Origin of the sequence: Thioalkalivibrio sp. ALMg9 (genome assembly GCF_000380625.1) — a bacterium.
GTDB classification, from domain to species: Bacteria; Pseudomonadota; Gammaproteobacteria; order Ectothiorhodospirales; family Ectothiorhodospiraceae; genus Thioalkalivibrio; species Thioalkalivibrio versutus.
Map to the genome: position 1 here is coordinate 170,822 of NZ_AQYC01000007.1, position 57,190 is coordinate 228,011.

Here is a 57,190-nt window from a genome sequence, read left to right on the forward strand (position 1 = left end):
CCCGGGTGGTGGAGATGAGCTGGTACGGCGATCAGCCGGTGCCGGCGCCGCTGGGCGAGGCCTTTCACTCGCGGCGGCTGACGTTGCGCAGCTCGCAGGTCGGACGCATCCCGCCGGAGCGCGCGGCGCGCTGGGACTATCGCCGCCGCCTGGCGCTGGCGCTGTCGCTGCTGACCGATCCGGCGCTGGATGCCCTGATCAGTGGCGAGGATGCGTTCGCCGACCTGCCGACGGCAATGCAGCGTGTCGCCGGGCCCGAGGCCGAACGCACGCTGTGCCACCGGATTCGTTACTGACCCCTTTTCCGTTCAATTCGACCTGCGGGGAATTGCCCGATGTACAGCCTGAACGTCCGTGATCATTTCATGATCGCCCACAGCTTTGCCGGCGAGACCTTCGGCCCGGCCCAGAAGCTCCACGGCGCGACCTACGTGGTCGACGTGACCTTCCGCCGCAAGGCACTGGATGCCGACGGGTTGGTGGTGGATATCGGCCGCGCGAGCGAGGTGGTCAAGGCCCTCCTGGGCGACCTGAACTACCAGAATCTGGACGAACGTGAGGATTTTCGCGGCCAGAACACCACCACCGAATTCCTCGCCCATGAACTGCACCAGCGCGTGGCACGCGCCATCCATGCCGGCGAGCTGGGCGAATCGGCCCGCGAGCTGGACGCGGTGTGCGTGACGCTGAACGAGTCGCACGTCGCCTGGGCCAGCTACGAGGCGGCACCCTGAGCCGAATGCGTGAGCTCGGCTTGGTGGTGCCGGGGTCGCTGGAGCAGCGCACCGGCGGGTATCGCTACGATGCGCGCATGGTCGCGGGCTTGAGGGAGCGCGGCTGGACGGTGACGGTGCGCGAGCTGGAGGGGGCATTCCCCGGGCCGAATCTGGCGGCCGAGTCGGCCCTGGACGCCGCGCTTGCGGGCTTTCCCGATAGGCGGGCCGTGCTGCTGGATGGCCTGGCGGCGGGTGCCTTTCCCGGGGTGCTGGCCCGCCACGCCGAGCGCCTGCATCTGATCTATCTGCTGCATCACCCGCTGGGTCTGGAGACCGGGCTGGAACCGGCGCGGGCCAATGACCTGCTGGCGCGTGAACGCGCCGCCGTGGGTCAGGTAGAGGGCGTGCTGGCCACCAGTGCCTTCACCGCCGGGCAGGTGGCCACCTGGGGGGTGTCTTCCGGGCGGCTCCAGGCGATACCGCCGGGGATCGAACCGCGGCCGCAGGCGTTGGGGCCCGGTCCCGGCGAGCGGCCGCTGCTGCTCTGTGTGGGCTCGGTCGTGCCGCGCAAGGGCCAGCTGGAACTGGTGCAGGCCCTGGCGTGCATCCGGACCACGGACTGGCGGGCGGTCTTGGTGGGTTCGCGGGTGCGGGACGCGGCCTATGTGCAGCGGGTGGAGGCGGCGATCACCGAGGCCGGGCTTGGAGACCGGATCGAGTGGGCCGGCGAATGCGATGATGCGGCGCTGGAGGGCTGGTACGGGCGGGCCTCGCTGTTTGTCCTGCCCAGCGCTTACGAGGGCTTCGGCATGGCCTATACCGAGGCGATGGCGCGCGGCTTGCCGGTGATCGGTACCACTGGTGGGGCGATCCCTGCGACCGTGCCGGAGGCGGCTGGTCGGCTGGTGCCGCCGGGAGATATCGGGGCGCTTGCCGAGGCCATTGACGCCTTGTTGGTCGATGCTGGAGCGCGCTACCGGATGGGACGGGTGGCGCGCGAGGCGATGGCGGAACGTTCGGACTGGGATGGTGCGGTGGCCGCACTGGAACAGACGCTGGAGGCGTGGCTGCAATGACGGAATCCTTCGACGCCGACTGGCTGGCCCTGCGCGAGGCAGCCGATCATGCCGCCCGGCCGGAGGCCCTGGTCGAATCCCTGCGTGCGCATCTGGCTGGGCGTCGTGTCGCCGGCCCCCTTGAGGTGACGGATCTGGGCAGCGGCACCGGCTCCAACCTGCGCTACCTCGCGCCGCGATTGCCGTCCCCGCAACACTGGCGGCTGGTGGATCACGATACCGGGCTGCTGGGCCGCGCCGTCGCTCCCGGCGCCGGGATCGAGCTCGAGCGGTGGGTGAGCGACCTGGCCGACGATCCGGCTGCGGCCCTCGCGGGCGGATCGTCGCTGGTGACGGGTTCGGCGCTGCTGGATCTGGTTTCGGAGGACTGGCTGGACCGGTTGCTTGCGGCCTGCGCCGAACAGGGCGCCGCGGTGTTGTTCGCACTGAGTTATGACGGACGGATTCGCTGGTCGCAGCCGCATGCCCTGGATGCCGAGTTGGAGGACGCGGTCAATCGCCACCAGCGCTCGGACAAGGGGTTCGGCCCGGCCCTGGGGCCGACCGCCGCGCCGGCCTGTGCGGCGCGGCTCGAGGGGCTGGGGTACCGGGTGCAAACCTGCGCCAGTGACTGGCGGATTGACGCGCATCGGGCGGGGCTGGGTGCGGCCCTGATCGACGGCTGGGTGGCCGCGGCCAGCGCGATCGACCCGGGCCGGGCGGCGGATCTGCGTGCCTGGGGCGAGGCGCGCGCCGTGGCGCTCGCGCGCGGCGAGGTCGAGCTGACCGTCGGGCATCAGGATGTGCTCGGTTTGCGCTGACCCACGCCGCCCGGGTGTTTTAATCAGCATCCCCTTACAAGGGAGAATTGGCGCCGATGTGCTGTCCATTATCCTGTTCGCTCTGGAAGGCGTTTCGGTGCAGGATAGAAATAGGTAATGGAATGAACGCTTGACGGAGACCCCGGAGTAGCGCTGATGAATGCATTCATCCGTGTTGCCCGAGTCGCTCCGCCAATGGAAAAACCGGAAAAGGTGAGGCATGGAACAGGCAGACAACAAGCAGAGAAGTTTCGTTAATCGCTACTGGATCCTGATCGTGATCGTGCTGTGGCTGATCGCCTGGTCGGCGCGCGATGTACTGGCCCCCAGCGCCGATGCGGTGCCGGAGGACACGGATGTCGAGGCCGTTGCGGTCGCCGAGGATGCCCCGGCCCCAGCGGACGAAACAGCGCCGCGTGAGGGGCGTTTGTCGGAGGGCGACATGGACCCGATGACGGGCGAGGCCTACGAGCGTGAGGACGAGGGCAGCGCACAGCGCCCGATTCCGGACCCGCAGCAACAGGCGCAGCTCCGGGCCACCGGCGAGCCGATGAGCGAAGAAGAGGTCGCGCGGCAGGTGCAGGAGGCGCTGGAGGCCGGGCGTGTCGCCTACTGGCGGGGCGGACCCGAGGAGGCGGTCGAGGTGCTGCGCACGGCACTGGAAGACATTCCGGCCACCTCGGCGCAGCGTGCCGACCTCTACGGCGAGCTGGGCAACGCCCTGTATGCCGCTGACGATGCCGCGGGCGCGATGCGGGCCTGGGACAGCGCCCTGGGGCTGTTGCCGACGAGCGAGCGGCGTTCGATGATCGAGCGCCTGGCGCCAGTGTATGACCGCCACCACCGCGATGGCGCCCGCCACCTGCGACAGTACCGCTAGGTCTTTTCGCGCCGGCGGAAGGCGCGGGCAGGGCAACCGAAAAGGCCCCGGGGGTGTACACCTCCGGGGCCTTTTCTTGTGGGGGCGGTCGTCTGCCAGCCGCAGGTTCAGACTAGCTGGTAGCGGTGCAGCTTGCGCCACAGGGTGCTGCGATCCATGCCCAGGGCGCGGGCGGTCTGCGAGCGGTTTCCGGCATGGGCGACCAGTGCCTCGCGCAGGCGCCGGGCCTCCGGATGCTCGCTGGGCTGGCCGTCGCGGGTCGGGTGGCCCGCCCGGTTGTTCGGTTGGCCGTCGGGAACGTGGGCCGGGTCATGGCGGTTGGTGCGCGGCGCATGGATCGTGTCCGCCGCATCGGCATCCATCCGGATCGGCTGGGGCAGGGGAAAGTCGTCCACCTGACCGTTGCGGGCGTGCAGGGTCAGACACTCGAAGACGTTCTCCAGCTCGCGGAAGTTGCCTGGCCAGGGGTGCTCCTGCAGCCGTTCCTTCAGATGCGGCGCGATGCGGATGCCGTGGTGTACCTCGTAGGCCTGCAGGGTGGCTTCCAGATCCCGGGGACGCTCGCGCAGCGGCGGGATTTCCACCGTGGCGACCGCGAGGCGGTAGAACAGGTCGGTGCGGAACGCGCCGGCCTCGACGCGGCTGCGCAGGTTCTGATTGGACGCGGAAAGGATGCGCACATCCACTTGCCGGGTGGTGTTCTCGCCGACGCGTTCGAAGGCGCCATCCTGGACCGCGCGTAGCAGCTTGGCCTGCAGGCGCGGGCTCATCTCTCCGATCTCGTCGAGGAACAAGGTGCCGCCGTCGGCCGCCTCGAAGCGCCCGACCCGGTCGCTGACCGCCCCGGAGAAGGCCCCGCGGGCGTGGCCGAAGAGTTCGGATTCCAGCAGCTCCTCGGGGATCGCCGCGCAGTTGATCTCGACGAACGGGGCACGGATGCGGCGGCTGGACTGGTGGATGGCCCGGGCCAGGCGCGTCTTGCCGGTGCCGGATTCGCCCATGAGCATCACGCGCACGTCGCTGGCGGCCACGCGCCGTGCGAACTGCAGCGTGGGCCGGCAGCTGGCGTCGTGGGAATGGAAGTGGCTGTCCTCGAGCCCGTCCTGTCCGTCCTCGCTGACGGTTTCCACCGCGGTTGTTCGCCGGCGCTGCGGTTGCAGGGTGATCAGACGCAGCGCGCGCTGGTCATCGTTCAGGCGCAGTGGCTGGCTGATCACCTCCAGCGGGAGGGTCTCGTCGTCCAGTTCCGCCATTAGCGAGAAGTGCAGGGCGTGCGGCGTGCTGTTGGCGTCGGCATCGTGCTCACCGGCGGCAATGGCGGCCTCTTGCAGGTGTTGTTCGAGATTCAGTGGTCCGAGGTTCGCCAGGGTGAGGCGGGCATCGGAGGGGATTTGCAGCGTCTGGTGAAAGGCCGGGTTGGCGAACAGGACACGGCCCCGGGTGTCGCTGATGAGGTGTGGGTCGCGACTGTGTCGGATGCAGATCTCGGCCAGTTCGGTTGTGGTCATCCCGCCTCCTTTTCTTGTTGGAGGGCCCGGCGGAAACGGTGCAGTGTTGCAACACCCGGGGCCGCCTGCAGCACCCCCGGTATGGCCCGTTTCGCCAATCCCTGTCTCGGTTATAGCGCGAAACGGGGGTGTTGCAACAGTCATTGCTTGAATATCAGGAAATCCTAATTAACTGATTGTTTTATAAGAATGTCGATATATTGGCATATACGTTGCTTGTAGTCGGGCATGAGTTCATCTACATACTGGGTAATGGATACCCACTGCGGTTTTCAGCCGGCTCACCCTGGTCGCCGGACGGGCCTCGCCGCCAGTTTCCCTGGCGTCCGGTCGAGTGCGGTCCATTCCCTGCCCTCGGTCCCGTGCGCGCAGGTGCGCCGGGTGCGGGCGCCTTCTTTCATCGCGACATTCGGCGCGAGGTAGGACGATCATGTTTGCGCGAGTTTCCCGACGCCTCCTGGCCCGCACCCTCCTGGGTACCGCACTGGCCCTGCCGCTGTTCGGCATCTCGGCGGCCCACGCCGCTGGTCTGATCCTCACGGTGGAGCCGGATCAGGCTGCCACCCAGACCGTTAGTGGCACCGTGGTCCCCTATCGCGAAGTCACCCTGACCGCGCAGTCCGCGGGACGCGTGGTGGATGTGGCCGGCGCCGAGGGCGATCGCTTCGAACAGGGGGCGGTGCTGGTCGCGATTAGCGACGACCGGCTGCGCGCCCAGCGCCAGGCGGCCGAGGCCGAGATGCGCACCGCCGAGGCCGCGATCCGCGAGGCCCAGATGCAGTACGGCCGCGAGATGGTCTCGCCGCAGTCGCGCAGTATTGGCCAGATGCCAGGCATGGGCGTGCCGTCGATGTTCGACCAGATGTTCACCCAGCCGATGGGCCAGGTCATGGGCATGGGCGATCCCGCGCTGGACCGGCGTACGGATCTCTATTCCCGCTACATCGGCGTGGATCAGGCGCAGGCGCGCTGGGAGCAGGCCCGGGCCCGGGTCACCGAACTGGACGCGGCCATCCGCGACACCCGGTCCGAGGCGCCCTTCGATGGCCTGGTGATGCACAAGCACGTGGAAGAGGGCGATACCGTCCAGCCCGGTCAGCCGCTGGTGAGCTTCGGCCACGTCGAATTCCTGCGCGTCGAGGCGCAGGTGCCGGTGCGGCTGGTGAGCAGCCTGCAGGAAGACGACTACGTACAGGTGCGGCTGGATACCGGTGACGAAGTGGAGGCCCGGGTCGCCCGGATCTTCCCCCTGGCCGACCCGCAGCGCCACACCGTCACGGTCAAGTTCGACCTGCCGCAGGGTGTGCGCGGTGGCCCGGGCATGCATGCGGCGGTGCATCTGCCGCAGGGCGAGCTTTCCGGTAACCGGGTCGTGATTCCGCGTTCGGCATTGATCCCGGGCGGTGCCTTGCCGCGCGTGGCCGTGCTTGATGGCGAGGGCCACGTCCGCGTGCGCATGGTGCGCCTGGGTGGCGGACGCGGCGACCAGGTGGTGGTGACCTCCGGGCTGGAGCCGGGCATGCAGATCCTGGCCCGACCGGGCGCGGGTGTGCGTTCCGGCCAGCCCGTGGGCCGCGGTTCCCCGGATTCGGGCGTCGGACGCCGCGACGGTGTCACGGACCCCTGGAGCCGTATGTAGGGATCCATACCCGGCTGCAGGCCGGGACTATCAGCGCCGGTTGCTGCCCCCTGGCAGGTGCACCGGTGGCGACGCGCCGGCCGAACCGGTGCTCGGGACGCCAGACTGACAACAGGACTGTTCAAGCTCGATGGCCGAAGACGACAAACAATCCGAGACCGGTTTCCGGCAGAAACACGGTGACCCCGGCATTGCCGGGCGCATGGCGGCGGCCTTTATTCATTCGCCGCTGTCGTCGCTGCTGCTGATTGCCAGTATCGCGATCGGCATTCTCGGCCTGATGGTCACCCCGCGCCAGGAGGACCCGCAGATCTCCGTGCCGATGGTGGACATCATGGTGTCCTACCCCGGCGTGCCCTCCGAGCAGGTGGCGAGCCTCGCGGCACGGCCGCTGGAGCGGCTGATGAGCGAGTTGTCCGGGGTGGACAACGTCTACTCCGCGTCGCATCGAGGCGAGGCGATGGTGACCGTGCAGTTCGACGTTGGCGAGGACATGGAGTCGTCCATCGTCAAGGTGCACGACAAGCTGATCGCCAATCGCGACCTGATGCCGCCCGGCGTCAGCGAGCCCATGGTCAAGGTCAAGGGCGCGGACGACGTGCCGGTGCTCAACCTGACCTTCTGGTCGCATGAGGTGGACGACGCCCTGTTGCGCCAGATCGCACTGGATGCACAGCAGCAGCTGAACGAGGTCCCCGACACCAACCAGAGCTTCGTGGTCAGTGGACGCGAGGAGCGCCTGCGCATCGAGGTGTTGCCGGAACGCCTCGCGGGCTACGACATCAGCCTGGATCAGATCGCCCAGGCCGTGCAGTCCGCGAATGTCGAGGGCGCGGCAGGACGCATCGAGAGCGGGGGGCTGAGTACTGCGGTGTACACCGGGCGTTTCTTCACCGGCGCCGCCGATCTCGAGCAACTCCTGGTTGCGGTCAGCGACGGCCAGCCGGTCTATCTGCGCGATGTGGCCGAGGTGACGTACGGCCCGGGCGAGCTGGAGCGGTTCGTGCGCCACTACTCCGGTCCGGCAGCACCCGAACCGGATGCGGCACCGGAAGGCGCCGCGGCGGTCACGCTGGCCATTGCCAAGAAGCCCGGCAGCAACGGGGTGACCGTCGCCAACGACGTGCTCGAGCGCCTGGAGCGTCTGAAGGGCAGCGTGATCCCGGACAATGTCGAGGTGGCGGTTTCGCGCAACTACGGCAAGTCCGCCAACGAGAAGGTCAACGAGCTGCTCTTCAAGCTGTTCATCGCCACCTTCGCGGTGACCATCCTGGTGGGCCTGTTCCTGGGGGTTCGTGCCGCGGTCGTGGTGCTGATCGTGATCCCGGTGGTGATCCTGTTCACTGTGTTCAGCGCGTGGCTGCTGGGCTACACCATCGATCGCGTCAGCCTGTTTGCGCTGATCTTCTCCATCGGCATCCTGGTCGATGACGCCATCGTGGTGGTGGAAAACATCTACCGACGCTGGCTGATGAAGCGCGGCATCGATACCGAGACCACGGTGGATGCGGTGCGCGAGGTCGGCAACCCGACCATCCTGGCCACCTTCACGGTCATCGCGGCCCTGCTGCCGATGGGTTTCGTCTCCGGGATGATGGGCCCGTACATGCAGCCGATCCCGGTGCTGGGGTCCGTGGCCATGCTGTTCTCGTTGGTGGCGGCGTTTGTATTCACCCCGTGGCTCACCCAGCGCCTGCGTCCGAGCATGGCGTATCTGGAAAAGGCCACCGACAAGGAACATCGCCAGGCGGAAAAGCTGGGGCGGTTCTACCGCACGGTAATCCCGGGGCTGGCCGACAACCGGGTGCGCGGCTACGCCTTTCTGATCGCCGTCATCGTGATCTTCTTCCTGATGGTCAGCCTGTTCATGACCACGGACGTCCGCGTGAAGATGCTGCCCCTGGATAACAAGCCCGAGTTCCAGGTGATGGTGAACTTCCCCGAGGGCACGGCCCTGACCGAGACCGCGACGCTGAGCCACGACATGGCCAGCGCCCTGCGCGAGATGGACGAGGTGGTGGCTCTGCAGTCCTACGTCGGGACCGCGTCGCCGTTCAATTTCAACGGCCTGGTGCGGCACTACTACCTGCGCAACGAACCCTGGCAGGGGGACATCCAGGTACAGCTGGTGGACAAGGGCGACCGCAGCCGGACCTCGCACGATATTGCCACCGAGGCGCGCGAACGCCTGACCCCGCTGGCCGAGGCGGCCGGCGCGCGCATCCAGGTGGTCGAGATGCCGCCGGGTCCGCCGGTGCTGCAGTCGATTGTCGCCGAGATCTACGGCCCTGATGCTGCCACCCGCCGCGTTGTAGCCCGCGATCTCGAGGGCATGTTCGCCGGTGCCGAGCACGTGGCCGATGTGGACAGCTTCCTACAGGCGCCACACAACGTCTGGCACTTCGATGTGGATCGCGACAAGGCGCTGCGCCGCGGTGTGACCGTGGACACCATCAATCGAACCCTGGAGACCGCGATCGGCGGGCAGATCCTGGGCGATGTAAAGGCGCAGTCGCTGGTCGAGCCGCATTTGATCGAGATGCGTCTGCCGATGGCAACGCGCAATGACATCCGGCAGCTGGAGATGCTGCCGATCTCCACCCGGCAGGGCGGGTCGATCCCGCTGGCCGAGCTGGGCGAATTCGTCCAGCGCCCGCAGGACGAGCCGATCTACCACAAGAACCTGCGTCCGGTGGAGTACGTGACCGGCGAGGTGGTCGGGCGTCTGGCCGCGCCGGTGTACGGCATGCTGGAGGTCCAGGAGCAGCTGGAGGACTACCGTCTTCCGGATGGCAGCCAGGTGCAGCCGCACTGGCTGGGGCCGCCGCCCAATGATGGCTCGACCGCCTTCGAATGGGCCGGCGAGTGGACGGTGACGTACGTGACCTTCCGCGACATGGGGATCGCCTTCGCGATCGCGCTGATCCTGATCTACATGCTGGTGGTCTGGGAGTTCGGCAACTTCGTGTTGCCGGGCATCATCATGGCCCCGATCCCGCTGACCCTGATCGGCATTATTCCCGGCCACTGGCTGATGAACGCCGAATTCACCGCGACCTCGATGATCGGCTTCATCGCGCTTGCGGGGATTATTGTCCGCAACTCGATCCTGCTGGTGGATTTCGGTCGCCAGGCGGTGGACGAGGGCCACGACGTGCGCGACGCGATGATCCTGGCCTGCCAGGCGCGTACCCGTCCGATCATCATTACCGCGCTGGCCCTGCTGGCCGGCTCCAGCGTGATCCTGTTCGATCCGATCTTCCAGGGCATGGCGATCTCGCTGATGTTCGGCACGGTGGTGGCCACCCTGCTGACCTTGGTGGTGATCCCGCTGGGCTGTATCTCCGGCCGCCGCGCCTTCTGCCCGACCAGCCTGGACGAGGACGGTGCGGCCACGGCCGGCTGTGGCAATGGCAATGGCCATGCTGTGCATGCCGGTGTGACGGCCAGCGCGACCCAGGGTGCGTCTCCGGGGGCATCCGGCGAGGGGAATGACCTGTTCGGCCCGCGCGAGGGCGGGCCGGTCACCCAGGTCGTGCAATACGCAGGGCTTTATCTCAAGTGCCTGGTCGTGGCCTTCCTCGAGGGCCTGCGCGATCTGGCGCTCGCCCTGGGGCGCCTGATTCGGTCTTTCATTGAACGCCGCCGCAATGGCGATGGCGGCCCCCCGCCGCCCAGCGGCGGATCGGGCGGTCCCTCCGCCGGGCCTGGCGGGCCGACGGGCGGTGCCCCGGGGAGCGGTGGCGCGTCGGGCACGGGTTCCGGCGGGACTGCGGCGACTCCGCAGCCCCGTTCGGAAAACCCGTCGGCTGACTCGAAGCCGTCGGGCCCTGTTGCGCAGGCACCTGAGGCGACCGGCACCCCAGAGCGCGTGGCCTCCACACCGGCCACCGCGAATGCCGGAGCCCAGGACGCCGGTGCCGCGCCGTCCAGCCGCACCCAGGCTGTGAAGCCCGACTCCGCCGCGGGGACCGCGAAAGAGCCGGCCCCTTCCAAGACCGCGTCCCGTGCCGCGCAGGCGACCTCCACGCGGGGTGCTGGCGATGCCGCCGGGACGAACACTCCGAAGAAGTCGCCAGCGGGCACCTCGGTAAGTGCGAAGGACAAGCCCACCGCAGCCGCGAGCAAGACCTCCGGCGACACGTCCGTGTCCGGTGACGCCACGCAAGGACGCGCAAGCAGCACCAGCAAGGGCACCGGAACCCGGAAAACGGGCAGCGCGAGCGCGAACAAGCGCGCGTCGACGGCATCCAACAAGAAGGCCGGCGGGACAAGCAAGACCGGCACCACGAGCAGCAAGACCGGCCGCAAGGACAGCGGCAGCACCCCCAAGGGGAGCGGCAAACCGGGCACATCCGGCAAGGGCCGCACCCGGCGTGGGATTCGACTCAAGTGAACATGCAAGCAAGACCTCGAGGAGGTTCGCAATGAAGAAGCGTTTCAATTCCCGAATGATTGGTACCACGCTGGCCAGTGCCGCCGTGGCATCCGTACTGGCCCTGGGCGTCGCCCAGGCCCAGGAACAGGATCAGGGTTACGGCCAGGGTCCGGCGATGGGCCAGCAGGGCCCGGTGCCCGGCCCCTACGGGCACGCCCCGTACGGCTCCGGCATGGGCGCACATCCCGGTGGCGGGATGATGCAGCAGCGCGAAGGCTCCGGTGACTTCAGCTTCGGCATGTCCGGACGCAGTCAGGGTCAGGGCTACGGGCGCGGCCACGGTGATGGGTACGGCTATGGCCGCGGCCATCAGGGCTACGGTCCGGGTTATGGCCCGGGGTATGGCCCGGGGTATGGCCCGGGTTACGGCCCCGGTCCGCAGCAGGGTGGTTTCGGCCATCCGGGCATGATGCAGCCGGGCTATGGCATGCAGCAGCGTCAGGGCTACGGCCAGATGCAGCAGTTCGATCCGGACAACCTGCCGGAAGACATGCCGGAAGAGATGCGTGAGCGCATCCAGGCCCAGCACGCCGAGCGCCAGGAGCGCATGGAAGAGATGGAAGCCATGCGCGAAGCGCGTCAGAAGGCGATGGAAGCCGGGCGTGCGGCGTACGAGGAAGAGATGGAGCGCCAGCGTGAGCGCCGCATGGAGATGATGCAGGAGCGTCGTGAATCCATGCAGGAAGAAGGCGGCAACTGATCTGCGGATCGGTGATCGCATGCCGACGGGCGCTGGTGCCCGTCGGAGTGGAAGTCAGACGGAGGCAGTTCGCCATGCAGGGCAGGCAGTCCGGTCAACTGAAACGCAGGCGGGTCAGAAACGCCCCGATACTCGGGGTATTGCTGGCCACGGGGTTTCTGTTGCCGGCCGCCGACCTGGCGGCGAGTGATCGCCACAACCCCTGGGCCTCCGGTACGCCGGAGGTGCAGCGGTCGGCCCCGGAACGCCCGCGCGGGCGTTTTCCGGACCGCGATTACGACCCGTCACGGCGGGGTGAATCGCGGGATGCGCCAGGCCCGCCGCAGCACGCTCCGGCGTCCCGCGGTTACGGGCCGCAACACCCGTACGGCACACCGGGTGCTCCGTCGTTCCACACCCCTGGCGGGATGCCGGGGGGCTATCCATACGGGTATCCGGGGCAGTCCGGTTACCCGGGCATGGGCGGGCCGTCTTCGGTCTTCCCCTGGGGGATGGGCGGTTTCCCGTTCCCCTGACCAGTAAGGCGTGCATTCGAGAAGCCCTCCCCGCGTGCACGCATTCAAATTGAGGGCATGACTCCTTCAGGAGGTAGCACCATGAACAAGTTGGTCAAAGCAGCAGTTCTCGCCGTTTCCCTGGGTGGCCTGGCCGCCCCGATGATGGCCTCCGCCCAGTGGGGCGGCCCCGGCTACGGGTATGGCCCCGGCACCTATGGCCCGGGCTACGGCTATGGCCCGAGCATGCCGTTCTTCGGTGGCCCCGGTTACGGCTCCGGTCGTAATTACGGCATGGGCGACATGATGGGCGACATGATGGGTGACGGTAACTTTGACTTCTCCGCCAGTGGTCGTGGTCGCGGCCACGGTTACGGTCAGGGCTATGGGGATGGCTACGGCCGGGGTTATGGTCAGGGTTACGGCCACCCGGGTTATGGCTACGGCCCGGGCTACGGCTACGGTCCGGGTTACGGTCCGCAGGGCTACGGTCCTCAGGGCTACGGTCCTCAGGGCTATGGCCCGCAGGGTCAGATGCCGCAGCAGCAGGGCCAGGGCAACTAAGCCCGTCGCTGTTCGGGCCTGCCCGGTGTCGGGCAGGCCCCTTTTTTTCGGAGCCGTGCGGATTGGTGGGTTGCGCGTAGCCGCCAATCCGCAATGCTCGAAGGAGACGCCATGCAGACCGTCGTCGCCAATCTGAAAGGTGGTACCGGCAAGAGTACCGTGGCCTTTAACCTGGCCCTGTGGTTGCTGGAGGGGCGTCGTCGCGCCCTGACCGTGGATCTGGATCCGCAGCGAACCCTCAGCGATGTGCTGGAGGTGCGCCACGAGGAAGGCTACGAACCCGCGCTGGACGGGGTCAGTGATCTCGATGCCGTCCGCTCCCGCACGGGCGATTACGACGAGGTGCTGATCGATGTCGGTGCGTCGGACATGGCCTCCCTGATGACTGCGGTGGAGGGTGCCGACCGTGTGCTGATCCCGGTGCCGCCCAGCCAGGCGGACGTCTGGTCGACTTATCGCTTCGTTCAGCGCATTCAGGAGCAACGGGGGTCGCGTGATCGTCCCGAGATCCTGGCATTCATCAATCGTGCCGATACGCACCAGGCCGTGCGCGAGACCGACGAGACGCACGAGGCGCTGCAGCAGATCGAGGGGGTCCGCTTGCTGAAGCCGCGGCTGAAGCAGCGCATGGCCTTTCGCCGTTCCTTCAGCGAAGGGCTCTCGGTGCGCGAACTGGAGCCCCGCGGCAAGGCCGCCGCCGAGCTGGGCGCCCTGGCTGTAGCCCTGTTCGGGCGCAACCGCCGCAAGAAACAATAATGTGTCGCGTCCGGTGATCACCGGACGGCGGGCACCGAGCAGGAGAGCTTCATGCGCTTCATACGCAATGCGTTGGTCGTGATCGGATTGCTGGCACTGATTGGGGTGGGGTATGCCATTTTTGCTTTCGAGCCCTACCTCGGTCAGGTCCGCTCGCTGGATTCCCAGGCGCCCAAGGTCTATTCGCAGATGGCCCGCACGGTGCTGGAGACCGGCGACGCCGCGGAGGCCATGGTCTACAAGCGCAAGGTGGACGCGGGCCTGGCGGTCGAAGAGGTCGAGGATATTCTGCGCCTGGTGGCCAACGAGCTGAATATCCGCAACGTCGGCGAATTGCCGATGGGGGAGGAGGTACGCAGCGTTACCGGGGAGGACTTTCCGTTCCTGAAGATCTATATGTTCTGTGATGTGGCGATTGCCGCGCAGATGGTTCGCCACAGCCCGGCGATGGCTGCGTATCTGCCGTGCCGGATCGTGCTGCAGGAAGATGCCGAGGGCAATCTGTGGCTGATGACGCTGGATCTGGAGCCGATGATCCACGGAGGGCGCCCGCTGCCCGAGGATCTGCGCGAGCAGGCCATTTTTGTGAAGGAATCACTGGAGGAAATCATTGACCGCGCCGCCGTCGGCGCCTTCTGACGGGGGTATCGAATCCGTTTCCGTGCATCGACCAAGGGCGTTCAATGAGCGACGAGAGCAACAGTGATTTCAACAGGGTCCGCGACGAGGCGGACAAGGCGGATGCCCGCTCCCGGCGTGTGGAGCTGATTGTGTACGCCGCCTTGCTGGCCTTCGTGGTCCTGGCCATCTACGGGTTCTGGCTGATCACCAGCCTGACCCGGGATGTCAGCCAGTTGACCCAGGAGATCGCCCAGATGACCCAGGTGGTCGATCGCGACATGTCCACTATCGCCGGGCACATGGCCTCGATGGACCACCAGATGACGGACATCAACAACACCATGCGGGTAATGAACGAGGAAGTGGCGGTGATCGCGGGAAATACGCGCTCGATGGATGCCAATATCGGCTCGATGACGCGGGATACCAGCGTGATGGCGGGCGCGATCACGGGCATGCAACAGGATATGTGGAGTCTGAATCGCAATGTGGGGGCGCCCATGGGTATGATGAACATGTTCAACCCATTCACCGATCAGAGCGGTCCGGTCCGGGGTTCGCCGGGGCCGTATTACCCGCGCTGATCACGCGTTTCGACTGACGGAGTCCGCATGTTCAATCGTCCTGGCCCTCGGGTACGCAAGCAGCTCAAGCTGCTCAGCGACCGCCTTGCCGAAGAGAATCCGGTCCTGAAAGGGGTGGTCGACCCCTTCCGTGATCTGGACCGGGTCGGCTATGCGGCCGGTCTGCTGGATCCCACCGAAGACTCCTACGCCTTCACCATCTCCTGGTGGCCGATGATCGCCATGCTGGGGACGTTCTCGGCCGGCAAGTCCACCTTCATCAACGAATACGTGGGCACCACCGTGCAGCGCAGCGGTTCGCAGGCGGTGGACGACAAGTTCACCGTGATCAGCTACGGCGGAAGCGAGCACGTGCAGGAGCTGCCGGGGCTCGCGCTGGACGGCGATCCGCGTTTCCCGTTCTATCGCGTATCCGACGAGATCGAGCGCATCACCGACGGCGGCGGGCGTACGGTGGATCATTTTCTGGCGATGAAGACCGCGCGCGCGGAGCATCTGCGCGGGCGCATCATCATCGACTCTCCCGGGTTCGATGCCGACGAGCAGCGCGCGACGATCCTGCAGCTGACCGACCACATCATCGATCTGTCGGACCTGGTGCTGGTGTTCTTCGATGCCCGCCACCCGGAACCTGGCGCGATGCGCGACACCCTGGAGCACCTGGTCAATCGCGTCGCCGAGCGCAACGATTTCACCAAACTGGTGTTTATCCTTAACCAGATCGACACCACCTGGCGCGAGGACAACCTGGAAGAGGTGGTTTCGGCCTGGCAGCGCGCGGTGGTGCGTCAGGGCAATGCCACCGGGCGTTTCTACTGCCTGTACAACGAGAGTGCGGCGGTCGAGATCGGCGATCCTCAGGTGCGCGCGCGCTACGAGGAAAAATCCCGGCGCGACCGCCAGGAGATCCACGCCAAGATCCAGGAGATCAGTTCCTCGCGTTCCTACCGGATCCTTGGCTCGCTGCAGGCGATCGCTGAATCCATCGAGATGGACGTCATGCCGGCGCTGCAACGTGCGCTCGAGCGCTGGCGCCGCCGTGTCGTGCAGTTCGACGCCGGGATGTTCGCGGTGGTCGCGGTGATCCTGGGTCTGATTGGCTATCAGTGGACCGGTGGCGTGGCCCCGTGGACCGATGGCAGCGTCTGGCAGTCGATGGGCGAGCGCCCGTTGCTGACTGTTTTTGGCATCGTGGTGCTGGCGATCGTGCTCGGCGGGATTCACTTCTTCAATCGCCGCTGGCTGGCGCGCCGCATCGCGCGGACGCTGCCGACCGAGACCCCCGCCGGTAACTGGCGCGCGGCCTTCGAGAAGAACACGCGTCCCTGGCGCCCGATGATGGGGCGTGCACCGCTGGGTCTGGGGCGGCGGATGATCGGCCGCCTGCATCAGTTGCGCGACCGCGCCGAGGCCTACATCCAGCGCCTGAACAACCAGTTTGTGGATGCCAGTCCGGTCTCGCGCCAGGGCGGGCGGGCCTCGGCCAGCGATGTCTACAACCCGAAGGAGCCGGAAGCCCCGGTCCCCGACCCGACGCCGGGCACGGATGCGCCCCGCGATTACGCCGAGCCGGAGGCGCCGGAGAGGCGCTAGGGGTAGGGGCAGGCATGATGCCTCCTCCTGCGCCGGCTCGCAGCGAGCAGCACGACCAGCGGGCGCGGTTACCGGCCGCTAATGTTGTGCAGGAGGAGAACGATGACCATACTGGCGTGGCTTATGTTCGCGCTGGCCATGATCCTGGTGCCCATCTCGGTATGGGCCAGCATGGCAGCGCTGGGGGTTTGTGCCGGGTGTGCACTGATCCGCGACTGGCGCAGGGGGCGTCAGGCGTCGGAGCAGTAGGCTCTCCCGCCCCGACACCCACGGGCTTTAACCAACTGGGGACGGATCGTGCGCAGGGGGCTGTGGCGGATCCGATTCCTGTTACCACTGGAGGAGAAAGTAGAAATGAGTGATCAAAAGAAGATGGCCATCATTGCCACGAAGGGTAGCCTGGACTGGGGGTATCCGCCCTTCATCCTCGCCTCCACGGCGGCCGCTCTGGGCTACGACTGCGAGGTGTTCTTTACCTTCTACGGCCTGCAGCTGCTGCGCAAGAAACTGGATCTGCAGGTGACCTCGCTGGGCAATCCGGGCATGCCGATGCCGATGCCGATGCCGGTGCTTCTGCAGGCCCTGCCGGGCATGCAGAAGATGATGACCGTGATGATGAAGAAAAAGATGGCGGCGAAGGGCGTCTCCGATCTGGGCGACCTGCGCGAGCTGTGCCTGGAGGCCGAGGTACGCATGATTGCCTGCCAGATGACGGTGGACCTGTTCGACATGGACACCAGCGAATTCATCGACGGCGTGGAATACGCCGGGGCCGCCGCGTTCTTCGAGTTCGCCGGCGAGTCCGATATCTGCCTGTTCATCTGAACCGGCCGCGCGCCTGGCGCGCCCATCAAGGCCCCGCGGCGTTGCGCTGCGGGGCCTTTTTCGTTTTTGGGGTGCTTCCGGTGGGTCAAAGGGCGCTTCGTGGTGGATAAAAAGAGAAAAGATCAGTCGTGGCCGGCGTACATGGCCTCGATGGCTTTGGCGTAGTGCTTGGTAATGACCGGGCGCTTGAGCTTCATGGTCGGGGTCAGCATGCCGTTGTCCACCGACCAGGGTTCGTGCACCACGTAGACGTGGCGGATCCTGGCGTAGCCGGGAAAGTCGCGTAGCTGGTACTGGATGCGCTGGAGCAGGGCGCGCTCGGTGGCACGCGACAGGCGTCCGGCAGTACTGGGGTCGAGGTCGTGGTCCTCGGCGAAGGTCGTCCAGGCCTCGGGTTCGGGGACCACCAGGGCGCTCAGGAAGGAGTGGCCGTCGCCGACCACCATGACCTGATCGAACAGGGCGTCCAGGGCGATGGCCATCTCCATGTCCGCCGGCGGGACCTTCTCGCCATTGGTCAGCACGAGGATGTCCTTCAGGCGCCCGGTGATGAAGATGTGGCCATCGTCGTCGATTCGTGCCTGATCCCCGCTGTGCAGCCAATGATCCTGGTCGATCGTGGAGGCGGTGGCCTCTTCGTTCTTCCAGTAGCCAAGCATGACGCTGCTGGAACGGGTAAGCAGCTCGTCCATTTCGCCGATCTTTACTTCGATACCCGGAAGGGGCTTGCCGATGGAGGCGGGCAGGTTGTCGTCCGGGGTGTTGACGCTGACCACCGGGCTGGATTCGGTCATGCCGTAGCCATGCAGTACCGGGAGGCCGAGGCCGATGAAGAAGCGGGCAATCGGTGGCGGTAGCGGCGCGCCGCCGCACACGGCGAAGCGCAGCTTGCCGCCCAGGCGATTCAGCACCTTGTGCGCCACGATTCGTTCCAGCAGGGGCCACAGCAGCAGGCCCGGGGACCAGGATGCACGGCCCTGCTGGTATTCGAAGCGGCGCCAGCCAATGGCCACCGTGGCCTTGAACAGGCCACGGCCGATCGCGGATTTCTCCTTCAGGCCGGCCTGGATACGGCCATGCACACGTTCGTAGATGCGCGGGACCGAGATCAGCACGGTGGGCTGCACGGACATCAGATCCTCGCCCAGACCCTGGATAGAGCGCGCGAAAGCGACCTCGGCGCCGATCAGCATGGGCATGTAATAGCCGCCGGTACGTTCCAGCATGTGGGACAAGGGCAGGAAGGAGAGGAAGCGGTCGGTATCCGACAGCGGTCCGGCGGTGGAAGAGGCCTGGGCATTGTCGAGAATATTGCGATGCGACAGCATCACGCCTTTGGGTCGCCCCGTGGTGCCGGAGGTGAACACGATGGTCGCCAGGCCCAGGGGGTCCAGGTCCGGGCGACGCACTTGGTCGGGGTCGCCGCGTTCCAGCCAGCGGTCGAGGTGCATCACCCGCGAGTCATCGGGCTCACCCTCGGTTTGGCCCAGACACACGATGCGCTTGAGCGAGGGCATGTTTTCGAAGTGTTCGGACAGGCGCCGGTTGTGCATGCTCTCGCCCAGCAAGAGCAGGCGGGCCTGAGTCTGGCCAATGATGTAGGCGACGTTGTCGGGGCGGTCGTCGGTGTACAGTGGCACGGTAATCAGGCCCAGCTCGGTGGCGGCCTGGTCGAGGGCGACCCACTCGCGCGAGTTGCCGAGCATCAGCGCAACGCGTTCCCCGGGCTTGAAACCTTCGCGCGCCAGCGCAGCCTGCCAGCGATCCACCATCGCGGCCATTTCGCCCCAGGTGGTCTGCTTCCAGGTCTCCTCAGCGGCGCTGAAGTGGCGATAGGCCGGGGCATCCCGACTCATGGAGACCCGAGTGCGGAACAGCGCCGGCAGGGTGGGGGCCTGCTCCGGGGTGATGGTGGTCGACGACATGAGGGCCTCGCGCGCTGGGGTCCGATGACCCGGACGTTAGAGGAGGTGTCCATCCGGGGCAAGCTCAGCCCCGTGGAGGCGTCGTCTGCCTAGCGAATCCCCAGCGGGTGAGCGACGGGTTGGTAGGCGATGGCGCCGAGGACCAGGCTGAGACCGATCAGGGCGATCACGCCGCCCCCGGCCAGGCCCAGGGACGGCCCAATGTAGGTGAGCCGGCCCAGGCGCGTCGGGCCCAGCCAGCGACGGGTCCAGTCACGTGCGGAGACGGCGAGGGTCGCCAGCACCGAGACCGTCGCCGCCGTGCCCAGTGACATCGCCAGCACGGCGGCCACGCCAGCCCAGGCCAGGCCCAGGGCGGTGGAGACCGCCATGATCAGCACCGCGCCGGAACAGGGGCGAATGCCGACGGCCAGCACTGTGCCCCACCAGGTACCACGCTGGTTGGGATCCACGTGGTGCGGGGTGCCGCAGCCGCAGTGCGCGTCGTGTTCGTGCGCATGATCGTGATCGTGGGCTTGAGCGCGGTGGGCGCGATGCAGCCGCCAGGCATGGCGCAGGGCACGAACCATCAGCCACAGCCCGAGCAGCGCGACAAGGGCGAAGCTGGCGATCTCCAGGGTGCGTACCTGACCCAGGGTGTCGCGGGCCAGCCAGCCGAACAGGCCGATCAACACACCGACCAGGGCGATGGCGGTGACGCCCTGCGCCAGCGCGGAGACGGTGGACAGCAGGATGCCGCGCCGCAGGTTTTGCGGCTGGGTCAGCAGGTAGGCGCTGATCACCGCCTTGCCGTGGCCGGGGCCGGCGGCGTGGAAGATCCCGTAGAGCAGGCTGACCAGGATGAGCGCCCCGGCGGTTTGTGCGGTCGGGCCGTCGCGCAGGGCGTGCAGGCCCTCGGTCAGGCTGCGGTGCAATTGCCGCTGGGTCTGCAGCATCCAGCCGGTCAGGCGTTCCAGCTGGCCCGGGGGCTCAACCAGTGGGGTTGGCGCCTGATTGCCACTGGCGGGCGCGTCGCGTTCGGCGGGCGCCTCGGTGGGGGCGCCCAGCGGGTGGCCGGTCTCGGCCTGCGCGAGTCCGGAGCCGCCAAACAGCAGGGCCAGCAACAGGAGTAGCAGGTTGAGGGAAGGGCGGCGGAACAGGTCTTGGTCGGTGCGCATGGCGTTACTGTATAACACTCAGGCTGCGGTGTGGTGTGCGTGGCATCCGATCGCGCGGCAGCACCTGGCTCAGTCGCATTCCAGCGCGGCGGTTTCGGCGAAGTGACGGCCCAGGTCGTTGACCGGGCTGCGGTCCGAACGTTCCAGGGTGGCGGCGTAGCGGATCAGCTGCGGGTCCGGTCGGGGCTCGGTGACGGCGACCTCGCAACCGGGTCGATTCTCCACGAAGACGATGTCGTCCGGATCGTGCCGGATCTCGATCCAGTATTCCGGATCGAAGACGCGGTAGGTGAAGGCGTCACCGGCGGTGATGTCGTGTTCGTCCAGCGGCAGCTCGAAACGCAGGTGCAGGCGCCGGTCCTCCAGGGTCAGGCGCGCGTTGCGGGCCTGCGGCACGTCCAGGCGCTCGTCGCCCAGGTTCAGTTCGGTGAAGTAGTCATAGGCAGCCAGGTTTCCGAGCATGCGTTCGGCGGCGTGTTCCAGCGCCGCGTCGATGCCGGTGGCACCGTCGAGGTCCCGGGTCAGGTCTTCCAGCAGCATGTGGCTGTAGGTCGGGTCGATGCGCCAGGATTGCTCCATGCTCGCCAGGTTGCCGGCATCGTCGAAGACCAGCCCCATGCGCAGGTCGATCCACGCATGCGGGTGGGCGAGCGCGCCGGCCGGCAGGAGCAGGCCCAGAACCAGCGTCAATCGCATGAGCCAGGGGCGCAGATCCATCGGTTTCAGGTGGCGCGCTGCCAGCGCGTGCCGTCCGGCGTGTCTTCCAGCTCGATGCCGCGCGCCACGAGTTCGTCGCGGATGGCATCCGCCTTGGCGAAGTCGCGGTCCTGGCGCGCGGCCTTGCGTGCGGCGATGCGCTCCTCCACCCAGGCGGCCAGGTCATCGTCCCCGGGGTCGCCCTGAAACCACGCGGCCGGGTCCTGTTGCAGCAGACCCAGCAGGGCGGCGCCCGCCAGCAGTTCACCCTTGCGGCGGGCCCGTTCGGCATCGTCGGATGCTGTTGCCAGGGCGTCGGTCATGCGGTGCAGCGCGGTGATCGCGGCGGGGGTGTTCAGGTCATCCAGCAGCGCCGTGAACACTGCCGTGTCGGAGGCAGCAATGTCGTCGGCCTCGATGTCGGCCACATCGCGCAGTACGCGGTACAGGCCATTCAGGCTGTTGCGCGACTGGGTCAGGGTCTCTTCCGAGAAGTTCAGCGGGGCGCGGTAGTGGCGCGACAGCAGCGCCAGGCGCAGGACCTCGCCGGGGTAGTGCTGCAGCAGGTCGTGCAGCAGCTGAAAATTGCCCAGTGACTTGGACATCTTCTCGCCGTCGATGGTCAGGTGTCCGTTGTGCACCCAGTAACGGGCGTAGTGGGTGCCGTGTTCGTGGCAGCCCTCGGCCGCGCAGCCCTGGGCGATCTCGTTTTCGTGGTGCGGGAAGACCAGGTCGTGGCCGCCGCCGTGGATGTCGATCATCGGGCCCAGGTGGCTGCGGATCATCGCCGTGCATTCCAGGTGCCAGCCGGGGCGGCCCGTGCCCCAGGGGCTCTCCCAGCCGGGCTCGTCGGCCGCGGCCGGCTTCCACAGCACGAAGTCGCCGGGGTGGCGCTTGTAGTCGGCGACCTCGACCCGGGCGCCGGCCTGCATGTCCGCCAGCGAGCGCCCGGACAGGGCGCCGTAGTCCGGGTAGGAGGTCACGTCGAACAGCACGTGGTCGTCGGCCACGTAGGCGTGGCCGCGTTCGATCAGGCGCTCGATCAGCTCGATCATCGGCTGGATGTGTTCGGTCGCGCGCGGCTCGAGGGTGGGTTCCAGCGTGCCCAGTTCGGCGATGTCCTCGTGGAAGGCCCGGGTGAAGCGTTCGGTCAGCGCGGCAATGGGCTCGCCGTTGTCGGCGGCGGCCTTGTTGATCTTGTCGTCGACGTCGGTGATGTTGCGGGCGTAGACCACGTGATCCGGGCCGTAGAGCTCGCGCAACACGCGGAACAGCACGTCGAACACGACCACCGGCCGGCCGTTGCCGATGTGCACGCGGTTGTACACGGTGGGGCCGCAGACGTAGAGCGTCACCCGCTCAGGGTCCTGGGGCACGAACGGCTCGTCGCGCCCGCCCAGGGTGTTGTGCAGGCTGAGGGTCCGGGCCGCGCTCATTGCCCGGTGTCCTTGCCGTACAGCGTCTCGGGGGCGATCTCGGGATCGCTGGTCACCACGACGGTGTCCTGTTCGACCTGCAGGTAGAAGCAGCTGCGCCGCCCGGTATGGCAGGCCGGGCCGGTCTGGTCGACCTTCAGCAGCAGGGTGTCGCCGTCGCAGTCCAGGTGCAGCGAATGCAGCTGCTGCACCTGCCCGGACTGCTCGCCCTTGCGCCACAACGCCTGGCGCGAGCGCGAGTAGTAGCAGACGCGTCCGGTCGCCAGGGTCTCGTCCAGGGCCTCGCGGTTCATCCACGCCAGCATCAGGACCTCGCCGGTGTCGTGCTGCTGGGCAATGGCGGGGATCAGACCGCCGGCATTGAGCTTCAGGCGATCCAGGACCGCTGGGGTCGGGTGGCGCTCGCCACGGGACTCGCCTTCGAGTTGCTTGAACATCGCTGCGTCCGCTTGCGGGAGCGGCGAAGAATACCATTTTCGAACCGCGCTCCGAAGCCCGCGAACTGGCCCCGCCTGCCCTGGGTTGCGCTTGGGCCACGGGTGGTCGATGCTCGAGACAGGACAGCTGGCGGGCAGGGAATGCCGGCCGCGTCTCCATGGCGGTCGGAGGAATGGCATGGCGGGAGGCAACAAGGGAAGCTGGAGACCCAGCGCGGGGCGCACCGCGTTACTCATCGCCGTGCTGTATCTGATCGTCGGGCTGCTCTGGATCGCCCTGTCCGACCGGGCCCTGCTGCTGATGGTCGACGATCTGGAGCTGCTGGGGCAGTTGCAGACCCTCAAGGGCTGGGGCTACGTGGTGGTCACAGCCATCCTCCTGTTCCTGCTGGTGTATTTCCCCCTGAAGGATCGTGACCGCGCCTCGCGCGAGGCGCGCCGGCTCACCGGGATTGTTGAACGTTCCCCAGTGGTTGCCATTGAGTGGGCTACCACCCCCGGCTGGCCGGTCACCTTTGTCTCCCCGAATATCGAGCGCTGGGGCATTGCCCGCGATGCCCTGCTGCGCGGCGAGGTGCACTATGCCGACCTGATTCATCCCGACGATATCGACCGCATCGTGGCCGAGGTCGCCGCGCACATCGAGCGCGGCCCGGACCGTTACACCCAGTTGTATCGTCTGCGGGACGGACCGGGCGGCTGGGTCTGGCTGGAAGACCGGACCTGGCTGACCCGTGACGAGTCCGGGCAGGTCATCCGTATCAATGGTCTGCTGGTGGACGTGACCGAACGCCGGCGCGCCGAGCAGGACCTGCGTGATTCCGAGACCCGCTTCCGCGCGATCTTCGACAACGTGCAGGAGGCGATCCTGCTGCAAGACCTGGATACCGAGGCCCTGATCGGGATTAACGCTGCGGCCGAGAAGATGTACGGCTACAGCCGTGCCGAGCTGCTGGCCTGCAACGTGGACGACCTTAGCGCGGACGAGACCGGATTCGACGTTCAGCGCCAGAAGGCCCTGATGGAGCGCGCCCGGCGTGGCGAACAGCTGGTGTTCGAGTGGCGCGCCCGGCACCGTGACGGTCATGGGTTCTGGGTGGAGGCCAACCTGCAGGTCACCGAGATCGCCGGAGAGAAGCTGCTGCTGGTAACGCTGCGCAATATCGAGGCGCGCAAGCAGGCGGAGGCCGCCCTGGCACGCCAGGTGGATCGCCTGAGCCAGGCCGAGCGCCACGCCGGGCTGGGCAGCTGGGAGTACCTGCTGGAGAACCGCGAGCTGTGGTGGTCCGATCGGTTGTATGCGCTGCTGGGCTGTGATTCCCACTACGGCAAGCCGACGCTGGAGTCGTTTGCCCGCAATTTCTTCGACCTCGAGTCCGCGGACGGGGCGAGCTTCTCCGCGGTGATGGAGACCCTGATCGCCGGCGGCCGGCCCGGGCCCCAGCGGTTGCTCCTGAAGGCCCGGCCCGAGGCGCGCGAGGAGGCCTGGTTCAGTCTCACCATGGAGGCGCCGATCGAGCGCGCCGACGGCCTGCATTACGTACAGGGCACGGTGCTGGAGGTGACCGAGCTCAAGCGTAACGAACTGGAACTGCGCAATCTGAACGCCACGCTCGAACAGCGGGTGGCGGAACGCACGGCGGCCCTGCAGGCGCTCAACCAGGAACTGGAATCGTTTTCCTATGCCGTCTCCCACGACCTGAAGGCACCCCTGCGCGGAATCGAGGGCTACAGCCAGTTGCTGGAGGCGGACTACGGCGAGCAGCTGGAGGGTGAGGGTCGCGTCTTCCTCAGCAATATCCGCAATGGCGTGGCGCAGATGAACGAACTGATTTCGGATCTTCTGGCCTACTCGCGCATGGAGCGTCGGCCGCTGGAGGAGCGCACCGTCCGCGTGCGCGCGCTGGTGGAGGAGGTGCTGGAGTCGGTGGATCCGGGACTCCGTGAGCGCGCCGAGGTGAGTATCGAGATCGACCCTGATCTCTGCTTTGTAAGCGACCCGGATGGCGTCGCCCTGATCCTGCGCAACCTGCTGGAGAACGCGTTCAAGTTCAGTGCCGAGCGCGAGGCCCCGCAGGTAACGGTGCAGGCCGAATCCCGCAGCGCTACACTCGGGATCACGGTGCGGGATAACGGGATCGGTTTTGACATGGCGTTTCGGGATCGTATCTTCGATATCTTCCAGCGCCTGAACCGAGCCGAGGCTTATCCGGGGACCGGCGTCGGCCTGGCCCTGGTGCGCCGTGCAGTCCACCGGCTGCGCGGCGAGATCCGCGCCGAGGGCACGCCGGGCGAGGGGGCCGCCTTCCACGTGGAGTTCCCGCGATGAGCCACGCCGGACGTCAGCCCTCCATCCTGGTGGTGGAGGACAACCCGGTGGATATCGATCTGATGCAGCGCGCCTTCAAGCGGAGAAACCTCTCCAACCCGCTGGAGACCGCGCGCGATGGGGTGGAGGCGCTGGAGTTTCTCGATCGCTGGGAGCGCGGCGAACTCGCGCCGCCGGCGGTGATCCTGCTGGATATCAAGCTGCCCAAGGTGGACGGACTGGAGGTGCTTCGGCGTATCCGTGCGCACGAACGCTTCCGGCGCATTCCGGTGGTGATGCTGACCTCCTCCAATGAGGACCGTGACATCGCCACTGCCTATGACTGCGGCGCCAACTCCTACATCGTCAAACCAGTGGATTTCGCCCAGTTCGTGCAGGTCGCCGAGCAGGTCGAGCTCTACTGGTGCCTGCTTAACCACCCGCCGGTCTGAAGCCGCGGCCCCCTTGCAACCCGAGACCCCATGCGAATCCTGCTCGTAGAAGATAACTCGGCAGATGCCGATCTGCAGCGCCGCGTCCTGGAACGTCAGGTGCCGGGCGCCGACGTGTCCCCGGCGGGGTCTCTGGCCGAGGCGCGCGCGGCGCTGACCGGGGCGGATGGCTTCGACTGTGTGGTGGTGGATCTGCGCCTGCCGGATGGCAGCGGTCTCGACTTGATCAGCGAGCTGCACGCCGCGGGACGCGGCGAGGCCGTGCTGGTGCTCACCGGGCACGGCGAACAGGAAACCGTGGTGGCGGCGTTTCGCGCGGGTGCCGATGACTATCTGACCAAGGCCGATGGCTACCTGGAGCGCCTTCCGGGGCGGGTGGTGGATGCTTGCGCCCGGCGCGAGCTGCGGGTGATCGAGGCGCGTGAGCCGCTGCGGGTACTGTATGTCGAGCACAGCGAATTCGATGTCGGCCTGACCTGTCGCGAACTGGCGCGCACGGCCCCACATGTGCAGCTGGCGACGATGCACACCGCCGAGGAGGCCCTGGCGGCGCTACCGGAAAGTGCCGCCGGGGAGCTGGGCTTTGACTTGTTGTTGGTGGACTACCGGTTGCCCGGGATCGACGGCCTCGAGCTGGCGCGCCTGGTGCGCGAGGACCGCGGACTGGACCTGCCGACCATCCTGGTGACCGGGCAAGGCACCGAGGACCTCGCCGCGCGTGCCCTGCGTATGGGCGTGGAGGATTACACGGTCAAGCACGAGGGCTATCTGAAGACCCTGCCGATGCTGCTGGACCAGGTGTATGCCCGCGTGCGGCTGCGCCGGGAACGTGCGGCGCTGGCGGCCTCCGAACGGCGCTACCGCGAGGTGATCGAACGCGCCGGCGATATCGTCTTCGAGACCGATGCCGCCGGTTGCTGGCGTTTCCTCAATCCGGCCTGGACGGCCATCACCGGCCATTCGGTGGAATTGTCGATTGGCGAGGAGATGTTGTCGTTCATGCCGCTGGAGGATCGCGGTTTGGCCGCGCGACTGCTGACGCGCGCCGTGGAGGCCGACGACGGCCGGCTGGAGGCCGAGATTCGTCTGCGCGCGGCCGACGGCTCGCTGTGCTGGCTGGAGCTGCGCGGCCAGGTCAATCTGGATGCCGCGGGCCGGGCCACGGGCCTGTCCGGGAGTCTGGTGGACGTGACCCGGCGGGTGCTGGACCAGCGCGTTCAGGAGGTACGCGGGAACGTACTGGCACGCCTGGCCACGGGGGAGCGCGATCCACGCCTGCTGGAGGATGTGGTCAAGGGCCTGGAATCGCTGGCGCCTGACCTGCACGGCTGCATCATGCTGCTGGATGCCGACAGTCAGGAACTCTACGGCGTGGCGGCTCCGCGGCTGCCGGACCCGCTGCGCAGTGCGACCCGCCGGATCCGCGCTGCCCAGGGGGTGGCCTCCTGCGGCGAGGCCGCCTGGAGTGGCGAGCCGATGATCATCGAGGACTGCGGGACGCACCCGAACTGGGCCGGGTTCTGCGATCTCGTGCGTGGGGCGGGCTTTGGCGCTTGCTGGTCGTTCCCCTTCCGGGATGCCGACGGTGGCGTGCTGGGCACCCTGGGTATTTATCTCGGCGCGTCACGCGGACCCTACCCTGGCGAACGGGTGCTGATCGACGAGTTCACCCAGATCGCGGGGCTGGCGGCGCAGAAGCTGCGCGTCTCGCAGGCACTCGGCGAGCGCGAGCGCGCGCTGCGCACTGCCGCCGAGCTGACCGTGGAACTGTTGCGCGAGGACAACCCCGCCAGCGTGATCCACCGGCTGCTGGCCGAACTGGGGCAGGAGGCTGGCGCCGACCGGGCCTATGTGCTGGTGGCCGAACTGGACCACGCGGTGCGCGAGGCCCTGGATATCCACCGCTACTACTGGGTGCGTTCGGATGCCGAGGAGATGATCCGCCCGCCGCCGCTGCGCAACCTGAGCCTGGAATCGGTCCTGCCGCGCTGGCACGAGATCCTGCAGGGCGGCGGTGCGATCGATGTGCTGACCCGCGAGCTGCCGGATGAGGAACGCGCGATCCTGGAGGCCTCGCAAAGCCAGGCTGTGCTGCTGGTACCCCTGTACGTGGAGGGCGAGTACCGCGGGTTCCTCGCGCTCGACCGGGTGCGGCGCGCGCAGCGCTGGACCGATGCGGACCAGAGCCTGGCGCGCATCGTCGCCTCCAGTCTGGGGGCGGCGCTGGAACGGCGCCAGGCCTTGCTGGGCCTGCGGCGCATGGCGGCGGTATTCGAGAGTACCCGTGACGGCATCATCATCACCGACCTGACCCCGCGGATCGTCGCGGTGAATCCGGCCTTCGTCGACATCACCGGTTTTTCCGAGGGCGAGGCCCTGGGGCGCAACCCGAGCTTTCTGCAGTCCGGGCGCCATGACGGAGAGTTCTTCAAGCACATGTGGGACAGCCTGCAGCGCGAGGGTCACTGGCAGGGCGAGATCTGGAACCGCCGGCACAATGGTGAGGTGGCCCCGCAGTGGCTGAGCCTGAACACCGTTTACGACGAACAGGGTCAGGCCCTGCACTACTCCGGGGTGCTGACCGATATGTCCGAGTTGCGCCGCTCGGAGGAAGAGTTGCAGTACCTGGCTCAGAACGACGCCCTGACCGACCTGCCCAATCGCAGCCAGCTGCAGGTGATGCTGGGGCAGGCGCTGGAGCGTGCCCGCATGCATGGGCACCGGATTGCGGTGCTGAATCTCGATCTGGACCGGTTCAAGAACGTGAACGATTCCATGGGGCACCCGGCGGGCGATCAGGTGCTGGTGGAGGTCGCGCGGCGTCTGCGCGGGGTGCTGGGGCCAACCCATGTGCTGGGTCGGCTGGGCGGCGATGAATTCCTGATTGTGGCGGAGAACCCGGACAGCGACGACGAGATCGCGCGCTGCGCCCGCAGTTTGCTGGCAAGCTTCGAGCGCCCCTTTACGCTGGAGGACGGGCGTTCGGTCTATCTGAATGGCAGCATCGGTATCAGTCTCTACCCCGATCATGGCGACACCGTGACCGCGCTGATCCAGCACGCGGATGCGGCGATGTACCAGGCCAAGGCATCCGGGCGCCAGACCTGGAGTGTCTATACCCAGGCCCTGACACGCGCGGCCGACGAGCGCCTGGAGCTGGAGAACCGACTGCGCCAGGCCCTGCAGGACGACAACGGCGAGTTGCGGCTGCATTTCCAGCCACAGGTGCGGCTGGAGGACGGGCAACCCTTCGGCATGGAGGCGCTGCTGCGCTGGCAGCCGGCACAGGGGGAGATGATCCCGCCGGATCGCTTTATCCCGATCGCCGAGGACACCGGGTTGATCGTTGCACTGGGCGAGTGGGTATTGCGCGAGGCCTGCGACGCCGGGCGCCGATTGCTGGACCGCGGCGCCGGAGATTTCGGTCTGGCGGTCAATCTGTCCCCGGTGCAGCTGCAGCGCAGCGACTTCGTCAATCGCGTGGCGGAGATCCTGGCGCTGACCGGCTTCCCGGCCGCCCAGCTGGAGCTGGAGATCACCGAGACCGCGATCATGCAGCAGGGCGATCAGGCGATTGCACGGTTGGTGGCGCTGAAGGCGCTGGGGGTGAAGCTGGCCATCGACGACTTCGGGACCGGGTATTCCTCGCTGGCGGCCTTGAGGACCTATCCGCTGGATGTCCTGAAGATCGACCGCAGTTTCGTGGATGGTGTTGCCAGCGAGAGCGCCGACCGCGAGATCGCCGCCACCATCATCGCGATGGGCCGCAACCTGAACATGCAGGTGATCGCCGAAGGCGTGGAGACGGCGGAGCAGGCGGCCTTCCTGCAGGAGCGCGGCTGTGCCCTGGGTCAGGGGTATCTCTACAGTCGGCCGCTGGAGATCGAGGCGCTGGATGCCTGGATGACGAAGCATGCCGGCCTGCCGACACCCTGAGGGGCCCCGCTGGTCAGTGTCGTCAGGCATGCCCGCATGGCATCCCCTGGGCCGCTCCGGTAGCCTTTAGGCCCGTCTCTTGCCCGGAGCTGCCCCGATGTCCGATCCGTCCCGTCCCACTGCCTTGCGTTCGATCACCTTTCACGGCCTGGAGCCGGGGCCGCGTCTGATCGTGCTGGGGGCGGTGCACGGCAACGAGACCTGTGGCACCCAGGCCACCGAACGCCTGCACGCGGAGCTGGAGTCGGGGCAGCGGCGTTTGCTGCGCGGACAACTGACGCTGGTGCCGCGCACCAACCCGCTGGCCTATCAGCTGGAAAGCCGCATGGGCGAGCGCAACCTGAACCGCAATCTGCGCGTGACCGACGACCCACAGGACTTCGAGGACCGCATCGCCAACGTGCTGTGCCCGCTGCTGGCGGCGCATGATGTGCTGCTGGATCTGCACTCGTTCCACACCGGTGGGCAGCCGTTCATCATGCTCGGCCCGCGCGATAATGACGGCGAGCTGGAAGGCTTCACGCACGCGGCCGAGGAACAGGCGCTGGCGGCCTGCCTGGGGCCGCAGCGCATGGTCGAGGGCTGGCTGGATACCTACGCCCGCGGGGTCGCGCGCCGGATGAAGAACCCGAACGCCAGCCAGCGCGCGCAGATGCTCAGTACCGACCCGAGCTACGGCATCGGCACCACCGAGTACATGCGCTCGCAGGGCGGCTACGGCGTGACCCTGGAATGCGGCCAGCATGACGACCCGCAGGCGCCGGAGGTGGCGTACAACGCGATCCGCAACACCCTCGCGCATCTGGACATGCTGGAGGCCCCGGCCACCGCGGGCCAGGCCAGTCCGGAGGTGCTGCGTCTGGTCGAGGTGATCGACCGCGACCACCCGGATGACCGCTTTGCGCGGGAGTGGAAGAGCTTCGATCCGCTGGCGGCCGGCGAGCTGATCGGTACGCGTGCCGACGGCACCGAGGTGCGTGCCCCGGAGCCGGGCTTCATCGTGTTTCCCAACCCCAATTCCTTGCCGGGCAACGAGTGGTTCTATCGCGCCGAGTTCAGTGACCGCAAGGTCGTCTGAGCCGGGATACCGCGCGGCATGGACTTTGCGCCCTCCGGCGTTGCGTTGCTGCTCCTCGCCGCCGGGTTCTTCGCCGGCCTGCTGAATGCGGTGGCCGGTGGCGGCAGTTTCCTGACCCTGCCGGCCCTGATGAGCGTTGGCGTGCCGCCGGTGGCCGCGAATGCCACGGGGACCGCGGCCCTGCTGCCCGGTTATCTGGCCAGCGTGCTGGCGGATCGGCGGCAGTTACGCGGGGCGGGGCAGGAGCTGGGCCGGGGGTTGGCCTGGGGCCTGCTGCTGGCGGGGGTGCTGGGCGGGGCCCTGGGGGCCTCCGTGCTGCTGCTGACCGGGGATGCCCGGTTCCGCGCGCTGATCCCCTGGCTGTTGCTGCTGGCCACGGTGCTGTTTGCCCTCGGCCCTTGGCTACAGCATCAGGCCGCGCGGACGCATTCGGGGCCGCTACGGGTATTGGGGGCTGGGCTGGGCTGCGCTTACGGCGGCTATTTCAACGGTGGCGTCGGCATCCTGCTGCTGGCCATCCTGCGTGGCCAGGGGATCACGGATCTCGCGCGGGCGAATGCGGTGAAGAACCTGCTCTCCTCGGTGCTGACCCTGATGGCGGTGGGGGTCTACATCGCGGGCGGGCAGGTGGTCGCGACCGGGCTGCTGGCTGTCGGGGCCGGTGCGATCCTGGGCGCGCGGCTCGGTATCGCCCTGGTGCGCCGCGTGCCGGAGGCCGGCTATCGGCATGCCGTCACCCTGATCGGGGCGGTGATTACCCTCTTGTTTTTCCTCGATCCGGCCTGGCTCGCATCGCCTGACGTGTAGGCTGCGTCGAGCGAAGCGAAACGCATCGGTCGGCGTGACGTCTTTCCGTGTACCCGTGCGTCCTGATGCGTTTCGCGGGGCTCAACGTAGCCTGCGAAGCGTCTGCCATTGGCGTTGAGGGCCCGGTCAGGGGTTCGGGGTGCGTGCGGCGTCGAGTGTCCGGGCGAGGGCGTCCAGGGCGGCGGTATCGGATTCCGGCAGGATGGCCTCGATGCGGGGGCGCAGCGGCGTGTTGGGGGCGGCCATTGGCTCCAGCCCACCGTGGCCGTCCACGCGGTTGATGCGGTGCCAGCCTTGGTCGGTTGCCACCAGTCCTTTCAAGCGGTCGCCGGTAAAGCCGTCGACCAGGCCTGCGAGCGTTGCGTGGTCGACGACCTGCCCCTCGGGCATCAGCCAGCTGCGACCGATGTAGCCATCGCCACGGGTGTCAATGGTGACCCATTCATCTGCCGCCGGAGCAGCGTGGTCGTGGTCATGGTCGTGGTCATGGTCATGGTCATGGTCATGGTCATGGTCATGGTCATGGTCATGGTCATGGTCATGGTCCGTGGATTCGGTCGCGGCGTCGAGGAAGGCGCGGGCCTCGGGGAACAGGGCACCGCCGCGCTCCAGCCGGGGCCGGTCCAGCCATTCGCGCTCGATGCGGGCCTGAGTCGTCTCGACCACCAGGGGGCGCGGCGAGGGCATCGCGGCGACGTAGGCATGCAGCGTCTCGCGGTCATCCTCGCTGTAGAGATCGGCCTTGTTGGCCAGGAGCACGTCGGCCAGGGCGATCTGGTCCTGCCAGGTCGGGTGCTCGCGATGGCGGGGCGAGGCCAGGTGGCGTGCATCCATCAGGGTCACGGTGGCGCGCAGATCGAGGACGCCGGCGTAGGGCGGTTCGGTCAGGGTGCGGATGATCTGCGCCGGGTGCCCGAGACCGGTCGGTTCGATCAGGATGCGGTCGGGTTTCTGGCTGCGGATCAGCCGGTTCAGGCCGACGGTAAACATCTGCGCCGAGACGCAGCACAGGCACCCGCCGGGAACCTCTTCTAGGGCCACGCCGGTATCCGCCAGCAGCCCGCCATCCACGCCGATCTCGCCGAACTCGTTGACCAGCACAGCCCAGTGCTCGCCTTCCGGGCGCTGTGCGAGCAGGTGACGGATGGCGGTGGTCTTGCCGACGCCAAGAAAGCCGGTGATCAGGTTCAGCGGGATGTCGCGATGTTGGGCCATTTTAGCTGGGGTCGTCCAGTTGCGCGGGCGGTGGGGCGGTGCCGTTGTCTGCCGGCCCCAGGGTGTCGGGGCGCACGCCCTCGCTCTCCAGGCTCTGGCGCATGGCATCGTCGGCCTGCTGGGACATGACGATGATGGAGATGCGGCGATTGATGGCCGCTTCCGGATTTTCGCGGTTGAAGGGCACGCTGGCCGCCAGACCCACCACCTGGGCAATCTGGTCGGATTGGGTGCCGCCGGCGATCAGCGCGCGGCGGGCCGCGTTGGCACGGTCGGCCGAGAGTTCCCAGTTGGTGTAGTCCGGGCGCAGCAGCGGGCGCGCGTCGGTGTGTCCGGTGATCGAGACGCGGTTGGGGACCTTGTTGATCAGGCTGGCCAGTTCACGCAGGATCGCGTCGGCGTGCTCGAGGGGCCGCGCGCTGGCGCTGTCGAACATCGGGCGGTTCTCGCGATCGATGATCTGGATGCGCAGGCCCTCGGGCGTGATGTCCAGGAGCAACTGGTCCTTGAAGGGCTCCAGCGCCTGGCTTTGTTCGACCGCTTCCTCCAGGGCCCTTTGCAGTGTCTCGAGGGCCTCACGGTCGCGCGCCTCGGCCAGGTCGTCGAAGGTCTGCTCGTCGATGCCCACGGGGGCGTCCATGCGCTCGGGGTCATCGAGGATCTCGGGCAGGCCCTCGAAGTCGATGATCGACGGGTCCACGCCGGTGCCGTCGCCCGGGGCCTGCCCGGGCAGGGCCGCCTCGCCGTCGAAGGCCGACGGATTCTTGAAGTATTCCGACAGCCCGGCGCGTTCTTCTACCTCCATCGCCGCGAGCAGCCACAGGAGCAGGAAGAAGGCCATCATCGCGGTGGCGAAGTCGGCGAAGGCGACCTTCCACGAGCCCCCGTGGTGGGCCGCCTTGACCACCTTCTTCTTGACGATGATCGGCTGGGTCTTGTCTTCGACGCCCATGGATTCGGTCCGGACGGCCTCAGGCCGCCTTCACGTGCTCCTCGAGTTCGGCGAAGCCGGGACGCATCTCGCTTTCCATGGTCTTGCGCCCGAATTCCACTGCCACCTGCGGGCTGTACCCCTGAACGTTGGCGAGGATGCAGGCCTTGATGCACTGGAGGAACTTGGCTTCTTCCTGGGATCGCGACTCCAGGGCGGCCGCGGTTGGACCGACAAAGCCATAGGCCAGGAGGATGCCGAGGAAGGAGCCGACCAGGGCCGCTGCCACGCTCATCCCGATTTCCTCGATCGAACCGCCGATTGCGCCCATGGTGTTCACGATCCCCAGAACAGCGGCCACGATACCGAAGCCGGGCAGGGCATCCGCCACGCGGTTGACCGCATGGCTGGGGCGCTCGGATTCCTCGTGGTGGGTCTCCAGGTCCACGTCCATCAGGGCGTCCAGCTCGTGCGGGTTCATCGAGCCGGAGATGATCAGGCGCATGTAGTCGGTGATGAACTCGACCGCGTGATGGTCCTTGAGTACCCGGGGATGCGCCTGGAACAGGGCACTCTCCTCGGGCTCCTCGACGTCGCCTTCGATGCCCATCAGGCCTTCCTTGCGGGCCTTGGTGAACAGCTTGTACATCAGCGCGAGCAGGTCGAGATAGTCGTCGCGCGAGTACTTGGCACCCCCCTTCAGGAGTTGGGGGAGGGACTTCATGACGGTGATCACAACCCGCAACGGGTTGGCGATCAGGAAGGCGCCCAGGGCCGCGCCGCCGATGATCATGTATTCGTACGGCTGCCAGATGACCATGATATTGCCACCGTGCAGCATGAAGCCGCCGAACACGCCGCCGAGCACGATGATAAAGCCGAGAATGTACTTCACTGATGGGGTTCCGGGATGTGGGCTCGAGTAGGGGTTCTGCGGGCCAGTTCACAGTGCCGCAGTTGCTATAGTGACGGGCATAACCATAACGACTCCCCTGCGCGAGGTACAGCATGTCCCTGGACAAGGACGCGCCCTACATGGACGAAGCCGCCCGCCTGACGGCCGTGGAATGGCCGATCCTCGAGGCGAGCGATGCGGTGTTTGCCGACCCCGACGCCCTGGTTGAGCGCTCGCTGCGCGAACTGGCGCGTTACGCCGAACGCGACCCCGGTCTGAGCCTGCGTCTGATCCTGCGTGCAAACCGTTCGCGCCGCGGCCTGCGCCAGGAAGTGCACGCGGTGGGGGACGCCATCGCCATGCTGGGGTTGCAGAACGTCCATCAGGAGGCGACTGCGGCGCCGCGCGTCGAGGATGTCGTTACCCAGCCGCAGGCTTATCGCGAGATGGCGGCGCAATCGCGGCTGGCGGCAATGATTGCGACCGAAATCGCAGGCGAGCGCCACGATACCGAGCCGGGCGAGCTGGCCCTGGCCGCCCTGCTGAATCAGCTCGGCCTGCTCGCCCTGCTGGTGGAGGGCGAGCCGCGCCTGGCCCGGCTGATGGAGATCCTCGAGCTGAATGCGCTTCCGGACGAGGCCAGTTACACCGCGCTGGGGTACGCAACGGACGATCTCTCGCGTGCGATGGCGGAACAAATGGAGCTGCCGGAACTGGTGCAGGGGACACTGCGGGCGGTCAATGCGGCGCATCACCGGGCCTTTGAGGTGATGGTCGCGAGTGCCGTGGCCTGGCAGGTCTTTCGCGGCATGGATACCGCGCGCGGTGACCGCGACCTCGCGCTGCTAGCCGGGTTGATGGGTTTGACGGACAAGGAGGCCGCGGACCGGATCAGTGCGGTGATCGAGCGTTTCAACGCGGATGTCGCGGTCTATCATCGTGAACCGCTGGATCCGCAGATACCCGGGCGGGTCTGGCTGCGCGAGCCACATCGGCCGCGCCTGGCCCTGATGCCGCGGGTCGACCTGCTGGAAGAGGGGATTGGCGCGCTCGAGAAAGAGCAGAACCGCGAGCTGCGCGTACGGCGGATGCTGCGGGTGATGCAGTTCGGTGTAGGCCTGAACCGGGTGGTTTTTGCCCGTCTGTCCCGGGATGGCGAGACGCTGCGTGCCGAGCACCTGGTCGGCACGCTGCACGAGCCGGAGTTCAGCCACTTTGTGATCAACCGTGCGGCGCTCGGACCGTTGGCGCAGGTCCTGGATAAGGACACGCCGCAGTGGTGGGACCGCAAGCGCATCCATGAGCAGATGCCTCCGGCGGTGCGCAAGCTGACCGGCGGGGTCGACTGTCTCGTCGCGCGCCTGTGCGATGGCGAGCGCGTGCTGGGCCTGGTCTACGCCGACCGGCGTTCGCGTGACCTGGAGCTGACCCCGTTCGCCTTCGAGGGCTTTCGGCGTGTGCTGGCGGCGGCATCGCGGCCCGTTGAACCCCGGTAGGCCGCCGCCGGGTGCGATTCAAGTTTGGGGCATCCGGGTCGATACATTCGTAAGAGCGAATATATTCGCCGGGGATCATCCTCGAGGGCGCGGGTCGCAGCGAACGGCCCGCGCGAATTTGGGTTGCCGGACACGTCCTGTTCGGCATACAAGAATAAGGAAGTACGGCATGCGCAAGAATCTTCCCGTCACCCAGGCGGCCTATTCGCTCGATCGGCATGGGGATCTGATCTCGGCCACGGACGAAAAAGGCCGCATTCGCTATGCGAACGACGACTTCGTCGCGGTCAGCGGCTTCGACTGCGCGGAGTTGGAGGGGGCTGCACACAATATTGTGCGCCACCCGGACATGCCGGAGGCCGCCTACGCGAACATGTGGGCGACCCTGAAGGACGATGGGGCCTGGATGGGCATCGTCAAGAATCGGCGCAAGAACGGCGATCATTACTGGGTGGACGCCTTTGTCACCCCCGCCTACGAGAACGGGCGCAAGACCGGCTACGAGTCGGTGCGGGCGATCCCGGAGCGCGAACATGTGGCACGCGCCGAGAAGGTGTATGCCGCGATCAACCGGGGTCGGAGCTTCGCACGGCGCTGGTATCACGGCCTGACCTGTCGCCTGGCGGGCACCTGGATCGTGGGCGTCCTGCTGGCGCTCGCCGTCGTGTTCTCGGCGTCTTCGCCTGTGGTGCAGGCGGCCCTGCTGGTGCTGATCTTCGCTGTCGGCGGCGTGGCGTCGCTGGTGTTTACCTCCGGGGTGCGCCAGGCGGTCAAGCGCGCCCAGGCCCAGTTCGACAACCCGGTCATGGAGGCCATCTACACGGGGCGCCGCGATGACAGCGCCTCGCTGGAGCTGGTGCAGCGCTTCGGCGAGGCCAAGCTGCGCACCGTGCTGGGACGCATCGAGGACAAGGCCGAGGCGGTGAGTGACGGTGCCCACTCGATGGCCAGCAGCGTGGACCAGACCGCCGCCGGCGTGGAGCGCCAGCAAAACGAGATCGACCAGGTTGCCACGGCGATGAACGAGATGACCTCGACCATCCAGGAGATGGCGAGCAACTCCGCGCGCGCCGCCGAGGCCGCCAACAACGCCGAGAAGGAAACCGGGGCCGGTCAGGATGTCGTGAACGACACGGTTTCCGTGATCAACCGCATGGCAGCGGAGGTCGAGTCCACGGCCGAGAAGCTCGGCAAGCTGGAAGCGAGCACCGTGGAGATCGACAAGATTCTGAGTGTCATTCGCGAGATCGCCGAGCAGACCAACCTGCTGGCGCTGAATGCCGCGATCGAGGCCGCCCGCGCCGGGGAACACGGCCGCGGGTTCGCCGTGGTGGCCGACGAGGTGCGCAGCCTGTCGCAGCGCACCGACGAATCCACGGTGACCATTCGCAATATGATCGAGAGCCTGCAGTCCGGGGCGCGCGAGGCCATGTCCGCGATGCGTGCCAGTCAGGAGCGGGCTGCCGACGGGGTGGAGAAGGCCCAGGCGGCGGGCGATTCACTGACCAGCATCCGCGAGGCCGTTGGTCAGATCACCGAGATGAACACCCAGATCGCCACCGCGGTCGAGGAACAAAGCGCGGTCTCCGAGGAGATCAACCGCAACGTGACGTCCATTCGCGATGTGGCCACCGAGACCGGTTCCGTCTCCGCCCATGCCCGCGACGCCAGCGCGCGGATGCAGGCCGAGGCCGCCGAACTGAAGGCGCTGATCCACCGCTTCGAACAGAAATAAGCCGAGCCTCGATCGGGCCGTTATCGACTCGGTAGGGGTTGGAACGGTGGCGTCGAGCCTGCGTGGCGATGGCGGGCGGAACCGCGTTGGCACGCAGTGGGCAGGATGCGTTGAGCGCAGCGAACCGCATCCTGCAAGTTCATGTGTCGGCAGAGGCCCTGATGTTCTCTGCGCCTCGTGGTGAACGGGAACGTCAGGCGGTCTGGCGGTAGCGGCGTTCGATGTAGGCCTCGACGCGGGCCTGGAATTCCTCGGCGATGCGGTCGCCCTTGAGGGTAACGGTCTTCTCGCCGTCCTCGTAGACCGGGGCGACCGGTTGTTCGCCGGTGCCGGGCAAGGAGATGCCGATGTTGGCGTGCTTGCTCTCGCCGGGGCCGTTGACCACGCAGCCCATCACCGCGACGGTCATCTCCTCCACGCCCGGATAGCGTTCCTTCCAGGTGGGCATCTGGTGGCGGATGTAGGTCTGGATGTCCTGCGCCAGATGCTGGAAGTACTCGCTGGAGGTGCGTCCGCAGCCGGGGCAGGCGACTACTGACGGCAGGAAACTGCGCAGCCCCATGCTCTGCAGGATCTCCTGCGCGACCAGGACTTCCTTAGTACGGTCGCCGCCGGGCTCCGGCGTCAGCGAGATACGGATGGTGTCGCCGATACCCTGTTGCAGGAGCACCGATAGCGCGGCCGTGGAGGCGACGATGCCCTTGGCCCCCATGCCGGCCTCGGTCAGACCCAGGTGTAGCGGATAGTCGCAGCGTGCGGCCAGGTCCTGATAGACCGAGATCAGCGGCTGCACGCCGCTGACCTTGGCCGACAGGATGATGCGGTCATGCGGCAGGCCGATACGTTCGGCCTCGGCCGCGCTCTCCAGCGCCGAGGTGATCAGGGCCTCCTGCATCACCGCTTCCGGTGACAGGGGTTCGGCGCGCTCGTTGTTCGCGTCCATCATCCGCGCGAGCAGGGCCTGGTCGAGGCTGCCCCAGTTCACGCCGATGCGCACCGGCTTGTCGTGCTCGCAGGCGGTCTCGATCATGGCCGCGTACTGGCTGTCGCGCTTCGAGCCGCGCCCGACGTTGCCCGGGTTGATGCGCAGCTTGGCCAGCGCCTGCGCGCACTCTGGGTATTGCGTCAGCAGCTTGTGGCCGTTGAAGTGGAAGTCCCCGACCAGCGGCACGTCCAGTCCCATCGCATCCAGGCGTTCGCGGATCTCCGGTACGGCCTTCGCCGCGGCCTCGGAGTTCACCGTGATGCGCACGACCTCGGAGCCGGCGCGCGCGAGTTCCGCCACCTGCACGGCGGTGCGCAGGGCGTCCGCGGTGTCGGTATTGGTCATCGATTGCACCATCACTGGGTGGTCGCCGCCGACGGTGACGTTGCCGACGCGGACGGGGACGGTCTTGTGGCGCTTGGGAGTCGTATTCATCAGTAGGCGCGGGCGCGAGGTAACGGTGTGCGGAGTGTAACGCAGCGCCGCGTTGCTGCCGAGACGCCGCGGCCCTGCCGGGGTTGGACGGCATCGGGCAGCCCGCGTCATCCGCGTGTGGGTCATCTCGGACGCCGCGAGCGGCGATCCGGGATCTCCACGGTCAGGCGGTTGGCCCGGCGCTGGAGATCCCGGCTCTGCGCTTGGCTCCGGTCGGGATGACGGGGCGGTCTGGCCACCCGCAGGGGGTGGTCAGCGTTCCAGGCCGGCCCTCCAGGGCTGGAAGGTGTTCTCGACCGCGGCGCGACTGGCCGCGTGCCGGGCCTCGACGCGCTCGGCGATGGCCTGCTGCCAGGCCAGGCGGGTCTCGGCGTGCAGGGCGTCCAGGGCCTCGTGCAGGGCCTGCTCCAGGTCTTCGCGGTGGCGGGTCTCGTCGAGCCGCAGAAGCAGCCAGTCCACGCCGACGATCGTGGCCCCGGCGGCCGTGATGCCACAGCCCAGCGAGAACGGACCGCTCCAGGCGCAGACCCCGGCACCAAGGGCGCCCACGCGCCCGGCGCGACCGAGGCTGCGCGCCAGCCCCGCCTGCGTGGCGCGGGTGGCTAGCCGGGCCTGCACGGCACGCGCGATCAACGGGGTCGCGAGCCCGGTGCCGGCGGCGGCCGTGGCCGCCAGGCCGGTACGCTGATCGAAGCGCTCCAGGTCGATATCCAGCGCCGCGTGCAGGGCGTGGCCGCGTTCGATCTCGGCCGCTGAGGCCCCTCCGGCGCGCGGCGGTGGGTCCGGGATGCGCGCGTCCGCGAGGCGCTCGGCCAGCTCCAGACGCCAGGCGTCGCGAACCTGGCGTTGTTGCTCGTCCACGCCCCATTCGACGCGGGTCGCCAGGTCCCGCAGGGCGTGATCCCACAGCGCCTCGGGCAGCAGGCGCTCGCGCAGCATCCGCGCGGGGGCATCCGGTTCGGTGTCGCCCAGCCACTGGGTCCCGCGCAGCCACAGGCGCATGTATTCGGCGCCCAGCGAGTAGTACCAGTCCGCGACCTCGGGGACGCGGTCGTGCAGTTCCGCGAAGCGGGCATCGAGTTCGGCATCCACGCGGCCTTGCCAGTGGTCCCGGGCCTCGGCGTCCCCCGCCTCCAGCCATTCGAGCGTGAAGCGTTCGAGGCGGGTGAGGCGTTCTTGCTCGACCTGGTAGCGCTGCTCGCCGAGTTGCAGGGTCAGCGGAGCGGCCTCTTCCCAGCTACGGGGTTCGTGCTGGCTGGCCAGCCATAAAAGGCTGGTGCTGGCCAGCAGGGTCAGGACCAGCCAGGTCCAGGCCGTATGCCACCCCGCCGTCATCGCCATGGCCGGGTGCCGGTTGGGGCTTGCGGTATGCACGACGGCATGGCGGGGTCCGGGCTACTCGATGACGGGGGCGTTGCGCGGGTCGCCCAGGGTGTCGTTCGTCGGGCGCAGCGGCAGCAGGCCGTTGGCCAGCAGCAGGAAGCCGAGGGCCAGGAAGGCCTGTTCCGCGAGTACCAGCAGCCAGCCGAGCAGGGCCGGCAGGGATTCCACACCCTGCGGGAACCACTGCTGGCCCAGCCACAGGCGCAGGGCGTCCTGGGCGGCGGCGAGTTGCAATCCGGCCTCCAGCAGATGGCTGCGTGCGGCCTCCTGGTGGACCAGGAACCAGACCGCCTGTTCCAGCGAGGCGCCGGTCAGGTCGGGGTACCGGGCCAGCAGGGCCAGCGCCAGCAGGGCGACGATCAGCAGCATGCCCGTGAGCCGCAGGGCCCCGCGGCGGACCAGTTCCGGTGCGAACTGCGGATGGGCATGGCCGCGCAGCAGGCGGGCGAACAGGGCCTCGCTGATCACCAGCACGAAGCCGGCGACCAGCAGGGCGGCCCAGACCTCCTGGGTCGGGATGCGCGCGAGGGTGATCAGCAGCAGTCCGCCCAGCAGCGCGCCGATGATCAGGTGACGCAGGGCCATCAGCGGCCCGCCCCGCAGGCGGCGAGGCCATTGGCTGGTCGGCTCCAGGTAGCCGCGCAGGAAGGCCGCGCGCCGTACCCGGTGGCGCCGGAAGCCGCCATGGGCGATCAGCAGGGTGACACCGATCCACAGCGCCATCACCCCGGCCTCGGGCAGGACCCGCAGGTTCATGTGCATCAGCCACAGCCCGATTACCAGCAATGTCACGGTAAAGGCATGGCGCAGGGCGATATGCCGGGTCGGGAGTGGGCTGGACGCGGTGGACGAGGATGAACGGGACACGGGGGCTCCAGGAGGATATGCACGCCCTGATGGTAGCAGGCGCCGGGGTTGTCGCCTGGTGTTCCGGTTTCGTTCAGCCGGAGGCGCTATAACTGCGGCATGACTTGGACTCGTCTCGCTCGATACTGTTCGCCGGCCGTGTTCGGTCTGGCGGTGTGGCTAATGCTGTGGTGGCCGGCCTCTGTGGCCGCGGAGGAACTGCGTCTGCATGCGGTGTTCGGGGATCGCGCGGTGCTGTCCGTGGGGGACGAGCGCGCCGTGGTCTCCACCGGCGAGTCCGGCCCGGGCGGGGTGCGGGTCCTGCGCACGCGCCCGGGCGCGGCCCTGGTGGAGTACGGCGGCCGACAACATGAGCTGCGGGTGCAGCAACGGGCGGCCCCGGCGCGGCCGATTGGGCCGGCGGAGGGAGGTGGCGAGGTGCGGGTGCATCGGGATTCGCGCGGCGAGCATGCGCTGACCGCCGGGGTGAACGGCACGGCCGTTACCGTCGTCGTCGATGCGCAGGCTGACTCGGTGTTGCTGCGTGAGACCGATGCCGAGCAGGCCGGGGTTGACGCCGATCAGGGGCGCTCGGTGCGCATCCGCGACGTCCGGGGCACGCAGCATGGGCAGCGCGTCCGGATCGAGCAGTTGCAGGTGGGCGCGCTACGCCGTTCGGGGGTCAGTGCGATCGTGTTGCCCGACGATGCACTGCCGCGCTCGCGTCTGGGCCGCAGTTTCCTCGAGCACTTCGCGGTCGAAACGGACGGCGATGCCGTCGTGATCCGCGAGCGCTGAGGAGGTGGGTTAGCATGTGGCCCGTCATGACCCCCGAGATTCCTGCATGCCGCTGATTCGGCGCCATCCCGAGAACGCGCCCGCCCCCCGGCGCGAGATTTTCGGCTGGGCGATGTTCGACTTCGCCAATCAGGCCTACACCTTGTTGATCATCACGGTGATCTTCGGCGACCTGTTTACGCGCGTGATCGTCGGCGACGCCCCGGACTATCGCCTCGGTAACCTGTTGTGGAGCGTGGCCCTGGCGGTTAGCTACGCGATGGTGATCGTGGCCGCCCCGTTTGCCGGGGCGATCATGGATGCCACCGCCTCGCGCAAGCGTTTCCTCGCCGCCTCGTGGGTGCTGACGATCATCACCACCGCGTTGTTGTACTTCGTCGAACCGGGGCTGGTGTTCTTCGGCATGGCGCTGATCATTGCCTCGAATTTCGGCTATGCCATCGGCGAGTCCTTCATCGCCAGCTTCCTGCCCGACCTGGGGCCACCGGAGAGGCTCGGCTGGATCTCGGGGCTGGGCTGGGGTCTCGGGTATATCGGCGGGCTGGTGGCGACCGCTTTTGCCCTGGGGCTTCTGGGCGAGGTGAGCGCGGAGAACTTCGAGCGCATTCGCTGGGTCGGGCCGTTCGCGGCCGCGTTCTTCCTGGTCTCGGCGCTGCCGACCTTCCTGTTCCTGAAGGAGCGCGGTACCCGTCGGCGCATGGCCCGCAACGTCCAGCTGGGGCTCGGCTGGAAGCGGGTGAAGGCCTCGCTGGTCACGCTGGGCGAGCGCCGCGACCTGCGCGCGCTGTTCGTGTCCATCTTTTTCGTGATGGCCGGGATCTACATCATCATCGCCTTCACCTTCATCTACGGCGCGCAGGTGATCCAGTGGGACGAGCCGACGCGCGTGATGATGTTCGTGGTGACCCAGATCACCGCGGTGATCGGTGCCGTGGGCTTCGGGTTCCTGCAGGACCGCGCGGGGCCGGTGCGCATCTATCGCATCACGCTGGTGCTTTGGGCATTGGCGGTGCTGGCGATCTTCGCCACGCCGACCATCGCCCAGTGGCTGAGCGTGCTGCTGGGACGACCGGTGGAGGCGCAGATGGTGTTCCTCGGCGTCGGCATCCTGGCCGGGCTTTGCCTCGGCTCGGCGCAGTCCGCCGGGCGTGCCCTGGTGGCGCTGATGGTCCCGGCGCGCGAGGCCGGGCGCTGGTTCGGGTTCTGGGGGCTGGCGTCCAAGGCCGCGGCGATCTTCGGCCTGCTCGGCATCGGGCTGCTCCAGGTCTGGCTGGGCCTCGAGAACGCCATCCTGTTCTGCCTGTTCCTGTTCCTCGCCGGGCTGCTGGCATCCATTCCCATCCGCCTCGCCGACCGCCGCCAGGCCGCGGCGGTTTGATTCACCACGAAGCACACGAAGGCCCTTCTTCGTATCTTCGTGCGCTTCGTGGTGGAAATTCGAGCTACTCGTCTGGATCGCTCAGGCGTGTGGCGAGATGACCCGGGGCCTGGCGGCAATCGAGGATGGCGTAGACGCGGATGATTTCGTCATCGACCCGATAGTAGATCGCGAAGGGGAAGCGGCGGGAAAGCAGACGATGGAAACCATGATGCTGCTCGTGCACGCCGGCGTGCAGGAGCAGGGAGTCGATGTCGGAAAAGAGGGCATCGAGGAAATACTCGCCCAGCCCCGGTGACCGGGAGGTGTAGAACGCAGCACCTCGGGCCAGGTCCTCTTCCGCCGCGTCGAGGAGTTCGATCAAGCGCAAGGCAGGCCGTTACCCGTTGCGCAGGCGTCGCTTGGCGTCGTCCCAGGGGCGAAATCGGGCCTCACTGCTGGCAGCGGTCGCCTGGCGCTGTTCCAGCACGTCGCGATGCCAATTGGGGACCGGGACATCCGCCGGATTACGCGCCAAGTCTTCCCACAGCTCCTCCATGGCGCGGAGCTTTTCGGTCGTGGTCATTTGGTCGAGAGCGAGGGATGCAGTCACGTGTAACTCCCTTCAAACATACGAATCCAGTATAGCCCGTCGGCTGAGTACACGCCGTCGGGCCGGTCTCGTTTGATCAACCACGAAGCGCACGAAGGCACGACGAAGGGCGATTGCACCACAGAGGACACGGCGTACACAGAGAAAATCGAAGACAGTTTCGAACCGGGCAGGATGCCGTGGAGCGCAAAGGAAGCGCATCAATGCCCGCCACTGGTCTGACTGGACCACTCACCGTTCTTCTCGCCCCAGCTTTTCGGCCCCCTGGCCCGCCATCGCATTTCTCCGTGCCTTCCGTGCCCTCTGTGGTGCAACCCGCCCTTGACCTTGACCTGGCCCTTCTTAGTGCGCTTCGTGGTGGTATTACAAAGCCACGGGTGGCCCCGGAGGACTATTCGGTGGCGTGGTGGGTGGTGGTGGCGCCGCGGTCGAAGCGGCCTTCGTAGAGGCGCAGCAGGGCGGGGATCACGAACAGCACCAGCACGGTGGCGATGGCCAGGCCGAAGACGATGGAGATCGCCATCGGGATCAGGAACTGGGCCTGGACCGAGCGTTCGAACAGCAGCGGGGTGAGGCCGGCGATGGTGGTGACCGAGGTCAGGATCACCGCGCGCAGGCGCTGGCAGGCGGCCTCGACGATCGCCTCCTGCAGGGCCAGCCCGGCCTCGCGCAGGCCCTGGTAGAAGCTCACCAGGATGATCGAGTTGTTGACCACGATCCCGGTCAGGCCGAACAGGCCGAACAGCGACAGGATGGTCAGCTCCACATTCAGGATCCAGTGTCCGAGCAGGGCGCCGAGGATCCCGAATGGGATGATCGCCATCACGATCAGTGGCCAGCCCCAAGAGGCGAAGACCCAGGCCAGGGTGATGTACATCAGCCCCAGCGCCAAGATCAGGCCCGTGCGCATGTCGGCGAAGGTCTCGGCCTGGTCGGCTGCACGCCCCTCGAAGGAATACTCGATGCCGTAGCGTGCCGCGAGGTCGTCCAGCGGGCCGTCCTCCAGCGCGGCGCGGATGCGCGCGGCGTTGTTCACGCTGCGGTCGACCTCGGTGGAGACCTGGATGGCCAGGCGGGTGTCGGCATGGCGCAGGGTCTCGAAGCCCTGGCGCGAGCGCAGATCGACCACGCTGCCCAGCGGGGCGAATTCGCCGCTCGGCAGGCGCAGGTTCAGCCGCTCCAGGCTCTCGCTGGAATGGCGCTCGTGATCCGGCAGGCGCACGCGCACCTCGACCTCCTCCAGTCCGTCCTGGTAGAGCTGGGCGAGGTGGCCGTCGAAGGCGTCGCGCAGCTGGGCACCGACCGATTCGGTGGTCAGGCCCAGGGCGCGGCCCTCCGGCTTGACCTGGAACACCAGCTGTTCGCGGCCGAACGGGGTGTCGTCGTTGGTCGCGAAGGTGCCGGCGAAGTCGTTGAAGATGTCCGCCAGCTCCAGGGCCGCGTTCTTCAGCACATGCGGATCATCGCCGGTCAGGCGCACTTCCAGATCGCGTCCGGGCGGGCCGGTCTGGCGCTCATCGATGCTGAAATTCTCGATGCCCGGGGCCTGGCGCACGCGCTCCTCCCAGGCCTGGATGAATTGGCGGTTGCGCACCTCGCGCTGCTCCGGCGATGCCAGTTCGACCTGGATGTTGCCGAACTGGTCGCCGCGCGGGGCGTTGCCGTCGCCGGGGTCGATGCCGCTTCCAAGACGGGTGACCGACGCGCGCACCAAGTCGCCGCCGAGCTCCTGTTCGGTTTCCGCCAGGGCCTGCTCGACGTGGATCAGGAAGGCCTCCACCCGCTCCGGCGGGGTGCCGGCGACGAAGTTGACGCCGGCATTGACGATGGTGCCCTCGGGTGACGGGAAGAAGGTGAAGCCGATGCGCCCGCTGGCGGCCAGGCCGATGGCCAGGATCAGCGCGCCGACGGCTAGGGCCAGGGTGGTGCCGGAGTGGTTGACCGAGACCGTGACCGCGCGGCGGAATGCGCCGTTGCGGAAGCCCTCGAAGCCGTTGTCGAAGCGCTCGCGCAGGCTGCCCGGCCGCGGCGGCTTGAGCCGGTGCATCACACCCTTGAGGTGGGCGGGCAGGATCAGGAAGGCGATCAGCAAGGTGGCGATGATCACGCAGATCACTACCAGCGGGATGTCGAACAGGATGTTGCCGATGATCCCCCCGATCAGCATCAGCGGCAGGAAGGCGGCTACCGTGGTCAGCGAGGCGGCGATCACCGGGCCGACCATGCGCCGGGCGCCGTCGCGCGCGGCGCGGCTGGCCGAGAGCCCGCGCTGGTGCAGGCTGTAGGCGTGCTCCGAGACCACGATGGCGTTGTCGACGATGATCCCCAGCGACATGATGAAGCCGAACAGCGAGATCATGTTGATCGAGCCGCCAACCACCCACAGCACCACGAAGGCGGCGGTGAACGCGATCGGGATGCCCAGTGCCACGCGCAGGGCGATGTGGCGGTTGAGGAACAGGAACAGGATCGCCAGCACCAGCAACAGGCCGCCCAGACCGTTTTTCAGCAGCAGCGTGATGCGCTCGGACAGGAGCTCCCAGAAGGCGTCGGTGACCTGTAGATCAACCCCTGGCGGCAGGGCGGGGCGGGTCTCGGCCAGCCAGTCTTCCAGCACCTGCGCGGCGGCGAGGGAGTCACCGGTCTCCGAGCGCAGCAGCTGCATCTCGATCGCCCGCTGGCCGTTGGCGCGGACGCGCACCTGACCATCGCGATGGCGCAGGTCCAGGGTCGCGATATCGCCCAGGGTCAGGCGCCCCAGCTCGCCGTCGCCGCGCAGTACCAGGCGCTCGAAGCTGACGATGTCGCGCGCCTGCTCCAGGCTGCGGATCTGGCGCGCGGTGTCGTCGCGCCCCACCGAGCCGGCCGGCAGGTCCTGCGCCATGGCGCGGATCTGCTCGCCGATGTCCGCGAGCGTCATGTCCAGGCGGTAGAGGGTCGCGGACGGGACCTGGATGGCCATCTCGTCCGAGGTCAGGCCGGTGAACTCGATGCGCGCGATGCCCGCATCCAGCAGCTCGCGCTCGAACTGGCGCGCGAGGATGCGCAGTTGCTGCGGGTCCTCGGGGCCGGTCAGCAGCAACCGCGCCACCGGCTCGTAGCGGATGATGCGGGTGACCACCGGGGTCTCGGCGGCCTCTGGCAGGTTGCGCTGCTGGTTCACACGGTCGTTGACCTGCTCCAGCGCCAGGGTCATGTCGGTCCCGGCCTCGAACTCCATGGTGACCACGCCGATGCCCAGTGCCGAGGTGGAGGTCATGTTGCGCAGGCCGTCGACGGTGCGCAGGTCCTGCTCCAGCGGGTCGACGATGGCGCGCTCGACATCCTCTGCGCTGGCCCCGGTCCAGGGCACCTCGACGGTGACGAAGTCGAGCTCGAAGTTGGGGAAGAACTGGGTATTCAGTTTGGTCAGGGCAAAGGCCCCGGCCAGCAGCATCAGTGCAATCAGCAGATTGGCGGCGAGGCGATGCTCCAGAAACAGCTGGATCGGGCCGCGCGGGGACGCGTCGTTGTCCCGTGCGCCGCCGCCGGGCATCGGCGGCCCGGATGCCGGTTCGGGGCCGGGTTCGGACTCGCTCATTGCGCGGAATCCTGGGCTTCGACCTCGACCCGCAGGCCGTCCACGGCATTCGGCAGGCGGGTGGCGATCAGGGTGTCGCCAGCGGTGATCGCGTCGCTGCGGATCAGGGCGAGGGTGTTGCCGTCCGCGTCGATAAAGTCGCCCAGGCGCTCTACTTGCAAGGACTCCAGGCGCCCTTCAACCACGCGGAACACGCGATCGCGTCCGAACAGCGACTCGAACGGGACCGCGAGGCTGTCGGGCTCTTCGGGTAGCTGCAGGCGCAACTCGACGAAGCGGTTCAGCGGCATCCGCTGGCCCCCTGCGCGGACTTCGAAGACCCCGCGCATCCCGGATTCGCCGGTGCGGGTCTCGCCCTCCAGGCGCGCCAGCTCCGTTTCGATTTCGTGGCCGCCGACCATGGCATGTGCGGGGAGGCTCGTGCCCGCCTGCAGCAGGGCCTCGACCCGGGCGACCAGGTGTTCCGGAAGGCTGGCGCGAATCTCCAGGTCATCCACGGCGTACAGCCGCAACAGCGGGTCCCCCGGCCGGGCGCGTTCGCCAGTGGCGACCTCGACCTCGACGACGCGGGCGTCGAAGGGGGCGCGGATGGTGGTGCGTTCCAGGTCGATCGCGGCCTGCGCCTCGGCGGCGCGGGCGCGCGCCAGGCGGGCCTCGGCCTGGGCCCGGCGCATCGGGGCATCGGCCACGGCCTGCTCGCGGCTGTCCACGGTGATGCTGGCCTGTTGCAGGCGTTCGCGCGCGGCATCGACGTCGGATTCGGAACCGAGATTGCGTCCGCGCAGGTCGCGGGCCCGTTCCAGGCCGCGCTCGGCGATTGCCAGCAGCTCGCGTTCGCGGCGCAGGGCCTCGCGGTCGAAGCGGGCGCGCAGTTCCTCGCTCTCGACCGCGCCTTCCAGTTCCTGGCGTTCGGCCTCGCGCTGGTCCAGCAGGAGCTGGGCCTCGCGCGGGTCGATGCGGACGAGGGCATCGCCCGACGCCACCCGCTGCCCTGCGCGCGCCGGTACGTCTTCGATCTCGCCCTCGACCGCGGCACGCAGCAGCGCATCGCGGGCGGACTGGCTGCGTCCGTTCAGCATGATGCCCGGGCGGTGGGTGCCGGGCTCGGCGGTCAGACCCTGCACCGGCCAGGTGCGTTCGCTGGCCTCCGGCGGCGGGGCCGAGGGCCCGGTCGCGCGCAGAATCATGAATCCCACCACCGCGACGGCGAGGATCAGGACAGGGAGGATGGCTCGGCGGAGGGCGCGCGGCATGGGTATCTCGATTTGTTCGCGGTACTGGCAAGCCGGGTATGGCTCGTCGCTTGGAGACGCGCGCGGGCCGGAGGTTCCCGCAGCGGGCCACATCATACCATCGCGGTTTGTGGGGGAACCCCCGCGGTTGCGGTCAGTCCCTGTTGTGCCAATATTACGTTTTGCTTAAATGAGGATAAAGGCGATGAAGGGATCCAAGCGGTTTCTTGGCGGGCTTTTGGCGGCGGGTTTGCTGGCGGGCGGCGTTGCGGCTCCGGTCCTGGCCGAGGCGCCGCAGATCTGCGAGTGCCGCGATGGCCTGGAGATGGAGGGGACGCCGTGGATTCGTCTGATGCCGGGCGACATGACAGGGGGGTACTTCGTGCTCCGCAATAGCGGCGATCAGGATTATCGGATCGTTGCGGCGGAGGCGCCCATCGCGAAGGTGGTGGAGCTACACGAGCATGCCCATGTGGATGGCGTGATGCGCATGCGCCAGGTCGACGGCCTGGAACTCCCGGCTGGCGAGACCCTGGTGCTGGAGCCGGGCGGACTGCATCTGATGTTCATCGGCCTGCACGAGCCGCTGACGGCGGGGGACTGGATCCCGGTTCTCCTGGAGTTTGCCGACGGAGAAACCATGGCGATTCATGCCCGGGTGCAGCGGGGCGAGGGGGGTGCCGGTGAGGATCACCCCCGCGGGCACAATATGGACGGAGACGCTCGCGCCATGGACCACGGGGCCGGGCACGACGGGCACTGAAATGGACGCTGCGTACCCGTTGGGTGCACAGCGTTCCGGCCTTACTGGTTGGCGGGCCGGGTCGGGATCTCGACGTCGGCATCCTCGCGCAGCGCCTCCAGATACTCCTGGATGGCACGGCTTTCGAGGATCTCGATCAGCTCCGCGCGCACGTCTTCCAGTTCCGGGACCGGGGTATCGCGGGTTTCCTCCAGGCGGATGATGTGCCAGCCGAAGCGGCTCTCGACCGGTTCCGCGGTGGTCTCGCCCGGTTCCAGCGCCATGGCCGCCGCGCTGAATGCAGGGACCATTTGTTCCGGGGCGAACCAGCCAAGTTCGCCACCACGGGCCGCCGAGCCCGGATCGGTGGAATGGGCCTCGGCCAGTTCGGCAAAGTCCGCGTCGGCCTCCAGCTCTTCGAGCAGTTCGCGGGCGCGTTCCTCCTCTTCCACCAGGATGTGCCGCGCGCGATATTCGGTACCGCGGATTTGCTCGATCTGGCGGTTGTACTCCGCCTCGAGGTCCGCCTGGGTGATGTCGAGCTCTGCGGTGATGTGCTCCATCAGCAGCGAAGCCAGCAGGTTGGTCTCGACCATGCGCAGGATGCGCCGGGTCTCGGCATCGGTATCCAGCCCGCGGGCGACCGCCTCCTGACGCAGTAGCTCAAGGCTGATGACTTCCTCCAGCGTGCCGTCGCTCGCGGCCGGGCCGGGATCCTCGTCCATGCCGGCGTAGGCCAACAGGTCGGCGCGGGTGATCGCTTCACCGTTGACGATGGCGACGGTATCGGCGTCCCCGGTATCCGTGGTGACGTCGTCACCGGTGAACTCCGGCGTGGCTTGGTCCTGCGTGTCGCAGGCGGCGAGCAGCCCGGCGAGCGCCAGGGCGCTCAGGGCTGTGGTCAGGATGCGCCGCTTCATCAAAACACCTGCTTGAACGGGCGTACGTCGACCGTGGTGTACACGCCGGCCGCCACGTAGGGGTCGGCGTCGGCCCACTCGCGTGCGGCCTCCAGCGAGGGGAACTCCGCGACGATCAGGCTGCCGGTGAAGCCGGCCGGGCCCGGGTCGTTGCTGTCGATGGCGGGGCAGGGGCCGGCCAGGATCAGCCGGCCGTCGTCGCGCAGGGCCTGCAGCCGGGCGACGTGTTCCGGGCGCGCGGCCAGGCGCGCATCCAGCGAATCGGGGGCATCCTCGCCCTGGATCATGTACAGCATCGGCATTCTCCTCGGTAAGGGCACCAGTCTAACGATGTCGGCGGCCGGATGCCGTGAAGGGCTCGTTCTTATGGGCGCGCCGATGGATGCGCTACACTGCGCGGCCGATCACCGCACCGACTTGTCCCATGATCTCGATCCACCCCGATAATCCCCAGCCCCGGCTGATACGGCAGGTCCTGGACCAGCTGCAGGAGGGGGCCGTCATCGCCCTGCCGACGGATGCCTGCTATGCGCTGGCCTGCCTGCCGGGCGACAAGACCGGGGCGGATCGCATTCGCCGCATCCGTCAGGTGGACGAGACCCATCACCTGACGCTGTTGTGCCGCGATCTCTCGGAACTGGGCGTGTACGCGAAGGTGGACAACACCGCCTTTCGCCTGATGAAGGCCCTGACCCCGGGGGCCTACACGTTCATTCTGCCCGCCACCCGCGAGGTCCCGCGGCGGCTGCAGCACCCGAAGCGCCGTACGATCGGCATGCGCGTGCCGGCGAGCCCGATTGTCTCGGCGCTGCTGGAAGAGCTGGGGTCGCCGCTGATGTCCGCGACCCTGCAACTCCCCGGGGATGAACACCCGTTGAGCGAGCCCTGGGAGATCGAGGAGCGCCTGGGCAAGGTGGTGGATCTGGTGATTGACGGCGGCGCCGGGACCCTGGAGGCCACCAGCGTGGTGGATCTGACCGGCGACGCGCCCGAGGTGATGCGGCATGGCCTGGGCGACGTGGGATTTCTGGATGAATAGCCCCGGCCGACGGCGGGGATCACGGCGCGGCACGGCCGCAGGGAGGCGCAATGCGTAAGTGGGTGGTTCTTGCGGTGGTGGTGCTGGCAGTGGCGGCCATCTGGCCGGTGGTGGTCGGCACACAGGTCGAGGGTACCGTCGCCGAGACACACGAGGCTCAGCTTGGCGAGGTGTATCTGCGTCACGAGATGCTCGAATACGAGCGCGGCTACCTGGCCGCCAGCGGTCGCAGTCGGCTGATCCTGGAGGATGCCGACGGGCGCTTCGAGATCCCCCTGGTACACGCTGTGCGCCATGGCCTGCTGGGGGCGCGCGGTGATTCCTTCGTGGATCTGGATACCCTGGCCGCCCCGGAAGACTCGCTGCTCGCCCACCTGTTGCGCTCGCTGGATCTGCAGGTGCATTCGCGCTCGGGGATCGGCGGTGGCGTGACCACCCGCATTGCGTTCGATGATCTGCGCATGGACCTGATGAGCGTGCCCGAGGTGGCCGAACACGCCGCTACGGTGGGCGGTCCGCTGTGGCTGGATCTTGCGGCGGGCCAGGGGCGCTTCGCCTGGTCGTCCGAGCAGATCCTGGTGAGCCTGGACCTGCCGGAAACGAGATTGTCCGATGACAGCTTCTCGTGGGAGGCGCGCGAGGCACGTTATGCCACGGTTTTCGAGGCCGATGCCGACGGGGTCTTCGGGCGGCTGCCGGACTACGAAGGCGGCCTGGCGGCGGCCGTGATCGAACTGCGTGAGGGCGAGGCGACCCGCCTTCACCTGGAGCGCCCCCGCCTCGACGCCTTCCAGCATACGAACAACGACCACATGGACTCGCGCCTGCGGCTGCAGGTCGATCACGCCCGGGTGGATGATGGCGCGGGGGATGCCCTGACGCTCACGGCCCTGGACCTGCAGGCGGCGATCCTGCGCTGGGACCGTCCCAGCATGCTGCAGTTTCTGGCCGAGCTGGAAGCGGTCGACGCGCGCGGCATCGAGGGCGAGCAGCGCAATGCCCTGATCGGTTCGGCGATGATCGATGCCCTGGGCGGCATGATTGAACACCAGCCGGCGATCCAGTTGCGGGCGTCGCTGAACGACGAGCCGCCCCGGCAGGTCGCGCTGGACGCCGAGCTCGGCCTGCATGGCACGCAGCAAAGTCTGACGACCCGCCCGCTGGAGACCCTGCGGCTGGACAGCGATCTGCGACTCGGGCTGGAATGGGTGGCCGAATTCGACGCCGCGTATCCCGATATCGACCTGGACGCGCAGTTGCATGCCCTGGCTGCGGATGGCTGGGTCCGTCGCGATGCCGAGGCCGGCTACTGGCACGGCACGCTGGCGATGGCGGACGGCCGCGTGCGCATCAACGACGTAGATCGCACGGCAATGCTTCTGGCCTTGCTGTTCGCCTTCTCCGGCGGCATGTTCTGAGACGACTGACCGGGTGTGGACGCGCCCGTTTTATTCTGAGAGGAAGGGATAGATTCCGTGAGCAGTAACCAGGGTACCAACCAGCGCGTGATCTCCGGCATGCGCCCCACCGGGCGCCTGCATCTGGGCCACTACCACGGTGTGCTGAAGAACTGGATCGAGTTGCAGCACAACTACGAGTGCTTCTTCTTCGTCGCCGACTGGCATGCGCTGACCACCCATTACGAGGATCCGGGTGACCTGCAGCAGCACGTGACCGAGATGGTCATCGACTGGCTGGCGGCCGGAGTGAGCCCGGGTTCCGCTACGCTGTTCGTGCAGTCGCGCGTGCCGGAGCACGCCGAGCTGCATCTGCTGTTGTCGATGATTACCCCGCTCGGCTGGCTGGAGCGGGTACCGACCTACAAGGATCAGCAGGAGCAGCTGCGCGAGAAGGACCTGGCGACCTACGGATTCCTCGGCTATCCGGTGCTGCAGAGCGCCGACGTGCTGGCCTACCGCGCCGGCATGGTCCCGGTGGGTGAGGACCAGGTATCGCACCTGGAGGTCACGCGCGAGATCGCGCGGCGCTTCAATCACCTCTACGGCCGCGAGCCCGGCTTTGCCGAGAAGGCCGAGGCGGCCGCCGACAAGATGGGCAAGAAGGCCGCCAAGCGCTACCGCGACCTGCGCAAGCGGTTTCAGGAGCAGGGCGAGGAAGAGTCGCTGGAGGTTGCCCGGGCCATGCTCGATTCGCAGCAGAACATCTCGCTGGGGGATCGCGAGCGCCTGTTCGGCTACCTCGAGGGTGGCGGCAAGATCATCCTGCCGGAGCCGCAGCCGCGCCTGACCCCGGCCTCGAAGATGCCGGGCCTGGACGGGCGCAAGATGTCCAAGAGCTACGGCAACACCATCAGCCTGCGCACCGAGCCGGCCGAGGTGGAGAGCCTGATCCGTACCATGCCGACGGACCCCGCGCGGGTGCGGCGCACCGATCCGGGGGATCCGGAAAAGTGTCCGGTATGGGATCTGCACAAGGTCTACACCGACGCGAGCCAGCGCGAGGAGCTGCACGCCGGCTGCACCACGGCGGGCATCGGCTGCCTCGACTGCAAGCGCCCGCTGATCGAGGCGGTGCAGGCCGAGCTGGAACCCATCCAGCAACGCGCGAAGGAATACGCCGAGGATCCGGCGCTGGTGCGCTCCATCATCGTCGAGGGCTCCGAGGCCGCCCGCGAAGAGGCCCGCGAGACCCTGGAAGAGGTGCGCCGGGCCATGGGCCTGGACTACCTGCGATGAGCCAGAGTCTGAGGCATGGACCCGTACGCTGACTCGAGCGACGACCTCGAGCGCCCCGCGACCGTCGAGACCGGCGCGCACGGGGAGGTGCTTTATCGTGTGCATGGCGAGCCGGTGGCGGAGCTGCCGGCCGATCTCTATATCCCGCCCGACGCCCTGGAGGTCTTTCTCGACTCCTTCGAGGGGCCGCTGGATCTGTTGCTGTACCTGATCCGTCGCCAGAACCTCGACATCCTGTCGATCCCCATCGCCGAGATCACTCGGCAGTACATGGGCTATATCGAGGTAATGCAGGCCCTGCGCCTGGAGCTGGCGGGGGAGTATCTGGTGATGGCCGCCCTGCTGGCCGAGATCAAGTCGCGCATGCTCCTGCCGCGGCCGAAGGAGGCCGAGGCAGACGAGGATGCCGACCCGCGCATGGCGCTGATCCGGCAGCTGCAGGAATACGAACAGTTCAAGATCGCCGCCGAACGAGTGGATGCCCTCCCGCGCATGGATCGCGATGTGTTCGCCGCCGGCGCCAGCGTCGAGGCGCTCGAGGGCCCACCGCCGCCCGGGCCGACGCTGGACGAGCTCATGGAGGCACTGGCGGCGGTGATGCACCGTGCGAGTCTGATGGCGCACCATCATGTCTCCACCGAGCAGCTGTCGGTGCGCGAACGCATGTCGAACATCCTCGACAGCCTGCATCCCGAACGCTTCACCGATTTCGTGACCCTGCTTCTGGCTACCGAGGGGCGCCAGGGAGTCGTGGTGTCGTTCCTGGCGGTGCTGGAGCTGACCAAGGCCGGCCTGATCGAGTGGGGCCAGAGCGAACCCTACAGCCCTATCCGGTTGCGCCGGCGTGGGGCGCCCGTGGGAGACGAAGGGGGAGAATCGGCGTGAGCGTAACCACTGTATCGGATGTGCAGGTGTCTGCCGCGGCCGTTGATGACGCGCAGTTGCGGGCCGTCGAGCTTGCGGTGGAGGCCGTGCTGTTTGCGGCCGCGGAACCGGTGGGGCCGCGCGACCTGAAGGCTGCCTGCGAGGACCTTGGCGAGATCGATCAGGCCTTGCTGGAACGGGCGCTTGGTCGTCTGCAGGAACGCTATAACGATCGTGCGATCGAGCTGGTGCGCTCCGCTGGCGGGTATCGCTTCCGCGTGCGTTCGCGCTTCTCCGCGGCCGTTCGGGCGGCTCAGCCCGAGCGCCCGGCGCGGCTGTCACGGGCCCTGCTGGAGACGCTGGCGATCATCGCCTATCGCCAGCCGGTCACCCGCGCCGAGATCGAGGCCGTGCGCGGGGTGGCAGTCAGTACCGGGATCATGCGCACGCTGCAGGAACGCGAGTGGGTACGGGTGGTGGGGCACAAGGAGGTGCCGGGCCGCCCCGCGCTGTACGCGACCACCCGCAGCTTCCTCGACGACCTGGGCCTGCAGCGCCTGGAGGAACTGCCGCCGCTGGATCAGATCCGCGACCTCGCGGATGTGGCCTCCGACGCGGGCCTTAGCCTGTCGCCACCGGACGCGAAAGAAGACGCCGGTCCGGGCACGAGCCCGCATCTCGATTTCGATGACGGGGATGCCGATCCGGATCCGGAGCCGGCACCCCCGACGCACTCACTCTGAGATCAGCACTGGGCCGTTTCGGTGGTTTCCGGGCAGTCCTGCTGCACCAGGCGGTCGTCGTCCAGCCATTCCATGATGCCGTCGGTCACGTTGTAGACGTTCTCGTAGCCAAGGCCGTCGGCCAAAGCGCGGGCGAGGGCGCCGGTGCGGTTGCCTACGCGGCAGATCAGCACGACTTCCTCGTCCGGCTTGACCAGGTTGGTGAACTGCTCGCCAAAGGTCGGGTTGAGCTCGCCATTCTCGTCGAAGGCGGTAATGCGGTAGCTGCCCTCGATCACGCCGGTCTCCGCCCATTCGTCCGGACGGCGGATGTCGACGATGGTTGCGCCCTCGCGGATCTTCTCGGCCAGGCCTTCGTTGTCCAGGCCGCTAAAGGGCGCGCGTTCGACGTCGAGGATCTCGACCTCGAAGCGCAGGGTCGCGTTGGACGGGATGATGTTGCCGGCCCCGCGTTCGCCATAGCCGAGTTCCGGCGGGATGACGATCTCGCGCTTGCCGCCTTCGCGCATGCCCATCACGCCCTGTTCGAAGCCCGGGATCACCTGGCCCGCGCCCAGCGTGAGCGCAAATGGCGCGCCGGACTCGCGGCTGGAATCGAACACGCTCCCGTCCTCTTCCAGCGACCCGGTGTAATGCAGGATGGCCGTGTCATGCCGCACGATCCCGGGCCCTTCGCCGGCTTCGATTTCGTGGATCTCGATGGATGCTGCGGGCTCCGCGCTGGCAATGCCGCCTGCGAGCAACGAGCCGATCAGCGCCACTGTAAATATAATAAAACCGGAATATGCGGAATGACAAAAAGTGATCTTCATTGTGTAGCTTCCGTTTATATTAAAAAGGGTTAATAAAAGCCTGTGATCAGCAAGTTGCGAGATCCAATGGGGCACTATTCTACACCGCATATCGATGATCGAATACAGGCGTTATGTAGAAGTTTCTGGATCTTGTAAAAAATCCCCATTTTTTATTGCAGGCTTTGAAGGCGTTTGCTACAACTCCAAGTGGCTGTCCCAGGGAGAGAGGGGCAGTACATGAGATTTTGTTCCGAGAACAAGCCGGAGGCAGGCAAATGACTGACCACAAGAACGATGGTTCCGAGATGGACCGCAAGTCCGAAGAAGAAACCCGGGAGACCGAACAGCTGACCGAGACGGGCGCCGCCCGTCGCGGTTTCCTGGGTCGCCTGGGCAAGGGCGGTGCCGCCCTGGCCGTGATGGGTCTGGGCGCGGAAACCGCCATGCAGACCATGTTCCAGCGCA

50 protein-coding genes (2 of these 50 cut by a window edge) are annotated in these 57,190 nt (G+C 67.5%); 31 read left to right on the forward strand and 19 right to left on the reverse strand.

From position 1 onward, the window contains the following. From F792_RS0104390 to F792_RS0104410, 5 genes are all read left to right on the forward strand, one after another. On the forward strand, nt 1–296 hold the 3' portion of the coding sequence (locus F792_RS0104390) for a zinc-binding alcohol dehydrogenase (protein ID WP_018168523.1). It extends 715 nt beyond the left edge of the window; only the last 296 of its 1,011 coding nucleotides appear in the window; its start codon lies beyond the left edge, outside the window; it ends in the stop codon at nt 294–296. A gap of 39 nt (nt 297–335) precedes the next feature. Continuing rightward, nucleotides 336–734 carry a 6-carboxytetrahydropterin synthase gene (locus F792_RS0104395; RefSeq protein ID WP_018168524.1) on the forward strand — a complete coding sequence of 133 codons (399 nt, stop codon included), beginning with the start codon at nt 336–338 and terminating at the stop codon, nt 732–734. 5 nt (nt 735–739) lie between these two features. Next, nucleotides 740–1,792: a glycosyltransferase family 4 protein gene (locus F792_RS0104400; RefSeq protein WP_018168525.1), complete on the forward strand. Its 1,053-nt coding sequence runs from the start codon at nt 740–742 to the stop codon at nt 1,790–1,792. Next, entirely contained in the window at nt 1,789–2,592 is an 804-nt protein-coding gene (locus F792_RS0104405) for a hypothetical protein (RefSeq protein WP_018168526.1), read from the forward strand. Before F792_RS0104400 ends, F792_RS0104405 begins: the two co-directional genes overlap by 4 nt. A gap of 220 nt (nt 2,593–2,812) precedes the next feature. After that, nucleotides 2,813–3,472: a hypothetical protein gene (locus F792_RS0104410; protein WP_018168527.1), complete on the forward strand. Its 660-nt coding sequence runs from the start codon at nt 2,813–2,815 to the stop codon at nt 3,470–3,472. A 107-nt stretch (nt 3,473–3,579) separates the two neighbouring features. Here the strand turns inward: F792_RS0104410 and F792_RS0104415 are convergent, their stop codons facing one another. After that, entirely contained in the window at nt 3,580–4,980 is a 1,401-nt protein-coding gene (locus F792_RS0104415; RefSeq protein ID WP_018168528.1) for a sigma-54-dependent Fis family transcriptional regulator, read from the reverse strand. Nucleotides 4,981–5,410: 430 nt separating this feature from the next. On the opposite strand from F792_RS0104415, the gene F792_RS0104420 reads away from it, so the two are divergent. From F792_RS0104420 to F792_RS0104465, 10 genes are all read left to right on the forward strand, one after another. Beyond that, complete coding sequence (locus F792_RS0104420) at nt 5,411–6,619, forward strand: efflux RND transporter periplasmic adaptor subunit (protein WP_018168529.1); 1,209 nt, start codon at nt 5,411–5,413, stop codon at nt 6,617–6,619. 130 nt (nt 6,620–6,749) lie between these two features. Next, nucleotides 6,750–11,015 (forward strand): efflux RND transporter permease subunit, encoded by a 4,266-nt coding sequence (locus tag F792_RS0104425; RefSeq protein WP_018168530.1) that lies wholly within the window; start codon nt 6,750–6,752, stop codon nt 11,013–11,015. A gap of 31 nt (nt 11,016–11,046) precedes the next feature. Then, nucleotides 11,047–11,757: a sulfur globule family protein gene (locus F792_RS0104430; protein WP_018168531.1), complete on the forward strand. Its 711-nt coding sequence runs from the start codon at nt 11,047–11,049 to the stop codon at nt 11,755–11,757. Between the two features lie 596 nt (nt 11,758–12,353). Next, entirely contained in the window at nt 12,354–12,815 is a 462-nt protein-coding gene (locus F792_RS0104435; RefSeq protein ID WP_018168532.1) for a sulfur globule family protein, read from the forward strand. 111 nt (nt 12,816–12,926) lie between these two features. Next, a complete protein-coding gene (locus tag F792_RS0104440; RefSeq protein ID WP_018168533.1) occupies nt 12,927–13,571 on the forward strand; it encodes an AAA family ATPase in 645 nt (214 codons plus the stop codon). Between the two features lie 51 nt (nt 13,572–13,622). Further along, entirely contained in the window at nt 13,623–14,210 is a 588-nt protein-coding gene (locus tag F792_RS0104445) for a DUF302 domain-containing protein (protein ID WP_018168534.1), read from the forward strand. Nucleotides 14,211–14,254: 44 nt separating this feature from the next. Then, a complete protein-coding gene (locus F792_RS0104450) occupies nt 14,255–14,776 on the forward strand; it encodes a hypothetical protein (RefSeq protein ID WP_018144418.1) in 522 nt (173 codons plus the stop codon). A 27-nt stretch (nt 14,777–14,803) separates the two neighbouring features. Continuing rightward, nucleotides 14,804–16,369, forward strand: coding sequence for a dynamin family protein (locus F792_RS0104455; protein WP_018168535.1), 1,566 nt, complete (start codon nt 14,804–14,806; stop codon nt 16,367–16,369). A gap of 102 nt (nt 16,370–16,471) precedes the next feature. Next, the gene (locus F792_RS14875) at nt 16,472–16,618 is read left to right on the forward strand and encodes a hypothetical protein (RefSeq protein WP_018144416.1); all 147 of its coding nucleotides are present in this window, start codon (nt 16,472–16,474) and stop codon (nt 16,616–16,618) included. Between the two features lie 105 nt (nt 16,619–16,723). Then, nucleotides 16,724–17,194 (forward strand): DsrE/DsrF/DrsH-like family protein, encoded by a 471-nt coding sequence (locus tag F792_RS0104465; RefSeq protein ID WP_018144415.1) that lies wholly within the window; start codon nt 16,724–16,726, stop codon nt 17,192–17,194. Between the two features lie 122 nt (nt 17,195–17,316). Here the strand turns inward: F792_RS0104465 and F792_RS0104470 are convergent, their stop codons facing one another. From F792_RS0104470 to hisI, 5 genes are all read right to left on the reverse strand, one after another. Then, nucleotides 17,317–19,119 (reverse strand): long-chain fatty acid--CoA ligase, encoded by a 1,803-nt coding sequence (locus tag F792_RS0104470; protein WP_018168536.1) that lies wholly within the window; start codon nt 19,117–19,119, stop codon nt 17,317–17,319. Between the two features lie 89 nt (nt 19,120–19,208). Further along, entirely contained in the window at nt 19,209–20,276 is a 1,068-nt protein-coding gene (locus tag F792_RS0104475; RefSeq protein ID WP_018168537.1) for a nickel/cobalt transporter, read from the reverse strand. A 69-nt stretch (nt 20,277–20,345) separates the two neighbouring features. Beyond that, a complete protein-coding gene (locus F792_RS0104480) occupies nt 20,346–20,993 on the reverse strand; it encodes a DUF1007 family protein (RefSeq protein ID WP_018168538.1) in 648 nt (215 codons plus the stop codon). Between the two features lie 5 nt (nt 20,994–20,998). Continuing rightward, nucleotides 20,999–22,408 (reverse strand): cysteine--tRNA ligase, encoded by a 1,410-nt coding sequence (cysS, locus tag F792_RS0104485; protein WP_018168539.1) that lies wholly within the window; start codon nt 22,406–22,408, stop codon nt 20,999–21,001. Continuing rightward, a complete protein-coding gene (hisI, locus tag F792_RS0104490; RefSeq protein ID WP_018168540.1) occupies nt 22,405–22,845 on the reverse strand; it encodes a phosphoribosyl-AMP cyclohydrolase in 441 nt (146 codons plus the stop codon). The genes cysS and hisI overlap by 4 nt, the downstream gene beginning before the upstream one ends. A gap of 241 nt (nt 22,846–23,086) precedes the next feature. On the opposite strand from hisI, the gene F792_RS0104495 reads away from it, so the two are divergent. The 5 genes from F792_RS0104495 to F792_RS0104515 all read left to right on the forward strand — a co-directional run bounded on the left by F792_RS0104495 (nt 23,087) and on the right by F792_RS0104515 (nt 31,426). After that, nucleotides 23,087–25,174, forward strand: coding sequence for a PAS domain S-box protein (locus F792_RS0104495; protein WP_018168541.1), 2,088 nt, complete (start codon nt 23,087–23,089; stop codon nt 25,172–25,174). Continuing rightward, the gene (locus tag F792_RS0104500) at nt 25,171–25,605 is read left to right on the forward strand and encodes a response regulator (protein WP_018168542.1); all 435 of its coding nucleotides are present in this window, start codon (nt 25,171–25,173) and stop codon (nt 25,603–25,605) included. Before F792_RS0104495 ends, F792_RS0104500 begins: the two co-directional genes overlap by 4 nt. 30 nt (nt 25,606–25,635) lie before the next feature. Further along, nucleotides 25,636–29,541 (forward strand): EAL domain-containing protein, encoded by a 3,906-nt coding sequence (locus F792_RS0104505; protein ID WP_018168543.1) that lies wholly within the window; start codon nt 25,636–25,638, stop codon nt 29,539–29,541. A 97-nt stretch (nt 29,542–29,638) separates the two neighbouring features. After that, on the forward strand, nt 29,639–30,619 hold the full coding sequence (locus F792_RS0104510) for a M14 family metallopeptidase (protein ID WP_018144406.1): 981 nt from the start codon (nt 29,639–29,641) through the stop codon (nt 30,617–30,619). Between the two features lie 18 nt (nt 30,620–30,637). Next, entirely contained in the window at nt 30,638–31,426 is a 789-nt protein-coding gene (locus F792_RS0104515; RefSeq protein ID WP_018168544.1) for a sulfite exporter TauE/SafE family protein, read from the forward strand. 126 nt (nt 31,427–31,552) lie between these two features. Here F792_RS0104515 and F792_RS0104520 read toward each other — a convergent pair whose 3' ends face one another. The 3 genes from F792_RS0104520 to motA are packed head-to-tail and all read right to left on the reverse strand — an operon-like array spanning nt 31,553 to nt 34,467. Continuing rightward, on the reverse strand, nt 31,553–32,641 hold the full coding sequence (locus F792_RS0104520; RefSeq protein WP_018168545.1) for a GTP-binding protein: 1,089 nt from the start codon (nt 32,639–32,641) through the stop codon (nt 31,553–31,555). Nucleotide 32,642: 1 nt separating this feature from the next. Continuing rightward, on the reverse strand, nt 32,643–33,593 hold the full coding sequence (gene motB / locus F792_RS0104525) for a flagellar motor protein MotB (protein WP_018168546.1): 951 nt from the start codon (nt 33,591–33,593) through the stop codon (nt 32,643–32,645). 19 nt (nt 33,594–33,612) lie between these two features. Further along, nucleotides 33,613–34,467, reverse strand: coding sequence for a flagellar motor stator protein MotA (motA, locus tag F792_RS0104530; protein WP_018144402.1), 855 nt, complete (start codon nt 34,465–34,467; stop codon nt 33,613–33,615). Between the two features lie 113 nt (nt 34,468–34,580). Between motA and F792_RS0104535 the strand changes: the two genes are divergently transcribed. Further along, nucleotides 34,581–35,963, forward strand: a complete 1,383-nt coding sequence (locus tag F792_RS0104535) for an HDOD domain-containing protein (RefSeq protein WP_018168547.1) — start codon at nt 34,581–34,583, stop codon at nt 35,961–35,963. Nucleotides 35,964–36,132: 169 nt separating this feature from the next. Beyond that, nucleotides 36,133–37,698: a PAS domain-containing methyl-accepting chemotaxis protein gene (locus tag F792_RS0104540; RefSeq protein ID WP_018168548.1), complete on the forward strand. Its 1,566-nt coding sequence runs from the start codon at nt 36,133–36,135 to the stop codon at nt 37,696–37,698. A 193-nt stretch (nt 37,699–37,891) separates the two neighbouring features. Here the strand turns inward: F792_RS0104540 and ispG are convergent, their stop codons facing one another. The 3 genes from ispG to F792_RS0104555 all read right to left on the reverse strand — a co-directional run bounded on the left by ispG (nt 37,892) and on the right by F792_RS0104555 (nt 41,368). Next, nucleotides 37,892–39,118 carry a flavodoxin-dependent (E)-4-hydroxy-3-methylbut-2-enyl-diphosphate synthase gene (ispG, locus tag F792_RS0104545; RefSeq protein ID WP_018168549.1) on the reverse strand — a complete coding sequence of 409 codons (1,227 nt, stop codon included), beginning with the start codon at nt 39,116–39,118 and terminating at the stop codon, nt 37,892–37,894. Between the two features lie 252 nt (nt 39,119–39,370). Beyond that, nucleotides 39,371–40,459, reverse strand: coding sequence for a hypothetical protein (locus F792_RS0104550; RefSeq protein ID WP_018168550.1), 1,089 nt, complete (start codon nt 40,457–40,459; stop codon nt 39,371–39,373). A gap of 54 nt (nt 40,460–40,513) precedes the next feature. Next, nucleotides 40,514–41,368, reverse strand: coding sequence for a hypothetical protein (locus F792_RS0104555; RefSeq protein WP_018168551.1), 855 nt, complete (start codon nt 41,366–41,368; stop codon nt 40,514–40,516). A 162-nt stretch (nt 41,369–41,530) separates the two neighbouring features. Here F792_RS0104555 and F792_RS0104560 point away from each other — a divergent pair, with 162 nt between their 5' ends. Both F792_RS0104560 and F792_RS0104565 read left to right on the forward strand, forming a co-directional pair. Beyond that, nucleotides 41,531–42,145, forward strand: coding sequence for a TIGR02281 family clan AA aspartic protease (locus tag F792_RS0104560; RefSeq protein WP_018168552.1), 615 nt, complete (start codon nt 41,531–41,533; stop codon nt 42,143–42,145). A gap of 46 nt (nt 42,146–42,191) precedes the next feature. After that, the gene (locus tag F792_RS0104565) at nt 42,192–43,523 is read left to right on the forward strand and encodes an MFS transporter (RefSeq protein ID WP_018168553.1); all 1,332 of its coding nucleotides are present in this window, start codon (nt 42,192–42,194) and stop codon (nt 43,521–43,523) included. Between the two features lie 64 nt (nt 43,524–43,587). On the opposite strand, the gene F792_RS0104570 is transcribed toward F792_RS0104565, so the two are convergent. From F792_RS0104570 to F792_RS0104585, 4 genes are all read right to left on the reverse strand, one after another. Then, the gene (locus F792_RS0104570) at nt 43,588–43,893 is read right to left on the reverse strand and encodes a type II toxin-antitoxin system RelE/ParE family toxin (protein WP_018168554.1); all 306 of its coding nucleotides are present in this window, start codon (nt 43,891–43,893) and stop codon (nt 43,588–43,590) included. A 9-nt stretch (nt 43,894–43,902) separates the two neighbouring features. Beyond that, nucleotides 43,903–44,088 carry an addiction module protein gene (locus F792_RS0104575; protein ID WP_018168555.1) on the reverse strand — a complete coding sequence of 62 codons (186 nt, stop codon included), beginning with the start codon at nt 44,086–44,088 and terminating at the stop codon, nt 43,903–43,905. 418 nt (nt 44,089–44,506) lie between these two features. Further along, nucleotides 44,507–47,695 carry an efflux RND transporter permease subunit gene (locus F792_RS0104580; RefSeq protein WP_018168556.1) on the reverse strand — a complete coding sequence of 1,063 codons (3,189 nt, stop codon included), beginning with the start codon at nt 47,693–47,695 and terminating at the stop codon, nt 44,507–44,509. Next, entirely contained in the window at nt 47,692–48,948 is a 1,257-nt protein-coding gene (locus F792_RS0104585) for an efflux RND transporter periplasmic adaptor subunit (protein ID WP_018168557.1), read from the reverse strand. The genes F792_RS0104580 and F792_RS0104585 overlap by 4 nt, the downstream gene beginning before the upstream one ends. A gap of 184 nt (nt 48,949–49,132) precedes the next feature. Between F792_RS0104585 and F792_RS0104590 the strand changes: the two genes are divergently transcribed. Then, nucleotides 49,133–49,690: a copper chaperone PCu(A)C gene (locus F792_RS0104590; protein WP_018168558.1), complete on the forward strand. Its 558-nt coding sequence runs from the start codon at nt 49,133–49,135 to the stop codon at nt 49,688–49,690. Between the two features lie 41 nt (nt 49,691–49,731). Here F792_RS0104590 and F792_RS0104595 read toward each other — a convergent pair whose 3' ends face one another. Together F792_RS0104595 and F792_RS0104600 are read right to left on the reverse strand one after the other, a co-directional pair. After that, on the reverse strand, nt 49,732–50,589 hold the full coding sequence (locus tag F792_RS0104595) for a peptidylprolyl isomerase (RefSeq protein WP_018168559.1): 858 nt from the start codon (nt 50,587–50,589) through the stop codon (nt 49,732–49,734). Further along, a complete protein-coding gene (locus F792_RS0104600; protein ID WP_018144390.1) occupies nt 50,589–50,885 on the reverse strand; it encodes a YciI family protein in 297 nt (98 codons plus the stop codon). The genes F792_RS0104595 and F792_RS0104600 overlap by 1 nt, the downstream gene beginning before the upstream one ends. Before the next feature lie 128 nt (nt 50,886–51,013). Between F792_RS0104600 and F792_RS0104605 the strand changes: the two genes are divergently transcribed. From F792_RS0104605 to scpB, 5 genes are read left to right on the forward strand one after another with little or no spacing between them, the layout of a single operon-like run. Next, nucleotides 51,014–51,628 carry an L-threonylcarbamoyladenylate synthase gene (locus F792_RS0104605; protein ID WP_018168560.1) on the forward strand — a complete coding sequence of 205 codons (615 nt, stop codon included), beginning with the start codon at nt 51,014–51,016 and terminating at the stop codon, nt 51,626–51,628. 50 nt (nt 51,629–51,678) lie between these two features. Continuing rightward, the gene (locus F792_RS0104610; protein WP_018168561.1) at nt 51,679–53,046 is read left to right on the forward strand and encodes a DUF945 family protein; all 1,368 of its coding nucleotides are present in this window, start codon (nt 51,679–51,681) and stop codon (nt 53,044–53,046) included. A 57-nt stretch (nt 53,047–53,103) separates the two neighbouring features. Continuing rightward, nucleotides 53,104–54,324, forward strand: coding sequence for a tryptophan--tRNA ligase (locus tag F792_RS0104615; protein ID WP_018144387.1), 1,221 nt, complete (start codon nt 53,104–53,106; stop codon nt 54,322–54,324). A 15-nt stretch (nt 54,325–54,339) separates the two neighbouring features. Next, nucleotides 54,340–55,209 carry a ScpA family protein gene (locus tag F792_RS0104620; RefSeq protein ID WP_018168562.1) on the forward strand — a complete coding sequence of 290 codons (870 nt, stop codon included), beginning with the start codon at nt 54,340–54,342 and terminating at the stop codon, nt 55,207–55,209. Beyond that, the gene (gene scpB / locus F792_RS0104625; protein WP_018168563.1) at nt 55,206–55,931 is read left to right on the forward strand and encodes an SMC-Scp complex subunit ScpB; all 726 of its coding nucleotides are present in this window, start codon (nt 55,206–55,208) and stop codon (nt 55,929–55,931) included. The genes F792_RS0104620 and scpB overlap by 4 nt, the downstream gene beginning before the upstream one ends. 2 nt (nt 55,932–55,933) lie before the next feature. On the opposite strand, the gene F792_RS0104630 is transcribed toward scpB, so the two are convergent. Continuing rightward, nucleotides 55,934–56,743, reverse strand: coding sequence for an FKBP-type peptidyl-prolyl cis-trans isomerase (locus tag F792_RS0104630; RefSeq protein ID WP_018168564.1), 810 nt, complete (start codon nt 56,741–56,743; stop codon nt 55,934–55,936). A 257-nt stretch (nt 56,744–57,000) separates the two neighbouring features. On the opposite strand from F792_RS0104630, the gene F792_RS0104635 reads away from it, so the two are divergent. After that, nucleotides 57,001–57,190: the start of a sulfite oxidase gene (locus F792_RS0104635; RefSeq protein ID WP_018168565.1), read on the forward strand. The gene runs 1,142 nt beyond the window's last position; the window shows 190 of its 1,332 coding nt (coding positions 1–190); its start codon is at nt 57,001–57,003; its stop codon lies beyond the right edge, outside the window.

Coding starts and splice junctions, on each gene's coding strand:
- F792_RS0104585 (WP_018168557.1), bottom strand. CDS start 48,948: ATGCCGCGCGCCCTCCGCCGAGCCATCCTCCCTGTCCTGATCCTCGCC.
- F792_RS0104415 (WP_018168528.1), bottom strand. CDS start 4,980: ATGACCACAACCGAACTGGCCGAGATCTGCATCCGACACAGTCGCGAC.
- F792_RS0104605 (WP_018168560.1), top strand. CDS start 51,014: ATGATCTCGATCCACCCCGATAATCCCCAGCCCCGGCTGATACGGCAG.
- F792_RS0104540 (WP_018168548.1), top strand. CDS start 36,133: ATGCGCAAGAATCTTCCCGTCACCCAGGCGGCCTATTCGCTCGATCGG.
- F792_RS0104430 (WP_018168531.1), top strand. CDS start 11,047: ATGAAGAAGCGTTTCAATTCCCGAATGATTGGTACCACGCTGGCCAGT.
- F792_RS0104420 (WP_018168529.1), top strand. CDS start 5,411: ATGTTTGCGCGAGTTTCCCGACGCCTCCTGGCCCGCACCCTCCTGGGT.
- F792_RS0104470 (WP_018168536.1), bottom strand. CDS start 19,119: ATGTCGTCGACCACCATCACCCCGGAGCAGGCCCCCACCCTGCCGGCG.
- motB (WP_018168546.1), bottom strand. CDS start 33,593: ATGGGCGTCGAAGACAAGACCCAGCCGATCATCGTCAAGAAGAAGGTG.
- F792_RS0104480 (WP_018168538.1), bottom strand. CDS start 20,993: ATGGATCTGCGCCCCTGGCTCATGCGATTGACGCTGGTTCTGGGCCTG.
- ispG (WP_018168549.1), bottom strand. CDS start 39,118: ATGAATACGACTCCCAAGCGCCACAAGACCGTCCCCGTCCGCGTCGGC.
- F792_RS14875 (WP_018144416.1), top strand. CDS start 16,472: ATGACCATACTGGCGTGGCTTATGTTCGCGCTGGCCATGATCCTGGTG.
- F792_RS0104500 (WP_018168542.1), top strand. CDS start 25,171: ATGAGCCACGCCGGACGTCAGCCCTCCATCCTGGTGGTGGAGGACAAC.
- F792_RS0104450 (WP_018144418.1), top strand. CDS start 14,255: ATGAGCGACGAGAGCAACAGTGATTTCAACAGGGTCCGCGACGAGGCG.
- F792_RS0104630 (WP_018168564.1), bottom strand. CDS start 56,743: ATGAAGATCACTTTTTGTCATTCCGCATATTCCGGTTTTATTATATTT.
- F792_RS0104560 (WP_018168552.1), top strand. CDS start 41,531: ATGCTGTGGTGGCCGGCCTCTGTGGCCGCGGAGGAACTGCGTCTGCAT.
- F792_RS0104410 (WP_018168527.1), top strand. CDS start 2,813: ATGGAACAGGCAGACAACAAGCAGAGAAGTTTCGTTAATCGCTACTGG.
- F792_RS0104445 (WP_018168534.1), top strand. CDS start 13,623: ATGCGCTTCATACGCAATGCGTTGGTCGTGATCGGATTGCTGGCACTG.
- F792_RS0104425 (WP_018168530.1), top strand. CDS start 6,750: ATGGCCGAAGACGACAAACAATCCGAGACCGGTTTCCGGCAGAAACAC.
- F792_RS0104405 (WP_018168526.1), top strand. CDS start 1,789: ATGACGGAATCCTTCGACGCCGACTGGCTGGCCCTGCGCGAGGCAGCC.
- F792_RS0104595 (WP_018168559.1), bottom strand. CDS start 50,589: ATGAAGCGGCGCATCCTGACCACAGCCCTGAGCGCCCTGGCGCTCGCC.
- F792_RS0104620 (WP_018168562.1), top strand. CDS start 54,340: ATGGACCCGTACGCTGACTCGAGCGACGACCTCGAGCGCCCCGCGACC.
- cysS (WP_018168539.1), bottom strand. CDS start 22,408: ATGAGCGCGGCCCGGACCCTCAGCCTGCACAACACCCTGGGCGGGCGC.
- F792_RS0104465 (WP_018144415.1), top strand. CDS start 16,724: ATGAGTGATCAAAAGAAGATGGCCATCATTGCCACGAAGGGTAGCCTG.
- F792_RS0104600 (WP_018144390.1), bottom strand. CDS start 50,885: ATGCTGTACATGATCCAGGGCGAGGATGCCCCCGATTCGCTGGATGCG.
- F792_RS0104610 (WP_018168561.1), top strand. CDS start 51,679: ATGCGTAAGTGGGTGGTTCTTGCGGTGGTGGTGCTGGCAGTGGCGGCC.
- F792_RS0104440 (WP_018168533.1), top strand. CDS start 12,927: ATGCAGACCGTCGTCGCCAATCTGAAAGGTGGTACCGGCAAGAGTACC.
- F792_RS0104435 (WP_018168532.1), top strand. CDS start 12,354: ATGAACAAGTTGGTCAAAGCAGCAGTTCTCGCCGTTTCCCTGGGTGGC.
- F792_RS0104505 (WP_018168543.1), top strand. CDS start 25,636: ATGCGAATCCTGCTCGTAGAAGATAACTCGGCAGATGCCGATCTGCAG.
- F792_RS0104535 (WP_018168547.1), top strand. CDS start 34,581: ATGTCCCTGGACAAGGACGCGCCCTACATGGACGAAGCCGCCCGCCTG.
- F792_RS0104580 (WP_018168556.1), bottom strand. CDS start 47,695: ATGAGCGAGTCCGAACCCGGCCCCGAACCGGCATCCGGGCCGCCGATG.
- F792_RS0104510 (WP_018144406.1), top strand. CDS start 29,639: ATGTCCGATCCGTCCCGTCCCACTGCCTTGCGTTCGATCACCTTTCAC.
- F792_RS0104515 (WP_018168544.1), top strand. CDS start 30,638: ATGGACTTTGCGCCCTCCGGCGTTGCGTTGCTGCTCCTCGCCGCCGGG.
- F792_RS0104565 (WP_018168553.1), top strand. CDS start 42,192: ATGCCGCTGATTCGGCGCCATCCCGAGAACGCGCCCGCCCCCCGGCGC.
- F792_RS0104590 (WP_018168558.1), top strand. CDS start 49,133: ATGAAGGGATCCAAGCGGTTTCTTGGCGGGCTTTTGGCGGCGGGTTTG.
- F792_RS0104520 (WP_018168545.1), bottom strand. CDS start 32,641: ATGGCCCAACATCGCGACATCCCGCTGAACCTGATCACCGGCTTTCTT.
- F792_RS0104455 (WP_018168535.1), top strand. CDS start 14,804: ATGTTCAATCGTCCTGGCCCTCGGGTACGCAAGCAGCTCAAGCTGCTC.
- hisI (WP_018168540.1), bottom strand. CDS start 22,845: ATGTTCAAGCAACTCGAAGGCGAGTCCCGTGGCGAGCGCCACCCGACC.
- F792_RS0104395 (WP_018168524.1), top strand. CDS start 336: ATGTACAGCCTGAACGTCCGTGATCATTTCATGATCGCCCACAGCTTT.
- F792_RS0104400 (WP_018168525.1), top strand. CDS start 740: ATGCGTGAGCTCGGCTTGGTGGTGCCGGGGTCGCTGGAGCAGCGCACC.
- F792_RS0104550 (WP_018168550.1), bottom strand. CDS start 40,459: ATGGCGATGACGGCGGGGTGGCATACGGCCTGGACCTGGCTGGTCCTG.
- F792_RS0104575 (WP_018168555.1), bottom strand. CDS start 44,088: ATGACCACGACCGAAAAGCTCCGCGCCATGGAGGAGCTGTGGGAAGAC.
- F792_RS0104475 (WP_018168537.1), bottom strand. CDS start 20,276: ATGCGCACCGACCAAGACCTGTTCCGCCGCCCTTCCCTCAACCTGCTA.